Below are 54,880 nucleotides of genomic sequence, written 5' to 3'. Positions count from 1 at the left end.
CCGCTGGTGCTGCCGCCTTCGGTACTGGGGTTTTACCTGCTGCTGGCCTTCAGCCCGCAATCGTGGCTGGGCCGCTGGCTGATCGACACCTTCAGCCTGAAGCTGGTGTTCACTTTTGAAGGACTGGTGCTGGGATCAGTGCTGTTCAGCCTGCCCTTCATGGTACAGCCGCTGCAATCTGCCCTGGCCAACCTGCCGCCCTGCCTGCGCGAAGCGGCGTGGACGCTCGGTCATTCGCGCCTGCAAACCCTGTTGCGGTTCGAGCTTCCCAACATCAAGCGCGCCCTGCTGGCCGGACTGGTACTGACCTTTGCCCATACGGTGGGGGAATTCGGCGTGGTCCTGATGATCGGCGGCAACATTCCGGGCGTGACCAAGGTGGCGTCGATCGCCATCTACGACGAGGTGGAAGGGCTGAACTACGCCGCAGCCAACCTCTACGCCGGCGTGCTGTTCGTGCTGTCGTTTGCCATCGTGCTGACCGTGTATCTCGTCAACCGCCGCGGAGTCCGTGCCCTGTGATCGAAATCGACCTCGCCAGACAGCTGGACACCGCCCACGGCCCGCTGACACTCAAGGTGACGGCCAGCCTGACGCCCGGCGACCGCATCGCCCTTTTCGGTGCCTCCGGTGCCGGCAAGACCACCCTGTTGCGCATGCTGGCCGGGCTGACCCGGCCGGACAGCGGCCGGCTGGTGGTCAACGGCACGGTCTGGTTCGACAGTGCCCGCGGCATTCATGTTCCCCCGCAGCAACGGCAGATCGGAATGGTATTCCAGGACTACGCGCTGTTTCCGCACCTGTCGGTCCGTGGCAACCTCGCGGCCGCGCAGCCGGTCCGTAATCCGGTACGCATTGACGAGCTGCTGGAACTCACCGGACTGGCCGCCCTGGCCGAGCGTCGTCCTGACACGCTGTCGGGCGGCCAGCGCCAGCGGGTGGCCCTGGCCCGGGCACTGGCCCGCGAACCGCAACTCCTGCTGCTGGACGAAGCCCTGTCGGCACTCGATGCCGACCTGCGTCACCGGCTGCAGGACGAACTGCTGGCACTGCATGCGCGCTTTGCCCCGACCTTGCTGCTGGTCAGCCACGATCTGGCCGAAGTGTTCCGGCTTGCCCGCCGGGTCATCCGTCTGGAAGCCGGGCAGGTCACCGGCGACGGCAGCCCTGAATCGCTGTTTCTCGGACAGGGAGGCAGTGGACGCCTGCAACTGGCAGCAGAAGTGCTGGCCGTGCGGCGCATGGGCGTGCTCGACGTGGCCAGCCTGCTCGCCGGAGGGCAGGTGATGGATGTGGTGCTGGACCCGGACGAGGCGGCACAGGTACGTCCAGGCGACCGGGTGACGCTGGCCGCCCAGGGCTTCAGTCCGCTGGTGATGCGCCAGCCGGACACTGGCACGCACTGAGCGGCATTCACCCCGTATCGACCGCGCCGCTCCTGACGAGCGCAGCACTTGCAGGTGACATGACCACCGCAATGCCGGATTCCGTTCATGGCATCCACGCAGGCCTGCACCAGGAACAGGCCGGCAGGAGGCGGAGGATGAGCATCGGCGCAACGGCCACTGGCAATCTGCATACCCGCAAGCCATCCGGAAAGCCACCGGTTCTGCGCCTGTGTTTGCGCGGAATGGAGCCAGAAAACCATTGGCCAAAGCCGCAGCTCAAGCACCCGCCCTCTTGATGCCAACCGGCTGCGCAGCCGGTTTTTCCTGGACAACCTTCATTTGATCGTCATTCATGACTCCATGAATTCATCCGGTGCAATGTCCCTTTACCGGCTTTGTCCCTTCACGGCAAAGCATGACTCATGAAGATCCTGGAATGGCCGCAGACAGCGTGGGTTCTGTTCCGAATCCGTCATGCTCAAGCAACCAGAGCAGTAACCGCCGCCAAGCCATGCAGGATCTGGCATCTGCCCTCAAAAGCGGCGACGTGTCCCAGGTACCGGCGGCCTACGACACGCCAGGTAATGTCAGTTCCGACAGCCCGCTGGCCAGGATTGGTGTCGCCCTCAAGAGCGGGGACATCAAGAGCGCGCAGGCAGACATGGAAGCCATGCAGAAAAGCCACAAGGGACATCGCCATGCCCAGAACGCGGCGCCTGCCACGGCCAGCACCAGTGCGCCGGCGAATGTCACGTCAACGCCAGGCTCCGTCATCCATGAGACAGCCTGAAACCTGCCCCGGTGGAGTCCGTGCACACGCGGATTTCACCGTTAAAGCCAGTACGGACCGTCAGTCCCGGACACGTTGCGGCTTGCACATTCCACCCGGACCAGGCCAGTACCGTCACGACAGCCCCGATCCGGCCCCGGTTTTTCCCGGTCCATGCCACCGGAACCAGCAAACCTCCGGAGCAGGAATGCGCTCTCCGGGCTGGCATGCCATCATTCCGGCCTTCCTGTCCTTGCCTGTAGCCGATGCATTACATCCTCACCAGTGCCTGCCTCCTGGGCCAGCCGGTCCGCTATGACGGCAAAGCCCTGCCGGTCGGCCATCCCCTGTGGCAACAATGGCAGGCCGAAGGGCGACTGCTGGCCTTTTGCCCTGAATGCGCCGGTGGCCTGCCCACACCCCGGGCGCCGGCCGAAATCATCGCTGGCGATGGAGCCGCCGTGCTTGATGGCCTGGCCCGCGTGGTCGACAAGTCAGGGCAGGATGTCACTGAAGCCTTTGTCGCCGGTGCCATGGCCGCATTGCATCTGGCGCAATCCCGCCACTGCCGGCTGGCCGTGCTGACGGACAAAAGCCCTTCGTGCGGCAGCCTGCGCATCTACGATGGCGGGTTTTCCGGCCGGCTACTGGCGGGCAGTGGCGTGACGGCGGCCCTGCTGCGCCGGAACGGAATCATGGTGTTTGCACAGGACGAGCTGGAGGCCGTGGCCAAAAAACTGGCGGCCCTTGAGGCCGCCATGTCCGGTCAACGGTAAAGGATGACTTCCATCACCATCTTGCTGCCCAGATAGGCCAGGAACAGGAACACCATGCCGGCCAGCGTCCAGCGCGCCGCCAGCCGGCCGCGCCAGCCCCAGCGCCAGTGGCCGAACAGCAGGAGCGCAAACACGCCCCACGACACGAACGAAAACACGCTCTTGTGCGTCAGTGCAAACGGACGGCCGAAAATGGCTTCGGAAAACGCCGTGCCGGTGACGACAGTGACGGTCAGCAGGGCCAGTGCTACCCCCAGGGTCTGGAACAGCAGGTTTTCCAGTTTCAGCAGAGGAGGCAGCTTGACCGGCAGCCGCTTGAGGTTGCGGGCATGCAAACGCTTTTCGATGACCAGCATCAGCCCGGCCATCATGGCGGCCAGCAGGAACAGGCTGTAGCCCATCAGCGACACGATGATGTGCAGCGCCAGCGCCGGCGAGGCGGTCAGACCGTGGGTATAACTGGCCGGCAGCACCAGGGCTGCGGCACAACCCATGGCGCCCATCAGCATCAGCGGCCATTGCAGGCCTTCGAGCCGGTAACACCAGCGGATGGCCCAGTGCAGGCCGATGGTCAGCCATGCAACCAGACTGACTGCCTCGCCCACGCCCATGTTGAGCAGCCCGATGCCGGGCAGCGCCAGCGCCAGACCGTGCAAGGCCAGCACACCACCCACCACGCCCTGTTCGCGCAAGGGATGATCGGCAAACGGCGGGACATAGCCGCGCCAGAGCGCACCAAAACGCCACGCCAGAACCAGATAGGCAATCAGGGCTACAGCACCGGGCAAGGAGAGGATCAGGGGCATCGTCGTCGATGATAGGAAGGACGGGCGGCGGCTTTTGCCACCGGCTCATGTAAAATGCGGTTTTTCGTGACAGTCTACCCGATTCGCCGCCCGTCAGACACACTGCGGCGCCAAGGATTTGCCCCATGTTCGACACCCTGAGCAACCGCCTCTCCGGCGTCATCAAAACCCTCAAGGGCCATGCCCGCCTGACCGAGGACAACATCAAGGACGCCATGCGCGAAGTGCGCATGGCCCTGCTGGAAGCCGACGTTGCCCTGCCGGTCGTCAAAGCCTTCGTCAACCAGGTGCGTGAACGCGCCATGGGCCAGGAGGTCATGGGCAGCCTGACTCCGGGCCAGGCCGTGGTCGGCGTGGTGCACGAAGAGCTGGTCAAGCTGATGGGCGAGCAGAACGACTCGCTCAACCTCGCTGCCGTGCCACCGGCCATCGTGCTGATGGCCGGCCTGCAGGGCGCGGGCAAGACCACCACTACCGGCAAGCTGGCCAAGCTGCTGAAAGAAAAGAGCAAGAAAAAAGTCCTGCTCGTCTCCACCGACGTTTACCGCCCCGCCGCCATCGAGCAGCTGAAACTGCTAGCAGGCCAGGTAGAAGTCGAATGGTTCCCGTCCAGCGTCGGCCAGTTGCCGGTCGACATCGCCCGTGCTGCCGTCGACCACGCCAAACGCCACTACTTTGACGTGCTGATCGTCGATACCGCCGGTCGTCTGGCCATCGACGAAGCGATGATGAACGAGATCAAGGCCGTCCACGCCGCGATCAACCCGGTCGAAACCCTGTTCGTGGTCGACGCCATGCAGGGCCAGGATGCCGTCAACACCGCCCAGGCGTTCAACGAAGCCCTGCCGCTGACCGGCGTGGTGCTGACCAAGCTTGACGGTGACGCCCGCGGCGGTGCCGCCCTGTCGGTACGCAACGTCACCGGCAAGCCGATCAAGTTCATCGGCGTCGGCGAAAAGCTCACCGGGCTGGAGCCGTTCCACCCCGACCGCATGGCCAGCCGGATCCTCGGCATGGGCGACGTGCTGAGCCTGATCGAAGATGTGCAGAAAGGCATCGACGAACAAGAAGCCGCCGCCATGGCCAAGAAACTGAAGTCCGGCAAGGGCTTTGATCTTGAGGACTTCAAGTCGCAGATCCAGCAGATGCGCAAGATGGGCGGCATGGCCAGCCTGATGGAAAAGATGCCTGGCCAGATCGGCCAGATGGCCAAAGGCGTGGACGGTGCCGTCGCCGACAAGGCCGTTACCCGGCTGGAAGGCATCATCAACTCCATGACCCCGGCCGAACGCCGCAAGCCCGAGCTCCTCAAGGCCAGCCGCAAGCGCCGCATCGCGGCCGGTGCCGGCGTTACCGTGCAGGAAGTCAACCGCCTGCTCAAGCAGTTCGAGGACATGCAGAAAATGATGAAGCAGTTCTCCAAGGGCGGCATGTCGAAGCTGATGCGCGGCATGAAGGGCATGCTGCCCGGCATGTGATCCCGGGGCCGCACCCGCCGGTGCGGCCAGCCGGAACCCCGATTTTACTGAGCCAAGGTGATGTGAATGTACGACGTGGCCGTCCTGACTGAATCCCGCTATCTCGCCGCCAACGAAACAGACTGGTATACCCGCCAGGTGCATGCCGAAGACGGACTGGTCATGCAGGCGCTCGAGCGTCAGGGGCTGCGGGTCATCCGCCGCGACTGGGCCGATCCGGCCCACGGCTGGCAAGACACCCGTTCGGTGCTGTTCCGCACCACCTGGGACTACTTTCACCGCTTCGGCGAATTTTCACCGTGGCTTGACCAGGTCAGCCGCAACGCCCGCCTTTTCAACGAAGCCGCGCTGATCCGCTGGAATCTCGACAAGCACTACCTCGGCGACCTGGCCCGTGCCGGCGTCAATGTGGTGTCCACTGCCTATGTCGAACGCGGCGACCCGCGCAGCCTCGCGCACGTGGTGGCCGAAACCGGCTGGGACGAGCTGATCCTCAAGCCCGCCATCAGCGGCGCTGCCCGCCATACCTACCGTTTCAGTGCCGACGAGGCCGCCGTGCACGAATGCACCTTCGGTGAACTGGTCGAACAGGAAGCCATGATGCTGCAACCCTTCCAGCACCAGGTGCTGGAACAGGGCGAAACCTCGCTGATGGTGCTGGACGGCCGCGTCACCCACGCCATCCGCAAGACACCGAAGTCCGGTGATTTCCGCGTGCAGGACGACTGGGGCGGTACGGTGCACCCGCACGTACCCAGCGCCGAAGAAACCGCCTTTGCCGAGGCTGCTGTCCGGTCCGTGCCGTTTGACGTGCTGTATGCCCGGGTCGACGCCATCCGCGACAACAGCGGCCGGCTCGCGATCATGGAACTCGAAATGATCGAGCCCGAACTCTTTTTCCGTTTTGCCCCCGCCGCTGCCGACGTACTGGCGGCGGGCCTGGCACGCCGGCTCGACAAGGCCGGCTGACCGCATGACCACCCGGGACCGGCATCCAGCATGCCCGCCCTTTCCCCAACCTGCCGGCCTTGTGGCCGGCCTTCAAGTCAGACCGATATCATGATGCTCAATGCCCTGACCGCCCTGTCTCCGATCGATGGCCGATACGCTGCCGCCGCCGAACCGCTGCGCGCCATCTTCAGCGAATACGGCCTGATGAAATGCCGGGTCAAGGTCGAACTCGAATGGCTCAAGACCTTGGCTGCCGAACCGCTGATCGCGGAAATCGCACCGTTCTCCGACGCTACCATCGAAGAAATCAACGCCCTGATCACCGGCTTCTCGGTCGAGCAGGCCGAAGCCGTCAAGGCCATCGAAGCGCGTACCAACCACGACGTGAAGGCCATCGAGTACTGGCTGAAGGAAACCCTGTCGGGCAATCCTGAAATCATGGCCGCCAGCGAGTTCATCCACTTTGCCTGCACCTCCGAAGACATCAACAACCTGTCGCACGCCCTGATGCTCAAGGCCGCCCGCGACGAGGTGCTGCTGCCGGTGCTCGACGACATCATCGGCAAGCTGACCGAGATGGCCCACCACCTGGCCGCCCAGCCGATGATGAGCCGTACCCACGGCCAGCCGGCCACGCCGACCACCATGGGCAAGGAAATCGCCAACGTGGTCTACCGCCTCAAGCGCCAGCGCGAGCAGATCGCCGCGCAGGACATGCTGGGCAAGATCAACGGCGCCGTGGGCAACTTCAACGCCCACCTGACCGCCTACCCGGAAGTGGCGTGGGAGGGTCTGGCCAAGCGTTTCGTCGAAAGCCTCGGCCTTGCCTACAACCCGTACACCATCCAGATCGAGCCGCACGACTACATGGCCGAACTGTTCCAGGCCATGATGCGGGTCAACACCATCCTGATCGACCTCGACCGCGATGTATGGGGCTACATTTCGCTCGGCTACTTCAAGCAGCGCGTGGTGGCCGGTGAAGTCGGCAGCTCGACCATGCCGCACAAGGTCAATCCGATCGACTTTGAAAACTCCGAAGGCAACTTCGGCATTGCCAACGCCCTGCTGGCCCATCTGGCCGAAAAACTGCCGGTCAGCCGCTGGCAGCGCGACCTGACCGACTCCACGGTCCTGCGCAACATGGGTGTCGCCTTCGGCTACAGCCAGCTGGGCTACAAGTCCCTGATGCGCGGCCTGAACAAGCTGGAAATCAACCCGGCGGCACTGGAGCAAGACCTTGATGCCAACTGGGCCCTGCTGGCCGAGCCGATCCAGACCGTGATGCGCCGCTACGCCATCGAAAACCCGTACGAACAGCTCAAGGAGCTGACCCGCGGCAAGGACGGCATCTCGCGCGCCACGCTGGCGGTATTCATCGAGCAGCTGGCCATTCCGGCCGAAGAAAAAACCCGCCTGCTGGCGCTGTCGCCGGCCAGCTATCTGGGCAAGGCAGAAGAACTGGCCAAGCGCATCTGACGCGCCCTGTTTCCGGCCTGACCAACGGCATCCTGCGGGATGCCGTTTTTTCATGACCGGCTGCTATGTTCAGACAAGGCGCGTTCTTTCAAGGAGAGCATCATGCCGCTTCGCCCCACCCTACTGGCTCTGGCCGCCCTGCTGTGTTCACCTTTCGTACTGGCCGCAGTCAACGTCAATACGGCCAGTCGTGCCGAGCTGGAATCCTTGCCTGAAATCGGCCCGGTCAAGGCACAGGCCATCCTCGACTGGCGCCAGCAGCATGGTCCGTTCAAGTCGGTGGACGATCTCAGGAATGTGCCGGGCATTGGCGACAAGACACTGGCCACCATCCGCAAGGATGTCGCCACCAGCGGTCCGACCAGCCTGCCCGCCCATGCAGCCAAGCCGGCTCCGACCGGCAAACCTGCCACGCCTTATTCAAAACCGGCAGTGGCACCGGCCCAGCCAGCCAAGCCGGTACCGCCTCCGCCAGCCACTGCGGCCAAACCCGCCACAGGATTGCCGGGCATGGCCGCTCCGCCCGCTCCCGCCAAGCCGGCTCCGGCCAAAAAACCCGCAACGGCCATGCCGGGCAGCGGCTACTGAGCCCTCTCGCTCCCACCTGGAAAACCAACGCCCCGCCAGTCTGGCGGGGCGTTTTGTCGTGCTTCAGGGACATACCGGCAGCATCCTGCCGATACCCTGGCCGGTAGTCAGGTCCTTATTTCACCAGCTTCAGGCGCTTGACATCGATTTCGGTCGACCATGCATCCTTGTCCACCTCACCGCTGATTTCGACCGTATCCTGCGGGCTGACGGTCTGGCCAGCCCAGACCTTGTGGTCGATTTCCACCTCAACGGTACCGCTGGCATCCTGGAATTCGTAATGATCGCTGCGGATATGCTTGGTGATTTTACCCTTGAGCTCAACGCGAGTATCGTCAGCCATCTCCTTGGCCTTGGCGACAGTGGTCAGGGTCGGCATGTTGCCGGTATAACCGCCGCCAGTCGCTGCCGGCCGGGTTTCGGTGAAGCCGCCACCGGCAGCCGGAGCTGCAAAGGCAGCCGAGCTCAGGCACAGGGTCAGCAGGGCAGCAAGCGAAGTCAGTTTACGCATGATGAAGTCTCCCGGAGTAAGTCCAACGGCCAACCGCCGTTGTGTCTGTTAACGATATGACACACCTTAGACTGTGGCATTTAATTTTTTCTTAGTCTGATTTAACGCAACAAAAAGACAGGAATTGGCACAAATGAAAGTAGGCTATATCGGTTTGGGGATCATGGGACGCCCCTGTGCGGAAAACCTCCTCAAGGCCGGACTGGAACTGGTCGTCTGGGCCCGCCGCCCGGAAAGCTGCACACCGTTACTGGCTGCCGGCGCCACACTGGCTACCAGCCCGGCGGACCTGGCCCGGCAGGTGGATGTGGTGGTCACCAACGTTTCCGATACCCCTGATGTCGAAGCCGTGGTCACGGGCGAGGATGGCGTACTGACCGGTGCCCGTCCGGGGCTGATCGTCATCGACATGTCGACCATCTCGCCGCTCGGTGCACGCGCCATAGCGGCAAGCTGCGAGGCAAAGGGGGTATTTTTCCTGGACTCACCGGTTTCCGGCGGCGAAGTCGGTGCCATTGCCGGTACGCTGTCGTTCATGGTCGGGGGTGATGCAGGGGCATTCGAACGGGCGCAGCCGGTTTACCGGGCCATGGGCAAGAACATCGTGCGCATCGGTGACAGCGGCGCCGGCAGCGTGGCCAAATCCTGCAACCAGATCGTGGTGGCCCTGAACGTGCAGGCCGTGGCCGAAGCCTTCAAGCTGGCCAGCGCCTGCGGTGTCGACAAGGCACGGGTCCGCGAAGCCCTGTTGGGCGGTTTTGCCGCCAGCCGCGTGCTGGAGCTGCATGGCCAGCGCATGATTGATGACAACTACGCACCGGGATTCAAGGCACGGCTGCACAACAAGGACATGGGCATCGTCAATGCCACCGCAGCGGCGCTGGAGACCAGCTTGCCCGCTACCCGCGAGGTCAGCACCCTGATTGCCCGGCTAGTGGAGTCCGGAGAGGGCGAGCTGGATTCATCCGCCATTGCCCGCCTGATTGCCGCTGCCTGACACCCGTCGGTCGAAGCACAATCCGCTCGTGATGCCGGCACGCAGCCGGCATCACGATGCAGACCGTTTGATCATCTCTTTCAGCAAGTGCATCGCCTGCCGGCAGGCTTGACCGGCCATGCTCATCATCACGAACGGCAAACGGGTGTATGGGGGTATCAAGACGCGCTCTTGCAGCATGCTCCCCGAAGTCCCCCAAAACAGCAAAGACAGCAATGCACGTCCGGCCTTGAAGATAGCCTCTGCCACAGCCGGTTCGACCGGATTGCCGGCTGTTTCCTACAGCAGGATGGCAGCCACGACCCGCCGGCCTTCCGAGACCAGGATATTGAACGTGCGGCAAGCAGCGGGGGTATCCATCACCTCGACACCGATCTGGCGCGACAGGACCGGCACCGTTATCCGCGGATGCGGGAAACGCAGGCGAGAGCCGGTTCCAAGGAGTACCACCTCGGGATCGTACGCCAGCAGCAGCTCGAAATGCCCGGGGGCAAGCGCGTCGAATCCCTCGACCTGCCAAGGATTGAGCGTATCGGCCGAAACCAGGACCGGTGACTGGTACGGCTGGCCGTTGACATGCACCAGGCCCTCTCCGTACCGGGTAAAGAGATTGTAATTTCCCTGGTTCAAATGCAGTTTCATCCGCGTTCCCGTTTTCTTCCGGTGCATCACCGTAATGTGTCATCGGCATTATACCGGCTCATGCCACGCAGGCCGGATTGCATCAATCCGAGGCAGAGTGCTTGGCAACGTCCATCCTCCGGGGTATATTTCTTTTTCATAGCAAAGATACCCCAAAAACGATGCCCCTGACCGATGCTGACCTGAGCCGACTGGAACCGGAAACTCGCGACCGCAAGCTGTTTGACGGCCGCGGACTGTACCTGCTGGTCCGTAGCAATGGCGCCCGCTACTGGCGCCTGAAATACCGCTTTGCCGGCAAGGAAAAAGTACTGGCACTCGGCGTCTGGCCCCAGGTGTCGTTGCAGGATGCCCGCCAGGCAGCCGACATGGCCCGTGACCAGCTTGGCCGCGGCCTCGACCCCATGCAGGCCCGCCAGCGCCCCCAGCCGGCTCCGTCCGTCTCAAATACCCCCAACACCACCCCGAAAGCCCCTGCCATGGAACCGATCCGCCAGTCCCAGAAACTTGCCAATGTCTGTTACGACATCCGTGGTCCGATCATGGAGCGCGCGCGCCGCATGGAAGAAGACGGCCAGCGCATCATCAAGCTCAACATTGGCAACCCGGCACCGTTCGGTTTCCTGGCACCGGAAGAGATCATGCAGGACATGATCCGCAACCTGCCGCAGGCCTCGGGCTATTCCGACTCCAAAGGCCTGTTTGCTGCCCGCAAGGCCGTGATGCACTACTCGCAGGAAAAGGCCATTCCCGGGGTCACGGTGGAAGACATCTTCATCGGCAACGGGGTGTCCGAGCTGATCGTGATGGCCATGAACGCCCTGCTGGATGCCGGGGACGAAGTGCTGGTACCGGCACCGGACTATCCGCTGTGGACGGCAGCCGTCTCGCTGTCCGGTGGTACCCCCGTTCACTACATGTGCGACGAACAGCAGGACTGGTACCCGGACATCGCCGACATCCGCAAGAAAATCACCCCGCGCACCCGCGCCATCGTCATCATCAACCCGAACAACCCCACCGGCGCGGTGTACCCGGAGCCGGTGCTGCTGGAAATCGCCGCGGTCGCCCGTGAATTCGGCCTGATCGTCTACGCCGACGAAATCTACGACAAGGTGCTGTTCGACGGCACCCGCCACACCTCGATTGCCTCGCTGGCCCCGGACCTGTTCTGCGTCACCTTCAACGGCCTGTCGAAAAACTACCGCGCCGCCGGCTATCGCGCCGGCTGGATGATCCTGAGCGGCGACAAGTCCCGCGCCAGCGATTACATCGAAGGGCTGACCATGCTGTCGTCCATGCGCCTGTGCGCCAACGTGCCGGCGCAATACGGCATCCAGACCGCGCTCGGGGGATACCAGTCGATCAACGACCTGGTCGCGCCCACCGGCCGGCTGACACGCCAGCGCGACCTGGCCGTACAGATGCTCAACGACATGCCGGGCGTCAGCTGCGTCAAGCCCAAGGGCGCGCTGTACTGCTTCCCGCGGCTGGACCCCAAACTCTACCCGGTCCAGAACGACCAGCAGTTCATCCTTGAGCTGCTGACCGAACAACGGGTGTTGCTGGTTCAGGGAACCGGCTTCAACTGGCCAGGCAATGACCACTTCCGCGTGGTGTTCCTGCCGCACATGGAAGACCTGGAAGAAGCCCTCGGTCGCGTCGGCCGCTTCCTTGAAGGCTACCGCCGCCGCTTCACCGCATAAGCCGCACACCGGTTCCGCCTTCAGGCAGAGGAGCCGGAAACCGTGCAGGACAGGCCCGGCCCGCAGGCACACCGCCTCCGGCCGGGCCTGTTGTCTTGATGCACTCCATGTCGCCTGTACCCGCTGACTCACGCCAGGGCCAGGCATGGCTGCGCCGGTTGCATGGCCGCTTTCCGGACCAGATCCGCTACAGGGCAGATCGCCGGACTGATGCCGCCACCGCAGTCAGCCACCGCTGGACCGTGCCGGCGGCCTCACGGCAATCCGAAGGCGCTGCGCCAGCCCTAGCACACACGTCATGCGGACACATGACGGCCACGACACGGCCCGGACGACAGGATCAAGCAGTGTGGCGGCAGGATCACACCGCCGGTCAGCGGCACAGCGGGCTGCACCGGCAAAAAACCATCCAGGACACTGCTCATCTCCATCACAGCATCCGTGATGCCGCCAGCGCCGGCACTCGTGCCGGGCATGACGCGCTTCGTTACCCTCCACTCGCCGCCACAAGCGTTAGCGTGCCGCCCGCAGGCTGCGCGGCGTACAGCCAAAGCGCGTACGGAAACGGGCGCTGAAGCGGCTGGCGCTGGCATAACCGCAGGCCTCGGCCACCTGGCCGATCGGCAGCGAACTGGTCTGCACCAGTGCCAGCGCCCGCTCAAGCCGGCAGTGTTCGCGCAGCTCACGCAGGCTGTGCCCTTCGTCCGCCAGATGCCGGCGCAGGGTCGATTCACTCATGGCCAGCCGCCGCGACAGCTCCGCCGCCCCCAGTGTCAGGTCGGTCCCCAGCAGGCGGTTCACGCGCGGCGCCAGTTCTGCCGGCCCCCTGAGCAGCCCGCGCCCACCACCGGCAAGGCAGATGGCCAGCAACAGCTCCAGCATGCGCTGGCGCTGGACCGGTCCGGGCCGCTGCCGCTGCTGGCCGGCACACCAGTGCTGCCATGCTTCCTGTATGCAGGCGTCGGGCGGCAGGCAGCAGATGGCCGGGCCGCCGCTGGCCGGCAGCCGGTCGGTCAGGGCCGGAAATGCTGCCAGCCATTCATCGTCCAGCGGCAGGCAACGGGCCAGATAGCCGCCGTTGCCCGGCCGGTTTTCGATCTGAACCTGTGCCAGCGCCGGCAGCAGCAGCCATTCACCGGCCTGCACCTGCCAGCCCTGCCCGCCGCAGACCACCCGCTTGATGCCGGATTCGACGGTAATCAGCGTGGTCTGCGCCACCGGCACCGCCCGCAGCTGCTGCGGACGCCGGGCGCGATAGGTCATCACGCCCGGAATGTCGTCAACCCATGATTCAGCGGGCATAGGTTCCGGTCAGGGTGGCCTGGCCCAGAGCATGCTGGCGGATCATGAAACCGGCCATGGCAGGCGAGCTGGAGGCTTCCAGCGGCAGCTTGTCGACCGACAGTGCCCAGACGGTGAACTGGTAACGGTGCATGCCGTGCCCCGGCGGCGGGCAGGCGCCACCATAGCCGGGCTGGCCGAAGTCGGTGCGCAGTTCCAGCGCACCAGCCGGCAGCCCCTTGCCAGTGGCAGCACCGGCCGGCAGGCCCTTGGTGCTGGCCGGCAGGTTGACCACCACCCAGTGCCACCAGCCGCTGCCGGTCGGTGCATCCGGGTCATACGCCGTCACGGCCAGGCTTTTGGTACCGGCCGGCAGGTTGGTCCAGTTGAGGGCCGGCGACTGGTTGCCACCGGTGCAGCCCATGCCGTTGAACACCTGTGCCGCCGCCAGCGGCCGGCCTTCGCTCACGTCAGGGCTGGTCAATTGCAGGGCCGGCGCGGCCTGCGCCTGGGTCAGGACACCGGCCAGCAACAGGGCGGACAGACTGGCAGACACTTTTTTCATCGCTTGCTCCTTGGTTTGCATTCACAGGATGGATGACTGGAGTGTGCCGCAAAATCCTGTCCGCGATTGTGCACAAGCAGGCAGAAATTGTGCCGAAACAGTCAATCAGGCCGGATTTTCTGCCGGCTCTGCCCGAGGCAGCGACTCTCGCCAGACAAAGTCGCGCAACCGGAAACCGCAGGCGAACAGCAGGCCGAAGTAGACGCCGGCGCCACCGCCCACCAGCAAGGTCAGCCAGCCGGCACGCAGCCAGGCCGCCCCGTGCCAGTCAACCGGCAGCCAGTTGAGTCCGGCCAGCAGGAACGCCGTCATGCCGCCGACCGCCAGTCCAACCCTGAGGACAAAGCCTGCCCAGCCGGCCTGCGGCCGGTAAATGCCGTGCACGCGCAGCTGGCGCAGCAGCAGCCCGGCATTCAGGCAGGCGGCCAGCCCGATCGACAGCGCCAGCCCGGCGTGCTTCAAGGGGCCGATCAGCGCAAGGTTCATCAACTGGGTGGCGGTCAGCGTGATGAGGGCGATCTTGACCGGGGTTTTCAGGTTCTGCCGCGCATAAAAGCCCGGTGCCAGCACCTTGACGAGGATCAGCCCCAGGAGGCCGACGGCGTACGCCAGCAGCGCCATGCGCGTCATGTCCATATCGTGGGCAGTGAACTTGCCGTACATGAACAACGTGGCGATCAGCGGCTCGGCCATCACGGCCAGACCCACGGCACACGGCACGGCCAGCAGCACCGAAAGACGGATGCCCCAGTCGAGCAGGCGGGAAAAGGTTTCCGGATTGCCGCCGGCGGCATGCCGCGACAGGCTGGGCAGCAGGATGGTGCCCAGCGCCACCCCCAGCACCCCGGTGGGAAACTCCATCAGCCGGTCGGCGTAATACATCCACGACACGCTGCCCGACACGAGGAAGCTGGCAAAAATGGTGTTGATCACCAGCGAAATCTGGCTGATCGATACGGCAAAGATGGCCGGCCCCATGTGCGTGACGATGCGGCGCACGCCCGGATCGCGCAGGTTCAACCGTGGGCGGGGCAGCATGCCCAGCCGCCGCAGGGCCGGCAGCTGGAACGCCAGTTGCAGGATGCCGCCGGCAAACACGGCCCAGCCCAGCGCCATGACCGGCGGATCAAAATACGGTGCCAGCCACGCGGCAAAGATGATGAAGCTGACGTTGAGCAGCGTCGGCGTAAAGGCCGGGATGGAAAAGCGGTTGAAGGTATTGAGCACGCTGCTGGCCAGCGAAGCCAGCGAAATGAACAGGATGTAGGGAAAGGTGATCCGCAGCAGGCTGGCGGTCAGGGCGGCTTTGTCGCCGTCGTCCACAAAACCCGGCGCCGTGATCCAGATCACCCACGGGGCTGCCAGCATGCCCAGCGCCGTGACCACCACCAGTGCCAGCGCCAGCACGCCGGTGACGCTGGCCAGGAGTTCGCGCGTATCGGCCTCACCGCGTTTTTCCTTGTATTCCGCCAGCACCGGTACGAATGCCTGCGAAAACGCCCCTTCGGCAAATACCCGCCGCAGCAGGTTGGGGAGCTTGAACGCCACGAAAAAGGCATCGGTATAGAGCCCGGCGCCGAACGCGCGGGCGATCACCGCATCGCGTACGAAACCCAGGACCCGCGAGATCATCGTCATGCCGCTGACGGTGACCAGTGCTTTGAGAAGATTCATGAATGGCCGGCTGCTGGCAAAAGCGGCGATGGTAAGACTTGCAACGTCATCCGGCCAGCCCGGCCCTCTCCGGGCATTGCAGCGGTCATCCCCGGCATGTCTGGTTGATCGAAATTAACACTAAGTAAAATTACTTAATCATTTACCGGTAAACACCGGAAAAGATCAAAAATCCCCCCGACCCGAAAAGATAGATTCATCCCTGTATCAGACCGGATCGACATGGCGCGGACACCGTAGGCCGCCCAGCAACTACAAGAGGGATGCATATGAACAAGGATGACACCGGGCCGGGCATCGACCTGTCCCTGTCACGTCGCGGACTCCTGAAGGCGTCGGTCGCCTGCGGACTGGCAGCAGTAGCCGGCGGCATCGTACTGCCGTTTGCCAGCCGGCCTGTCCGGGCAGCCGGACCGGCCACCGCTGCCGGACAGGCCGCAACCGAAAAAGTGGTCTGGAGCGCCTGTACCGTCAACTGCGGCAGCCGCTGCCCGTTGCGCATGCATGTCTCTGACGGAGTGATCAAGTGGGTGGAAACCGACAACACCGGCCTTGACGAATACGGCAGCCACCAGGTGCGCGCCTGCGCGCGCGGCCGCTCGATGCGCCGGCGTGTCTACAACCCCGACCGCCTCAAATACCCGATGAAGCGGGTCGGCAAGCGTGGGGAAGGACAGTTCGAGCGCATCAGCTGGGACGAGGCTTATACCCTGATCGCGCAAAGCCTGAAAGACATCGTCGCCAAACATGGCAACGAGGCCGTCTACCTCAATTACGGCACCGGCACCCTCGGCGGCTGCATGACCCGCTCGTGGCCGCCCGGCGCCAGCATGGTCGCCCGCCTGATGAACTGCTACGGCGGGTATCTGAACCACTACGGCGACTACAGCACCGCGCAGATTTTCGCCGGCCTCAATTACACCTACGGCGGCTGGGCCGCCGGCAACTGCACGGCCGACGTGCGCAACACCCGGCTGCTGGTGATGTTCGGCAACAACCCGGCCGAAACCCGCATGAGCGGCGGCGGCGTCACCTATCACCTCGCTGAAGCCCGCCAGCGTTCCGGCGCGCGCATGATCATGATCGACCCGCGCTACAACGACACCGCCTGCGGTCGTGAAGACGAGTGGATTCCGATCCGGCCCGGCACCGATGCCGCCCTGTGCGCCGCCATTGCCCATGTGCTGATTACCGAAAACCTGGTCGACCAACCCTTCCTCGACCAGTATTGCGTCGGCTACGACGAAAAAACCCTGCCGGCCTCGGCTCCGGCCAACGGCCATTACAAGGCCTACATCCTCGGCGACGGCCCGGACGGCATCGCCAAGACCCCGGCATGGGCCAGCGCCATCACCGGCATTCCGGCCGAGCGCATCGTCAAGCTCGCCCGCGAAATCGGCCATACCAAACCTTGCTGCATCGTGCAGGGCTGGGGGCCGCAGCGCCACGCCAACGGCGAGCTGCAATCGCGCGCCATTGCCATGCTGCCGATCCTGACCGGCAACGTCGGCATTGCCGGCGGCAACTCCGGCGCCCGCGAATCGACCTACAGCATGCCGTTCGTACGCATGCCCACGCTGGAAAACCCGGTCAAGACCAGCATTTCGGTGTTCATGTGGACCGACGCCATCCATCGTCACCACGAGATGACCGACAAGACCGACGGCGTACAGGGTGCCGAGCGCCTGAAGTCACCGATCAAGTTCATCTGGAACTACGCCGGCAACTGCCTGATCAACCAGCACGCCGACATCAACCGCACCAGGGAAATCCTCGCGGATGACAAGAAGTGCGAAATGATCGTGGTCATCGACAACCACATGACCTCATCGGCCGCCTACGCCGACATCCTGCTGCCCGACCTGACCGCCAGCGAACAGATGGACTTTGCCAACGACGCCTTTGCCGGCGACATGGACTACGCCATCTTTGCCGACCAGGCCATCGAACCGATGTTCGAATGCAAGAGCATCTACGAGATGCTGACCGGTGTGGCCGACAAGCTCGGGCCGGAGGTGAAGCAGCAGTTCACCGAAGGCCGCACGCAGGAAGAATGGCTGCGCCACCTGTATGAGCAGTCGCGTGCGCTCGACCCGACCTACCCGACCTTCGAGGAGTTCCGCGCCCAAGGCATCATCAAGCGCAAGAACCCGGATGGCACTTTCATCGCCTACAAGGCGTTCCGCGACAATCCGGCGGCCAATCCGCTGACCACCCCGTCGGGCAAGATCGAGATCTACTCGGAAAAACTGGCCGAATACGCCGCCACCTGGAAGCTGGGCGAACGCGAGGTGATCCACCCGCTGCCGGTACACGCCAGCATGCCCGAGGGCTGGGACGACCCGCTGCGCAAGGAGTATCCGCTCCAGCTGTCGGGCTTCCACTACAAGTCACGCACCCACTCGACCTACGGCAACGTCGACGTGCTGGATGCCGCCTCGCGCCAGATGGTGTGGATCAACCCGCTGGATGCCGAACCGCGCGGCATCAGGAACGGCGACACCGTGCGCGTGTTCAATGCCCGGGGCGAAACCCGGGTCATGGCCAAGGTGACACCGCGCATCATGCCGGGCATCGCCGCCATGGGCGAAGGCGCGTGGTACCGCCCGGACGGCAAGGGGGTGGATCACAACGGCTCGTTCAACGTGCTGACCACCCAGCGTCCTTCGCCGCTGGCCAAGGGCGACCCGATGCACACCAACCTCGTCGACATCCAGAAGGCGTAAACGGCCATGAAACAGTACGGTTTTTTCATTGATTCGGCCAAGTGCACCGGTTGCAAGACCTGCACGCTGGCCTGCAAGGACTACAAGGACCTCGGCCCCGACCTCAATTTCCGCCGGGTGTACGAATACACCGGCGGCAGCTGGGTGCAGGACGGAGCGGCCTGGTATCCCGATGTGTTCAGCTACTACCTGTCGGTCAGCTGCAACCACTGCGCCGATCCGGCCTGCACCAAGGTGTGCCCGACCGGCGCCATGGCCAAGGACGCCAACGGCTTTGTCGCCGTGGACGATGCGGTATGCATCGGCTGCAAGTCGTGCCAGATGGCCTGTCCGTATGGCGCCCCGCAATACAACGCTGACACCGGCCGCATGAACAAGTGCGACGGCTGCCGTGACCGCGTGGCCGAGGGCAAGAAGCCGGTCTGCGTCGAATCCTGTCCGCTGCGGGCGCTGGATTTCGGCCCGGTTGACGAACTGCGGCAGAAATACGGCGAACTGGCCGAAGTGGCACCGCTGCCGGCGGCGCATCACACCCGGCCGAGCATTGTCATCAAACCGAATCCCAAGGCACGCCCGCAGGGCGACCGCACCGGATTCCTCGCCAACCCGAAGGAGGTGTGACATGGGCTGGAACGAATGGCCGCTGATCGTCTTCACGGTGCTGGCCCAGACCGCCATCGGTGCTTTCTGGGTACATGCCTTCGTGCTGCTGGGCAATACCGCCAGCAGCGAACAACGCCAGAAACTGGCCCGGGGCTCGCTTGTGCTGTGGCTGCTGATGGCGGTGGCGTTTGCCGCTTCCACGGCGCACCTCGGCATGCCGCTGCGCGCGATCAATTCGCTGGCGCGGGTCGGCAGTGCGCCGCTGTCGAATGAAATCCTGACCGGCGGCGCCTTCTTCGCCCTGGGGGGACTGGGGTGGCTGCTGAGCGTCACCAGCAAAGGCAGCCCCGGGCTGCTCAAGGCCCTGACAGGGCTGACCCTGCTGGCCAGTGTGGCCTTCCTGATCTGCATGGCGCGCTTTTACATGATCGACACCGTGCCGACCTGGAACACGTCGCTGACGCCGGCGGCCTTCCTGGTGACCGCCCTGATCGCCGGCCTGCTGCTCGGACGTGAACGGCTGGCCGCCGCCGGCATCCAGGGGCCGCTGGGTTCGGTGCTGCTGGGCATTGCCGCCCTGGCACTGCTCGCCGGGGTGGTCATGACCCTGGTGCAGCAGGCGAGCCTGCCGCACATTGCCTCGTCCATCCAGTCGGCTGCCGAGCTGGTGCCGGACTACGCCCAGCGCATGGCCGGCCGTTTTGCCCTGCTGGCGGCTGCACTGGCCATCTGGCTGGGGGCCGAACGCCGCGCCTCGCTGCCGGCCCAGCGCAGCCTGGCCACCGTGGCCCTGGTGCTGGTGCTGCTCGGGGAGATGCTGGGCCGCAGCGTGTTCTACGGCCTGCACATGACTGTGGGGCTCTGACATGCCGCAGACCAGGCTTGAATCCGTCGCACCGGCCTTCCGGATACTGGGGGCACTGTTTTACCAGCCCCCGGCAGCCCTGCGGGATACCGGGCTGACCGGCTTTCTGGCCAGCCCGGATTTTCCGGCCGGCTGGCCGGCCGGCAGCCCGGAGCAGCTGGAACAGCTGCGCGCCGGCTTTGCCACTGTGCAGGCGCCGGAACACGATGCCGGGCTGGCCCGCGAGCACCAGCGGCTCTTTGTCGGCCCGGCGGCCCTGCCGGCTCCGCCGTGGGGATCGGTATATCTCGACGAGGAATCCGTCCTGTTCGGTGACTCGACCCGTGCGCTCCAGGCCTTTGCCGGCCGTCACGGCATCGCCCTAGAGACCGGACAGCGCGAGCCTCTCGACCATTTCGGACTGGTGTGCTGGCTGGTTGCACATGCGGCCGAGGCCGGCGACGAGGCGGCGGTGCACGAGCTCCTCTGCGAGCATTTGCTGCCGTGGAGCGGCCGCTTCCTGTCGCTGTTCGAAGAGGCCAGTGCCGGCACGCCGTTTTACCAGGCCGCCGCCGGACTGGCCCGCCTGACGCTGGACGCCCTGCAAACCGGCTGGCCGGTCAGCGTGGCGGCCCGCCGCCTCTACCGTTGACCCGGCGGCCCCCTCTTGCCGCCACATGCACGACCGCAGCGTAAGTCATTGTTGTTGCAAAAGGGGGTGGTCGTCCTTACAATCGCGGGTTTTACAGAATCCGCTCATCAGGAGAATCATTCATGGCTAACAGCGCACAAGCTCGCAAGCGCGCCCGCCAGAGCCTGAAGGCTCGCGCGCACAACGCCAGCCTGCGTACTGCGTACCGCACCGCCGTCAAGAAAGTCATCAAGGCTGTGGAAGCCGGCGACAAGGCCGCTGCCCAAGCTCAACTGGTTACCTCGACGTCGATCATGGACCGCATCGCTGACAAGGGCGTGTTCCACAAGAACAAGGCCTCGCGTCAAAAGAGCCGCCTGTCCGCTGCCATCAAGGCCATGGCCTGATCGCTCGCTGCACAGTCGCACCAAAAAGGCTTCGCTCATGCGAAGCCTTTTTTGTCGCCCGCCGTTGCGACACCATGTCGCAGCCTGCCGGGGGGCCGGCAGCGTAAAATGCCGGCATCCTGCCCTTTGCCCCGCCGCTGTCCATGCCTGACGCCGACCTGCCGCTCAAACTGGTAAAACTCCGCTGGCTCTGGCTGGCCGGGCTGGCCCTGTCACTGGCCGGGCTCGCCAGTGCCGGCATCGCCCTGCCCTATCCGCCGCTCCTGCTGGCCACCGCAGCGGCCGTGGTTGCCAACTTGCTGTGGCAATCCGCGCCCGCCCACCGCCTTGCCCGGCTGGACATGCAGCTGGCGTGGGATGCACTGTTCCTGACCGAACTCTTTTTCTTTACCGGCGGATCGGCCAACCCGCTGGTATCGCTTTATCTGTTGCTGATCGCACTCAGCGCGCTGACCCAATCGCCGCGCACCACGCGCGCACTGGCGCTGGCCTGCGTACTGGCCTACGGCGCGCTGTTCGTCTGGCACCGCCCCCTGCCGCCGGTTCCCGGTGGCACCGACATGCTGATCGCCCTGCATCTGGCAGGCATGTGGCTGACCTTTGCCGCCAGCGCCTGGGTCATCGGCGGCCCGCTGGCACGGCTGGCGCTGACACTGCGCCGGCGCGAGCAGGAAATCGCCCGCCTGCGCGAAAACCAGCTGCGCGACGAACAACTGGTCGCACTGGGCATGCTGGCCGCCAGTGCCGCCCACGAGCTCGGCACCCCGCTCAACACCCTGACCCTGCTGTGCGACGACTGGCAGGCTGCACCGCCGGCGGCCGGCATGGAGGACGACCTTGTCCTGATGCGTGACCAGCTCGCCACCTGCCGGCTGGCCCTGGCACGCCTGCGCTCGCGCGGCCACGACAACACTCCGGCCAGTGCCGCGCCGCTGGCCGGGCAGTTGTCCGCCTTGCTGGCCGACTGGCTCAACCTGCGGCCGGGCGTTCTGCTCGAAACCGATTTCGACCTGCCCGGCGCGCCGCTGCCGCCGTTTGATCCCGGCTTCGGCCCGGCACTGGTCAACCTGCTCAACAATGCGGCCGACGCCGCCGGTAACCAGCCGCTCCGGCTCAGCGCCCGCATCGCGGACCGGCAACTGGTCCTGAACCTGAGCCATCCGGGCGAGCTGGGCGTCGGCCTCGCGCAGCGTCCACTGAACCCGCAACCTTCCAGCAAACCCAACGGACTGGGTCTGGGCACGTTTCTGGCACATGCCACCCTTGAGAAGCTCGGTGGCCGGCTGGAAGTCCGGCCGCAAGCCGGCCAGGTCCTGACCCGCCTTTCCCTGCCATTACCCCGCCATGCCGACCCTGCTGCTGATTGATGACGACCCGGTGTTCCTGACCATGCTGGCCCGCTCGCTCAAGCGGCGCGGCTGGGACAGCCTGAGCGCGCACGACGAAGCCGAAGCCCTGTCCCTGCTGGCTGCACCGCCGGCCGGCATCGACGGCGTGCTGCTGGACCTCAACCTGGCCGGATACAGCGGCCTGCAGCTGATCGGGCCGGTCCGGGAGGCCTTGCCTACCGTACCCGTGGTGGTCCTGACCGGCTATGCCAGCATCGCCACCGCCGTGGATGCCATCAAGCTGGGCGCCACCCAGTATCTGGCCAAACCGGCCGATACCACTGCCATTCTGGCGGCACTGGCCGCCAGGGCGCCGGAAACCGGGCAGGCACCGCCGCCGGAGCAGACCATGTCGCTGAAACGGCTGTCGTGGGAGCATGTCCAGCGCGTGCTGGCCGAGCACGACGGCAACATTTCGGCCACGGCGCGGGCCCTGCACATGCACCGGCGCACCCTGCAACGCATGCTGCAAAAGCGCCCGGTGCAGAACTAGGCAAGAGGCAGAGGACCAGAGGGCGGTCAGGAGCAAGAGAGGTCGACCCGCCACGGACCCGGCAGGTGGCCGGTCTCCTTCCCTGCAAGGCGGCAAGGTACGGAGGGCACGACGGGTGAATGCGGGACGCGGCAGGTACGTCATCCGGCCCTTGCAGAGACGGACAACAGGCGGCACTCAAGCGGTTTTGCTGCGCCGCGCCCGGACAGAACGAGGCCGGACTGCGGCCTTGCACCATGCCCGCCCCCGGCCCGTCCTGCGCTCCGGTGCCGTGGCGGCTGACCGGCTCCGGCTGCCGGCCCCCGTTCAAGTCCGGCCTGGAACCGGTCTTGCCGTACCCGACACAGCCACGCGCCCGCTCCTTGACCGGCCCGGAGGCGCCACAGGCGGGCTGCGCCGTCTACTGGCGCGACTGGCGCAGGGCTTCGCGGATTTTCTGGTCGGTCTTGTACTGCGACAGGGCATACACCGACCACATGGCGGCCGGCACCCAGCCGATCAGCGTCAGTTGCAGCAGCAGGCAGATGATGCCGGCGAAGGGACGGCCAATGGTGAAGAACTGCAAAAACGGCACGAAAATGGCGAGCAGCAGACGCATCGGGGCTCCTTGGACAAGGTTGAAAAAACACGGGCCGACCCCGCTCGCCGGTCTGCCGGGCGGGGTGGCGGTAACAGACACACAATGAAAGCCACCGGCTTCAGGGCGGCTAACAAAACTTCAGGCGAACACTGGCAAGAGCCTGATCAGGCATGCACCGGCCCGTGGATAAAACGGGGTTTGCCAGCAACCCTCAACCGAGCTTGACCATCTCCAGCTGCTGGATGCTGCGCCCGAGGAAGCGCTCGCCGATGGTCTGGAACTTCAGCGGAATGTCGGTGACAAAGTAGCGGTAATAGGTTTCGGCGGCCGGCGGGTTGAGCAGGCCCAGCCGTTCCAGCGTGGCGGCTGTTGCCTGCGCCGTGGTGACGGCCGAATCGACCAGCTGGACGCCGGGGCCGGCCACGTCGGCCAGCAGCGGCTTGAGCAGCGGATAGTGGGTGCAGCCCAGCACCAGGGTGTCGACCTCTTCGACCAGCACGGTCTTGAGGTATTCCTCGGCGGTCAGGCGCGTGACCGGGTGGTCCAGCCAGCCTTCTTCCACCAGCGGCACGAACAGCGGGCAGGCCTGCGAATACAGGCGTGCCTGCGGATTCATCACGTGGATGGCACGGGCGTAGGCATTGGCGTTGATGGTGGTCGGTGTGGCAATCACGCCGATTTCACCGGAGCGGCTGGCGGCTACGGCGGCCTGGCTGCCGGCATCGATCACGTCCAGCACCGGCACGCCCAGCGGTTCGGCCACGCTCCGCACCACGTCGGCCGCCACGGCGGCCATGGTGTTGCAGGCGATGATCAGTGCCTTGACGTCGCGCGCCAGCAGGAACTCGGCGATTTCCCGCGTGTAATGCTGGATGGTGGCGACCGATTTGGTGCCGTAGGGCACGCGGGCGCTGTCGCCAAAATACAGAATGTCTTCAAACGGCAGACGATCCATCAGGGCGCGTACGACGGTCAGGCCGCCGATGCCGGAGTCGAATACGCCGATGGGGCGGCGTCTGGAGTCGGTCATGGTGCAAACAGGGTCAATTGCCAAGCCGGGATTCTACGCTGATTGGCTGTCCGAACGGCAGTGCTGCGCCAGCGCCCACGCCACATGCTCGCGCACCAGCCCGCTCGGATCATCGGCCCGCGTCCGGAGGGCGGCCACGACGGCCGGCGACGCGGGGGCATTGCCCAGTGCCACGGCCAGATTGCGCGACCAGCGCTCGAAGCCGATGCGCAGGACCGGACTGCCGGCCATGCGCTGGCGGAAATCGTCCTCGCTCCAGCCGAACAGCTCGACCAGCCGGGCCCGGTCCAGCCCATGCCGTGGCGCAAAGTCGGCCACGGTGGTCGGCTCGGCAAAGCGGTTCCACGGGCAGGCCAGCTGGCAGTCGTCGCAGCCGTAGATGCGGTTGCCCAGCAGGGGCCGCAGGTCCGGCGGGATTGGTCCGTCGTGTTCGATGGTCAGGTAGGAAATGCAGCGCCGGGCATCCACCTGGAAGGGCGCCACGATGGCGCCGGTCGGACAGGCGTCCAGACAGCGGGTGCAGCGGCCGCAGTGCGGCTCCTGCGGCGGGTCTTCCGGCAGCGGCAGGTCGGTCAGCAGTTCGCCGAGGAAAAAATACGACCCGGCCTCGCGGGTCAGCAGCAGCGTGTGCTTGCCGCGCCAGCCCAGCCCGGACTGGGCGGCAAGCGCCACCTCCATCAGCGGAGCGCTGTCGGTGAACGCCCGGTAGCCGAATGGCCCGTGTGCAGCGCTGATGCGATCGGCGAGTTTTTGCAGCCGCGCGCGCAAGACCTTGTGATAGTCGCGTCCCAGCGCATAGCGCGACACATAGGCGCCGTCACCGTCGGCCAGCTGGTCGGCAGCCGGACGCGCATCGCCCGGCCAGTAAGGCAGCCGCACGCAGATCACGCTGAGTGTTCCGGCCACCAGCTCGGCCGGCCGGGCACGCATCATGCCGTGCCGGGCCATGTAGTCCATACTGCCGTGATAACCGGCGGCCAGCCAGTCAGAAAGCCCCTGTTCAGCTTCGGCTGGCAAACTGGCCCGGCTTATGCGACAGGCAGCAAATCCGAGTTCGGTCGCCCATTCTTTAATCTGGCGCGATAATTGGGGATAATCAGTCGTTTGCAAGGCTTGGGCAGACATGGATACGCACACTACGCTGACAGTCGGACTGGCTGACGAGGCAGCGACACTGGCCTTCGGCGAAGCGCTGGCGAGCCGGCTGGTGCCGGGCATGACCGTTTTTCTCGAAGGAGACCTGGGGGCAGGCAAGACCACCCTCACGCGCGGCATTTTACGCGGCTTTGGTCATGCCGGGCGGGTCAAGAGCCCGACCTATGCGCTGGTGGAATCCTACGAACTGCCGCAACTGGCCGTGCACCATTTTGACCTTTACCGCTTTGCCGACCCGGAAGAATGGGTAGATGCCGGCTTCCGCGACCTCTTTGATGCCGGAAGCCTGGCGCTGATCGAGTGGCCGGAAAAAGCCCTGGCCCTGCTGCCGGCGCCGGACCTGACCCTGACCCTGCACCCGGACGGACCGGGACGCCAAGCAACGCTCACCGCTCATACCGAACGGGGATTGCCATGCCTGAATCCTTACTGACCTCACGCCGCCGCCTGTTGCAGGCCGGCGGCTCCCTCATGCTGCTGATGCTGTCGGGCGCCAGCCTTGCCGGCGGAGCCGGCGTCATTGCCGTGCGCAGCTGGCCGTCAGCCACCTATACCCGCATCACGCTGGAATCCGACGGCGCGCTGAAATACCGCTCGTTCACCATGTCGAGCCCGAACCGGCTGGTGATCGACCTCGAAGGCGTGCAGCTCAATGCCGTCCTGCGCGAATTCAGCGAACGGGCCATCGACGACCCCTACATCCGTACCGCCCGCGCCGGACAGTTCAACCCGACCACGGTACGGGTCGTGCTCGACCTCAAGAGCGAAGTCCGGCCCGAGATCTTCACCCTCGCGCCGATCGCCGAATACCGGCACCGGCTGGTGGTCGACCTCTACCCGGCCCAGAGCGACGACCCGCTGCTGGCACTGCTGGAAGACTTCAACCAGGGCAAGGTCAGCCCCGCCGAACCGCCGCCCAAACGCAACGAGCCGGCCAGTACCGGCAAGGGCGGACGGCCGTTCGTGGTCATGCTCGACCCCGGCCACGGCGGCGAGGATCCCGGCGCCATCGGCCCGTCCGGCGCCCGCGAAAAGAATGTCGTGCTTGCCATCGCCCGCCAGCTCAAGCGCAAGATCGACGCCACACCCGGCATGCGCGCGCACCTGACCCGCGACGACGACATTTTCATTCCGCTCGGCGTACGGGTCGCCAAGGCGCGTCAGGTCAAGGCCGACCTCTTCGTGTCGATCCATGCCGACGCTTTCACCACGCCGACCGCACGCGGCTCGTCGGTCTTTACCCTGTCGGAAAAGGGTGCCACCAGCACGGCGGCCAAATGGCTGGCCAAGACCCAGAACGACGCCGACCTTGTGGGCGGCATCAAGATCGACGCCGGCCGCGACCGCTATCTGGCCCACACCCTGCTCGACCTGACCCAGACCGCCACCATCAACGACAGCATGAAGCTGGCGCGCGCAGTGCTGGACGAACTGGGCGACATCAACCGGCTGCACAAGAACCAGGTCGAACAGGCCGGCTTTGCCGTGCTCAAGGCACCGGACATCCCCTCGATCCTCGTCGAGACGGCTTTCATTTCCAACCCGGAAGAAGAAGCCAAGCTCACCAATCCGCTGCATCAGGCCAGGATTGCCGACGCCCTGCATTCCGGCATTCGCCAGTACGCCGGCAAAACCGTGCTGGCGCGCACCTGACCCGGACAACAGGGTGAATCCCCACGCCACGGCGGGCATCATGCCCGCCGTTTTTTTGCGCCGGTCGCTGGCAGGCTGACAGCCGGCCGGGCCCGGAATCAGGCCGGACGGCATGGCGACTGCCCGAAGGGACAATCATCTGCCAGGCAGAAATATGTCGGTTAACACATGACAAAATTCACGCCAGCGGCATGAATTTTACTTTTTTATCATTTCAAATCACAAATTTATATGACAATCATCGTGATAGCATGAGTAAAACTATGACAATCAACAAGACGTATAAAGCCGGTAAATACGATCTCAACTACAAAGGAACCGTCGATGAAAGTATCCGAACACCGACAGGAAATTGCCCATGACATGAGTCTGGCAGCCTGGACAGGACTGGCACTGGGCCCCCTGCTCCTGCTGCTGACCCTCCTGACCGATCCGCCTGCCGGCATGAGCCCCGATGCCTGGAAATGCGTCGGCATGGCCCTGATGATGGCTGTCTGGTGGTCCACCGAAGCCATCCCGATTCCGGCCACCTCGCTGCTGCCGATCCTGCTGGTACCGGTACTGGGGCTGGGTTCGATCAAGTCGGCGTCGGCGCCTTACGCCAACCCCACCATCTACCTGTTCCTCGGCGGCTTCATCCTTGGCCTCGCGCTGGAAAAGTGGAACCTGCACAAGCGCATCGCGCTCTATACCCTGCATGCGGTCGGCTACCAGCCGCGCCGGCAGGTCGCCGGTTTCATGCTGGCTACCGCACTGCTGAGCATGTGGGTCAGCAATACCGCCACCACCATCATGATGATGCCGATCGGCCTGTCGGTCATCGCGCTCCTGACGCAGGATGACGAAACCAACGAACAGCAGGCCTTTGCCACCGCCCTGCTGCTGGGCATTGCCTACGCCGCCAGCATCGGCGGCATCGCCACCCTGATCGGCACCCCGCCCAACGCGCTGCTGGCAGCCTTCCTCAAGGACAACTACGACGTGCACATCGGCTTTGGCCAGTGGATGCTGCTGGGCGTACCGGTGTCGCTGGGCATGCTGCTCTTTACCTGGTGGTGGCTGACGCGCAAGCGCTTCACCCTCAATACCGACGCGGCCCGCACCATGATCGAGCAGCAGTTGCAGGAACTGGGCCCGATGAGCAAGCCGGAAAAAATGGTGGCCACCGTGTTTGTCCTGACCTCGCTGGCGTGGATTTTCCAGCCGCAACTCAAGACCTTCATTCCGGCTGCCAACGATACCTCCATCGCCATGGCCGCAGCCCTCGCCCTGTTCATCATCCCGGTGGATGCCCGAAAGCGCGTGTTCCTGATGAACTGGGAACACGCCGGCAAGGTGCCCTGGGGCATCCTGCTGCTGTTCGGCGGCGGCCTGTCGCTGGCCACGGTGATCGGCAGCACCGGTCTGGCCGAATGGATTGCCAGCGCACTGGGCGGCCTGTCGATGATGGAAGGCATCATGTTGATGGCGCTGATCGTCGCCGTCATCACCTTCCTGACCGAAGTGACCTCCAACACCGCTACCGCAGCCGCCTTCCTGCCGCTCCTGGGAGCACTGGCCGTATCGCAGGGACTGCCGCCGGAGCTTCTGGCAATCCCGGCCGCGATTGCCGCCAGCTGTGCCTTCATGATGCCGGTAGCCACCCCGCCCAACGCCATCGTGTTCGGCACCGGCCACATGGAAATCCGCTCGATGATGAAGGCCGGTCTGGTGCTCAACCTGTTCGGCATCGTGTTCGTCACCGGCATGTGCTACAGCCTGATCGGCCTGATCTGGAGCACCTCGCTGTAATCCGGGCCCGGCCTGCCGGCCAGCACAAAGGGAGCGTAGAATGCGCTCCCTTTTTTGATGTTTTCCGAAAGCCTTGTCATGCACGAACGGATCGACGAACTGGAAATTCGGCTGGCGTTTCAGGAGGAACAGATCGACGCCCTCAACCTGACCGTGGTGCGCCAGCAGCAGGAACTCGATACCCTGCGCCGCCAGTTCGACGAACTGGTCCGGTTGCTCCGGGCGCAGTCCTCACCGCAAGACGGCAGCGAACGCTGGCATGCCCGCGACGACATCCCGCCGCACTATTGAGGCAATACGGCTCAGGACGGCACGGTCATGGCCTGCCGGCGACGCACCCACGCGGCCCGGGCCGTGTCGTAGCCCCAGTTGAACACGTAGGTATAGGGCAGGAAGAAAACGAAAAACCCCAGGTCCAGCAACAGGGCCTGCCAGTAGCTGACCGACAGCCACCACGCCGCCAGCGGCACCAGCAATACCACCAGCGTGCCTTCGAACAGCAGGGCATGCAGGCAGCGCACGCGCACGGTGCGCCGCAGCTTCCAGCGCCGCTCGGCCCGCTCGAACAGGGCGTTGAACAGCATGTTGCACAGCATCGCCACCCCGGCCATCATCAGCGACAGGCCGCCCATCTGGCCCAGCGACTTGCCCATGATCCATGCGGCCAGCGGCACCAGCATGAGGGTAGCGCACAGTTCGTACAGCATTGCGTGGAAAACCCGTTCTGACGGTTTCTTGACGTGATCCATTTGCCGGTCCGTTGGGAAAAACACTGCAGAGAGACCCGCAGCCGCTCCGCACATGGCAGCCATTGTCGTGACGGCCAGCCGGAATGCCAAACCAGAATCCATCGAAAAAACCGATATGTCCAACACCCTCGATGCCCTGACCGCCTTCAGTACAGCGGCCGAACTGGGATCGTTTTCGGCGGCGGCCCGCTACCTGCACAAAAGCCAGTCCACCGTCAGCGAAGCCATCGCCAATCTGGAAATCGACCTTGGCGTGTCGCTGTTTGACCGTGGCGCACGCAACCCGGTCCTGACTGCGGCCGGGGAGCAACTGCTCCGCCATGCCAGGCAGGTCCTGGCGGCCCACGAGCAGCTCACCCGCCAGGCCAGCCTGATGAGCGCCGGGCTGGAGCCGCAGTTGAGCATCGTGCTCTCCGACACCCTGCATTCGCTGGAACTGGAAACCCTGCTGCAGGGTCTGGAAACCCGCTTTCCGGAACTGGAGCTGGAAACCCTGGTGGCGGAAAAGGAAGACGTGGTCGACCTGGTCGCCAGCGGCCGCGCCCATCTCGGGCTGCTGTCGGCCCTGCCGCACTATCCGGCCGGCATCGGCCATGCTGCCCTGCCGCACCAGGGACAGTTTGCCCTGTTCGCCGGTCGCCACCATCCTCTGGCCCGGCAGAAAGCATTGTTGCCGGACCAGCTCGCCCCGTTCCGCCAGCTCTGCCTCAACACGCTGGGCTCGCCGGCCCCCGCTAGCACCCATCCGCGCCGCTGGCTGGCACCCAGCTACCTGATGCTGCTCGACATGACCCGGCTGGGCTTTGGCTGGGCCGAACTGCCCTCGTGGATGGCCCAGACATTCGGGCGCGACGAACTGGTCCAGCTGGATGTGGCCGGCTGGCCCCGGCCCATTCCCATTGACCTGGTCTGGTCGTCCGGCCGCCGGCCGGGCCTTGCCGCAGCCTGGGTGCGGCAGTTTCTGGCCGGCACGTCCGGTGAACCGCTGTCCCCGGCCTGATCCCGGAAGGCTGGCGACAAACGGATTGGCTTCTACACTGCATTCATGACCTATCCGGACAACCCGAAAGCCAAGGATTTCCCATGTTGCGCAATTCCCCCCACAGTTTTGGCTGGCCGGCCCGCTGGTTGCACTGGCTGACCGCAGCGGCGGTCATTGCGGCACTGGTTTTCATCGAAACCAAAGACTGGTTTCCACGCGGATCCGCCACGCGGGCCGGCATTTTCTACGCCCACGTACAGGCCGGGCTGATTGCCTTCCTGCTGGTCGTGCCACGGCTGGCCTGGCGTCTGGCCAACCGCCCGCCCGGCATCACGCCGCCCTTGTCCCGCCGGATGCAGCAGCTTTCGGACCTGACCCACTGGCTGATGTACACACTGATCCTGTGCCTGCCGGTGCTGGGCCTGCTGTCGTTGCAGGCCAAGGGCACTCCGCCGGCCCTGTTCGGCCTGCCGTTGCCCTTGCTGACCGAACCGGCGCCAACGCTGGCGCACGACCTGAAGGACTGGCACGAAAACCTCGGCAATGTGCTTTTGTGGCTGGCCATCCTGCATGTGCTGGCAGCCTGGTGGCACCACAAGATCCTGCGTGACGACACGCTCACGCGCCTGACCGGGCCATGGCGCCCCTGAGCCGGGCTGCGGCCGCCCCGGTCGCGGCACCTGCCGGCATGACCGGCCTCGCCAGCCATGCATGGCCCGCAGGGCACGCCCGGCCAGCCGGCAGCCTGCGTCTGGCCGGGCGCGGTGCTCCTTAAGGTCAGGCTGCGTATAATTCCTGCTTTGCCTGTCCTGCCCCGCCCGATGTCCGCTTTCCGCCCCCACGACGAATTCTTCATGCGCCAAGCCATCCTGCTGGCGCAGGAGGCTGCTGCTGCCGGCGAAGTGCCGGTCGGCGCACTGGTGGTGCTGGAAGGCAAGGTGATCGGTCGCGGCGCCAATGCTCCGATCGGTCGTCATGATCCGACCGCGCACGCGGAAATCGCGGCCCTGCGCGCCGCGGCAGAACGGGCCGGCAACTACCGCCTGCCCGGCGCCGAGCTGTATGTCACGCTGGAGCCGTGCGCCATGTGTGCCGGTGCCATCCAGCATGCCCGCATCGCGCGGGTGGTGTTCGGTGCGTCCGATGCCAAGACCGGCGCCGCAGGCAGCGTCGTTGACCTCTTTGCCGAACCCCGGCTCAACCATCATGCCGAAGTCTGCGGCGGCCTTCTGGCCGACGAATGTGCAGCCGTGCTCTCCGGCTTTTTCCGTGACCGGCGGGCCGCCCACCGCGCCGCCCGCCAGACCCGGACGGACCTGTCCCATGCTGATCCGCATTGTGCTTGCCGACCAACGCCTGACGCTGTTTGACGACCACGGCCGGCCCGTGGCCGCTTACCCGGTTTCCACGGCCGCGCGTGGCGCTGGCGAACAGTCCGGCAGCCAGCAGACTCCGCGTGGCCGTCATGTCATCCGTGCCATGATCGGTGCCGGAGCCCCGATTGGTGCCGTGTTTGTCGGCCGCCGGCCAACCGGAGAGATTTGCGACGATGCCCTCTACCACGCCCAGCCCGGCCGCGACTGGATCCTGACCCGCATCCTGTGGCTGTCCGGCTGCGAACCCGGCCGCAACCGGCTGGGGCAGGTGGACACCATGCGCCGCTACATCTACCTGCACGGCACACCGGATGCAGTGGACATGACCCGTCCCGGTTCGCATGGCTGCGTGCGCATGCGCAACCGTGACATTGCCGAACTTTTCGACCGCGTAGCGCCCGGCACGCCGGTCGAGATCGTGGAACACGCCGAATGATGAAACTGCTGACCCTGTTGTGGGCCTGCCTGCTGGCCGCTCCGGCACTGGCAAGCTCTTCTCCTGTCCCATCCCGGCTGGCCGGCTTCGTGCTGGACCAGCAATCATCCAGCTTGCTGCCGGGCCAGACCAATCCGCGCCATCCGGGCGAGCCGTGGATCCGGGTCGGCGTCGGCAGCCAGACGCTGACACTGTTCGACGGTGACGGCACGCCACGCCGGCACTGGGTGGTTTCCACCGCCAAAAACGGTGTGGGCGAGCAGTTCGGCAGCTACCAGACGCCGCGCGGCTGGCATACGGTATGCGACAAGATCGGCGCCGATGCCGCTCCGGATGCCATCTTTTACCGCCGCCAGGATACCGGCTGGCGTTACAGTGCCGAGCTGGCACGCGAAAATCCCGACAAGGACTGGATCCTCACCCGCATCCTGTGGCTGTGCGGCGCCGAGCCGGGCTTCAACCAGGGCGAACTGCCCGACGGCACGCTGGTCGACAGCTACCAGCGCGGCATCTACATCCATGGCGGCGGCGCGCATGTGCCGTTCGGCACGCCCACCTCCAAGGGCTGCGTACGCATGACGACGCCCAGCGTGATCGACCTGTTCGAGCTGGTGCCGACCGGCACCGATGTCTGGATCGACGTGGCCGGTTGACCCGTCCGCATCTGCCTGCTCCTGCCCGTAACCCTTTCCTGCCATGAACCTGACGCTGACCACACCGGCCCTGCTGTTTCCCGCCATTTCCCTGCTGTTGCTGGCTTATACCAACCGTTTCCTGGCTTTGTCCGCCACCATCCGTCAGCTTTACGACCGCCACCGCAACGCCCCGGATGCCGGCCTGATCCGCCAGATCGCCAACCTGCGGCGTCGGGTCGAGCTGATCCGCTGGATGCAGACACTGGGGACAGCCAGCATTCTGGTGACCACCCTGAGCATGTTCCTGCTGTTCATGGGCTGGCCCGCTGCCGGGACATGGAGTTTCGTGATCGGGCTGGTGCTGATGTGCGGTTCGCTGGCATTGTCGCTGGTGGAGCTGTCGATCTCCGGCAATGCACTGGAAATCCTGCTGGCCGATCTGGAACACACGGGCGAGCGCCCGCCCCGTACCAGATAATGTCCTGCCGGCCGTAGGCCTTGCTCCGTTTTGCCTCCTGCCGACAGGGCTGCCGGGGCAACCGGACGGATGGCTGCACTCCGGCATGAAGCCCACCATCCGCAGCACCTGTACCGATGCCACTCATCCTCCGGCCTGGCCGTAGGGTGCCAGACGCCCCGGCTGGTCGAGCCCGCGCGACCCGGCTGGCTACGCGTCATGCCAGGCAACCGCTGCCGGACATGCTTTTTGCCATCGGCAGGGTGATCCTGCATCCGCGCAGGATCCGGCCAAGACGTTGACCGGACAGGATGTTCATACAGCCACACCGTATTGCCATTCCGGTTGCCATGGCCGGACCGGCAGATACCGCGTTCCCAGGCCGGAGATTGCCGGCACAGCCAGGGAAATGCTGCGGACAGGGCGTGTACACCGGCTGCTGGCGTGAAAAAGGCACCTGACGAGGTGCCTTTTTGCTGTTTGCAACCGGTGGAATCAGCCGGCCCGGCCGGCGATCTGCGGTGTCTCCACCCGGACATCCCCGCACTGGGCACGGTGACGCAGGGCATGGTCGATCAATACCAGTGCCAGCATGGCTTCGGCAATCGGCGTGGCCCGGATGCCGACACAGGGATCGTGGCGGCCGTGGGTTTCCATGTTGACCGGCTGGCCTTGCCTGTCGATGGAGCGGCGCGGCCGGGCAATGCTGGAAGTCGGCTTGATGGCCATCGACACTTCGATGTGCTGCCCGGTGGAAATGCCGCCGAGGATGCCGCCGGCGTGATTGGACACAAAGCCTTCGGGGGTCAGTTCGTCGCCATGCTCACTGCCCCTCTGGGTGACGCAGCCGAATCCGGCGCCGATTTCCACGCCCTTGACCGCATTGATGCCCATCATGGCGTAGGCAATGTCGGCGTCCAGCCGGTCGAACACTGGTTCACCCCAGCCGACCGGCACGTTTTCGGCCACTACCCGCAGGCGGGCGCCGATGGAGTCGCAGCTTTTGCGGATGCTGTCCATGTAGGCTTCCAGCTCGTCCAGCCGGCTGGTATCGGCGGCAAAGAACGGGTTGGTGTCAACCAGATCCCAGCTGGTGAACGGGATGTCGATGTCGCCGATCTGGGTCAGGTGCCCACGCACGACGATGCCGAAGCGTTCGCTCAGCCATTTTTTGGCAATGGCACCAGCAGCGACCCGCACCGCGGTTTCGCGGGCCGACGAGCGACCGCCGCCACGCGGGTCGCGGATGCCGTATTTGTGCCAGTAGGTGTAGTCGGCATGACCGGGGCGGAAGGTGTCGGCAATGTTGCCGTAGTCCTTGCTGCGCTGGTCCTGGTTGCGGATCAGCAGTGCAATGGGGGTGCCGGTGGTCTTGCCTTCGAACACGCCGGAGAGGATTTCCACCGTGTCCGGCTCGCGGCGCTGGGTGACATGGCGGCTGGTGCCGGGCTTGCGCCGGTCCAGCTCGCGCTGGATGTCGGCTTCGCAGATTGCCAGTCCCGGCGGGCAGCCATCAACCACACAGCCAATTGCCGGCCCGTGGCTTTCGCCGAAACTGGTTACGGTAAACAGGTGGCCGAAGGTATTGCCCGACATGTGAAATTCCCGCTGAAAAGTGGTTTCAAATCCGGCGGGCAGTGTAGCACAAAGGCATCAGAGGGCCGGCCGGCGGCGGAACCAGCCGGTGACGCTCAGGCGGGTGCGGCCGGCTGGCTCGACGGCATGCCAGAAACGGTCGGACAGGAAGGTCACCAGCGTGCCGCCGGCGGGCTGGAGCAACAGGCTGTCGCCCTCCCGGTCGGCAGGCCAGAAGCGCAGGTGGCCGCCGTCCTCGTCCCGCCAGTCCGGTGGGTTGAGATAGAGCACAACGGTGAGGGTGCGCAGGTCGCTGTCGCGGAAGCGGTCAAGGTGAGCCTGGTAAAAGCTGCCGGGCGGATAAACCGCCAGATGGGCTTCGAGGTCATGCAGCCCGAGATAGAGCGCCTGATTGACCGACTGGCGCAGGGACTCCATGCGGGCCTGGTATTGCGCCAGTACCGGATGCGCCGGCGCTTCGTCGATCCACAGCACCTGGTCGGAGCGCACGCCTTCCTGGATGACAAGAGCGCCGCCGCGCCCGACTCCGGCCCGGTGAAACACGCCTTCGGCGTGACAGTGCAAGGTATGTGCGGCCAGTGCGGCCGTGTCGTCCGCCCCCAGGAAATCCGGCCAGACAGCCCAGCCGGCATCAACCAGCCGGTCGAGACAACTTTCGTTGTCGTGTACCCGGGCACTCTTGGGCAGAGGGAGTGACATCCCGGTTTCTCCTCGCATGGATCAGGCGGTGGATTCTAGCGTACTTTGTTTCACCGGCCGGTCAGGCCATGTACGGGCGTTCCTGGAGAAGGAATGCCGGCAGGCATGTACAGCGAGGGATTTTTCAACCAGCCGGCTCACGTCCGGGCGGTTTCAAACAACGGGATTTGCATCCGTAGCCAGCAAAACGGGCTTGCAGCATGACTCATGCACGGCAAGAAGCGTTTTCTGGCATGCAAACCCGTTATTGGTCCAGATCAGACTACCCCGACAAATCAGGAAACAAGCAGCAATCCGCCCGGCTCAATTAAACCACAACAAATCAATGCCTCCCACATGGCAAACCATTCACCCTGTTCACGACATAGATAACAAAAAATAACACTTTATCAGCACAATCAAATTCATATTGAATTACCGGAGAAAATTGTTATGTATAAATTTGACCCGACTGAAGGATAAACAAAATGCAGCGCTATCTGGTTTATTGCGGTGTGCTTATCCTGGGGAGTCCGTGCGTACTGGCAGGAACGGCCACGGCAACGCTTAATGTCACGGCAACCGTCATTTCAGCATGCAGTGTCTCGGTACCGACCAATGTGGCCTTTGGAAACTACAACCCCGCATCCGGCAGTCCGACGAATACCACGGGCACGCTGAATGTCACATGCACCAGCAGTACGCCCTATCAGATTGCCATGGATGCCGGAGCCAATGCCTCCACTGCCAACAACACGACAACCAAGCGCATGCGGGCAGCCGGATCACATTATTTTCCATACAGCCTGTACCTTGATTCGGGGCATACCACCATCTGGGGTGACGGCAACAACTCCAGCAGCCTTTATCCGACCAACTGCACCTATTGCCAACGGGACCGGTGTTGTACAAAGCTACAGCATTTACGGGCAAATCACGGCCAATCAATACGTAGCCCCAGGCTCGTACTCCGATACAGTCACCGTGACAGTCACCTATAGCTGACCATGAAATACCATACCTTTTTAATGACATGGTTTTTATGCTCCACGGCTTGTGCCGCAGACCTCGCAGTACAACCCGTACGACTCCGGTTGTCAGAAAAGCAGAACCGGAGTGTCCTGACCGTAACAAACCGTAGCAGCGAATCCACCTCCATTCAGGTTGATACTTTTTCATGGTTTGATGAAAAAGGAGAAAACCGGCAAGTTCCGTTTAACGGCCTGATCGTCAATCCCCCCATGTTTACACTGGGCCCGTATGGCACCCAGACCATACGTGTGGGAATGCGGAATCCAGCAAAAAATGAGAAAGAAATTGCCTACCGTATTTTACTGAGACAAATACCATCATCCAGCACAATTGACCAGCAAATAAAAAACCTGCAATTCCTGATGCAGATCAGCCTGCCTGTTTATATAGAGCCACCACAAAAAAACTGGTCCATCAAATGGGATGCGAAACACATACAAGCTAACCAGATCACACTGACAGCGCAAAATACCGGATCAATGCATATTGATCGTTCACAAAATCAATGTGAACCCAGCTCATACGAACAGCACTGATGAAGCACTCGCAAACATTGAAGATGCCATGACGCTATTACCAGGGCAGGCATCTATACCCCATGGGGAACAGGAACCAGTACATCCATATGGCGCCACCAGAACAATGATAACAAGCTGGTGAGGCTGGACAGCAGCTGGAGAAAGGATTTCCCCGAGCAAAGGGCCAGCCTGCAAATCGGGGATCTTGTCAGTCAAGGAAGCAGCTGGGGATATCCAGTCAGGTTTGGAGGAATTCAGTTTTCCAGCCGGTTTGAACTGGCCCCGGATTTCATCCCGTTTTCCCTGCCGGTTTTTCATGGGGAGACATCCCTTCCCGCTACGGCAGAGATCTATACGAACACACAAAAACTGGCCCAGCTAGATGTAGCACCTGGTCCATTTGACATACTGGGATTATCTCCACTCCAGGCAGGACAGGGTGAATTACAGCTGGTGGTTCGTGATTTACTTGGGCGACAACAGGTTATTTATCAACCATACTACATTACGCCTCGACTCTTGCAACCAGGAACAAGCGAATTTTCTTATGGTTTTGGAGCCATCAGGAAAAGCTATGGATTTGAAAGCAATCACTACGGCCAGTTAATGGCAAGTGCCTTCAGGCGCACTGGCATCTCACCAGGATTTACATATGAATGGCAAATAGAGGCATCACCACACCAACAAACCATTGGGGCCGGTGGCGCATGGCTATTGCCATATTTTGAAAGTATTTTTCCGAGAGTCATCAACTCCAGCCTGGCTGTCAGCCATGGAAATGATGGCCAGGGAGCACAACTCATACTGGGCATGGAGAAGCAACAACGATCAGGAAATTTCAGCGCACAAATAGGGTTCAGCTCCAGAAATTTTACCCAGGCAGGAATGCTGTCAAATTTCCGGACAAAAAACACAGGCATGATATCCATCGGAATACCTCTACTCAGACAGTGGGTCAATATCGGCTATATCCAGCGCTCATCCTGGCAAAATGACCAACAGTGGCAATTGTCATTGGCAAGCAACATCCGCATCAACAACGTAACCCAGCTTGGCATCAGCATTCTCCACGGGAATACCGGTACGACAGTGCTTGCCGGACTGAATTTCATCCTTGACAGCAGGACAACCATCACTACGGATACCCTGCGAGAAGGCTCGAAACAACAGACAGCCGTACAGTTGCAAAAATCCATGCCCATGGACAACGGCACCGGATACAGGCCAGCGATTCGGGACGCTACCAGGCCGGCATTTCATGGCAAAACCCGTATGCCACACTGTCGGGTGACATTGCTGGCGGCAATGGCCAGTCCGGTTACCAGATTGCTGCCAGCGGCGGGCTGTCATACGCCGGCAACCGGTTGTTTGCATCCAGAAAAATCAATGAAAGCTTTACCGTCGTCGATACCAGCCCGTTCAGCGATATAAGGGGCTACCGGGAAAACCAGGAGCTGGGACGCACGGATGAAACAGGGCTGTTACTGGTACAGGGGCTGCACGCCTATCAAGACAACAGGATCAGCATAGCCATTGATGACCTGCCGCTGGATGCAACAGTCGAGACATTTGAACGGAATGTGGTTCCGGCATGGCGCAGTGGTGGCATCACCAATTTCAGGCTGATGCCACAAAGCGGCTTCAGCTTCCGGCTGGTCGATGACAACGGGCAATTTGTCCCGGCTGGCGCCTTGATACAGACATCTGACCAGCAGCCGTTGGGGCAGGCCGGACTTGACGGGAAAGTCTTCGTTGCTCCGGCCACACCCGTTACCCGGATTACCGCCAGTTGGGATTCAGGATCCTGTTACGCCATGCTGCCCGGAACAATCGGGGCAGCACTCCCTGACCTTGGGACTCTTTCATGCCAAAAAACATCAAGCCGGTGAATTTTCTGCCAGCAATCCTGCTGGCCATTTGTGCTTTTCATGTTCAACAGGCACATGCACTCTGCACGCTGGCATGCAGTTGCAGCGTCAGTGTCACCAGTGTGGCATTCGGCACCTACAATGTTTTTTCACCAACACCCCTGACCGGCACCGGATCAGTGGATGTCAGTTGCGGAGGCGTGGCAGGCCTGCTGGTGCCATACGATATTGCAATATCGGCAGGTGCATATCCGCAAACGGGAGTCAGTACCCGCAGGATGGCCAACGGTTCAAACATGATGGCGTATTCTTTGTACACCAATGCCACCCGTTCAATCATCTGGGGCGACGGCACCGAAGGCAGCCAGAAAATATCGGACTCACTGACTCTGGTATTGCTGGGAAACGTATCCAGAAGTTATCCCGTTTACGGGAGCATTCCTGCGGGACAAATGCTGACGCCAGGTTCGTACTCAGACACGCCGACCGTGACACTGACCTATTACTAGCCTCTGTCCACTCCTGGCTGTTGCATGGCCGTTTTACGGCCGGCCTTCATTCATTTCTGGCCGCTGCCCTTGACCTTGCCAAGGCGCTGCACGCGCAACCGGTAATCGGCACGCTCGCCCTTTTCAGCATTGCTGCGGTACACGAACACGCGCACCACATAACTGCCGTCAGCAGGCAAAACCCCCATCCAGTCACGGGTTTCGGCAATCGGCATGGTCTGCTGCTCGTCATTCCACAACAGGAAATAGGCTGCCGGATGCCCGGTAACCGTCAAGCGCACCTGCTCGCCCTCTCGCCCTTCAAACCGGTAGTCACGCACCTGGCTGCCTTTGACGCTGCCGGAAACAGCGGCAGCATTCTGCCCAAGGGACATGACCGACGAGGATGCCGCCAGGGCCGTCCCCGTGCACAGCATGCCGGTAATCAGCACTCCGGCCAGCCAACCTGTAATTCCCGTCATTGTTCTCTCCGGTCGGATCCAGTCATTGAGGTCGTTACCTTACCTTGAGTCGGGCCCCGGCCCAACTCCGGCACCACAGCAAGCGGACAAGGATCCAGTTGCAGCGAAGCCGGAGGCTGCCGGATGGTGGCCTGAAGCAGCTTGAACAGGTCCACATTCACGGCATCACCAGCCTCCAGCCATTCACCATCTGCCGTAAAGCTGCCCAGATAACGCCAGTCGGCAAACAGGTGCCGCTCGCACCGGCCGGTTACCACGTCCTGCTCGACAACGGCCAGTGCATCGTCAAACGGCCACGATGGCAAGGCATGGCGCGCCAGCACGCTCTCAAGCCGGGTATTGAACTGTGCCGCACTTTCCCGCCCCAGACAGGCTCCGCGGCAACGCCCCAAAGAATGGGCAGAACAGGGACGGCCACTGCGCGACTGTTCCAGTCCCAGCCGTTTGCAGCACAGCTTGTAACTGTCGGCAAACGTCGCCAGCCGCCGCTGCGCTTCGCGCGGATTGCGGAATACGCCGAAACACCGGCCAGCGTGCCCGGCCAGAGCCTCAGCCAAGGGCACCGGCACCGGGCCCAGATACCCTTGCTCGTCGGCCACCAGCCGCCAGGAGAGCGCGGTCTCGTCTGCCCGTCCCTTGCCTCCGGCCAGCGGAGCCGGCAACTGCCCAAGAATCCGGACTTCGCGCAGCGCAGCACCGAACTCGCCCAGTGTTTCGTCCCAGACGACACTGGCAACCCGTGCCGCCAGCCGGGCCTCTTTCTGGTTGCGGACCCGCGGCTGGAAATAACGCAAGACACTGGCACGCAGGTTGGCGGCCTTGCCGACATGCAACACGGTGCCGTCTGCCGCCATCAGGCGGAATACGCCTGGCACGTCCGGCAAATGGTCGACCAGACCAGCGCCAACGCCTTCGGGCAGCTCGACGGCAGCCAGCAAGTCTGCCGCCGCAGCCCGGACCGCATCCTGTCCCAGTTCGGCAACGGCGGTTTGCAGGAACACGTACACCGCCTCGGCATCTCCCAGCGCCCGGTGGCGCATGCCGGGAGGCACGTCGATGCCGTGCCGGGCAATCAGGCTGTCAAGGCTGTGCTTGGCATGCTGCGGATAGAGCCGGCGCGACAGCTTGACGGTGCAGAGCGGATCGGTGGTGAAGGTCAGCCCCAGCCGGCGAAATTCGTTTTTCAGAAAGCCGTAGTCAAAGCGGGCGTTGTGCGCGATCAGCAGCTTGCCGTTCAGGCGCGCCAGCAGTGCCGGTGCCAGTTCGGCAAAAGGTGGGGCCTCCGCCACCATGGCATCGCTGATGCCGGTCATTTCTTCAATGAACGGCGGAATCGGCTGACCGGGGTTAACGAGCTGGGACCAGCGGGTCGTGACCCCGTGGCTGACTTCGACCAGGCCGATTTCGGTAATCCGGTCACGGGTGATGTGACCTCCGGTCGTTTCCAGGTCGACAATGACGTAAGGGCGATCAAACACGGCAACACGCTAAGGGGGATGAAACCAGAAAAGAAAAACGGCACCACAGACGATGCCGTCACACAGCCCGTATTGTAACGCCCTGTCCGGCAGCACACAGCCGCAGGAGCACAAAAAAACGCCACAGACGATCTGCGGCGTTGCAAGCACAACGAGAGGGAATAATCAGGCCTTCTTGGCAGCCGAACGGTTGACGGCAGCCGATGCCACTTTGGCAGAGTTGGCAGCAGCTTCGGCACCGGCTTCGGCCAGCTCGGCACTGACCTTCTTGGCAGTCTTGGTCACGCTGTCATAGGCGGCGGTGGCGCTGGTCAGCATGTTTTTCATGGCGTTGACAGCGGTATCGGAACCGGCCGGGGCGTTTTTCGACAGCTTGTCGAGGTTGGCGCACAGCTGCTTGTTGAAATCCAGCATCTGCTCTTCCATGAAGGCCTGGACTTCGTTCTGGGTCTGGACGGCCACGTCGTACACGCTGCGGGCCATGCCGAATACCTGGTCCACGCTCGGCTGGCTGAACTGGGCCTGTGCATCGGCAAGGCTCTTGACGTCTTTCACTTCGGCCAGGGTCTTGACCACGTCAGCCTGCTCGGCGATCAGCTTTTTGGACAGTTCCAGTTGCAGGTTGGCAAAGCGCTCGGCGCTGGACAGCACGATGGACGACAGGCGCAGGGCCTTTTCCAGCTGGGCTTGTTGCAGGGATTGCAGTTCTTGTGCCTGGTTGAACATGTCGGTTGCTCCGTAATGAATGATTTGGGGTCAAACGGTGCAAGCCAACAGCCGGACTGTATTCGCACTTGGCATTGTGCACCGCAACATCTAACGCTATTTAAGCGGGGCTGCCGCCAGCTGTCAAACCATTTTTGTGCATCGCACCAAAACGTCGTTCCGCCACAACAGGCGTGCCGTGGAAAACCACGCCCGCTCCGGGTACACTTCCTGCCATTCATTTATCCACGAGCAGCGATCCGGCCCCTATGAGCGCCTCTGCCGATCACACCTTCGACATCAAGTCCGCGCGACTCAACCTGTTCTCCATCCGGCTGCGCTCAACCCGACTGGCCGATATCACCCGGGATCTGGACAACCGTTTCTCGGCAGACAGTCCGTTCAGCCGGACACCCGCCATGCTGGACGTCAGCCAGGTCAATCCGGTCGAACTGGATTACCGCGGTCTGGTCGCCCGGTTCGCCCAGTACGGCATCCATCTGGTCGGCGTGCGCCCGACCCCGGCCGGTCTGGAAGGCGCGCTGGACGATGCCGGCCTGTTGCCGCTCGGAGGAGACGAGGCGCTGGACGAATCCCGTCTGGAAGACGAACCGCAACCGCAGACACTGGTGATCGACAAGCCGGTCCGGGCCGGACAGCAGGTATATGCACGCGGCGGCAATCTGGTGGTGCTGGCCACGGTCAGTGCCGGAGCGGAAGTGATTGCCGACGGCGACATCCACATTTACGGCAGCCTGCGCGGCCGGGCGCTGGCGGGAGCACGCGGCCAGCGTGATGCCCGGATTTTTGTCCGGTCGATGCAGGCCGAGCTGCTGTCGATCGCCGGCATCTGGCGCACGCTGGAGCAGGACCTGCCCGCTGCGCTGGCCAGCCGGCCGCTGCAAGTGTTGCTGGAATCGGACAAGATTGTCATGCGGGCCTTGCCCGATTGAGTTGCCCCACTTTTACTGATGGCAACCGCATACCAAAATTCGTGATTGAACAGGGGAAACACTGTGGCAAGAATCATCGTCGTGACGTCCGGCAAGGGCGGAGTAGGCAAAACCACCACCAGTGCAAGCATTGCCACAGGGCTCGCCCTGAAAGGCCACAAGACCATTGTCATCGACTTTGACGTCGGCCTGCGCAATCTGGACCTGATCATGGGCTGCGAACGACGGGTAGTGTACGACCTGATCAACGTGATCCACGGCGAGGCCACCCTCAACCAGGCCATGATCAAGGACAAGCACTGCGACAACCTTTATGTGTTGCCCGCCTCGCAAACCCGCGACAAGGACGCACTGACCGAAGAGGGCGTCGGCAAGGTGCTGGAAGAACTGGCACAGGACTTTGAATATATCGTGTGCGACTCTCCGGCCGGCATCGAGCGGGGCGCGGTACTGGCCCTGTATTACGCCGACGAAGCGATTGTCGTCACCAATCCGGAAGTCTCCAGCGTGCGCGACTCCGACCGCATCCTCGGCATTCTGGCAGCCAAATCCAGGCGGGCGCTCGAAAAACAGGAACCGGTCAAGGAACACCTGCTGATCACCCGTTACGCACCATCCCGGGTCGACAAGGGCGAAATGCTGTCGGTCGAGGACATCCAGGACATCCTGCGCATCCCGCTGATCGGCGTGATTCCGGAAAGCATGGCCGTCCTGCAGGCATCCAACCAGGGGATGCCGGTCATCCACCTGACCGACACCGACGTGGCCGAAGCCTACAAGGACGTGGTGGCCCGTTTCCTCGGCGCCGAAACCCCGATGCGCTTTCTGGAAGCCCCGAAAGTCGGACTGCTCAAGCGGCTGTTTGGAGGATAAGGCATGTCGCTGATTGAAAAACTGTTTGGCAAACGCCAGAAAACCGCCTCGATCGCGCGTGAGCGCCTGCAAATCATCCTGGCGCACGAACGCAACGGCCGGGCCGAACCGGATTACCTGCCGCAATTGCAGCAGGAACTGATTGCGGTCATTTCCAAATACGTCAAGATCGCCCCGGAAGACATCAAGGTACAGCTTGAACGCCAGGACGATCTGGAAGTGCTTGAAGTCAACATCGTGCTGCCTGAACCACAGCAACGCACCGTCGCATGACTCTTACCGAACTCCGCTACATCGTCGCCGTTGCCCGCGAACGCCACTTCGGACGGGCTGCCGCCGCCTGCTTTGTCAGCCAGCCGACCCTGTCGATCGCCGTCAAAAAACTCGAGGACGAACTGGGCGTCACCCTGTTCGAACGCGGGCCGGAAATCACTATCACCGACATCGGCCGCCAGATCATCGAGCAGGCGCAGGTAGTGATTGAAGAAGCTTCGGCCATCAAGCGCATCGCCGGCGAACGCCAGAGTGAACTGGTCGGCCCGCTCAAGCTCGGCATCATTTTCACCATCGGTCCCTACCTGCTGCCACGGCTGATCCCCACCCTGCGGGTGCTGGCACCGGACATGCCGCTGTTTCTGGAGGAAAACTACACCGCCAGACTCGCCGACATGCTCAAAAGCGGCGAAATCGACTGCGCCGTCGTGGCCGAACCGTTTGACGAGCCCAACATCGTCACCTTGCCGCTGTACGACGAACCGTTCGTGGTGGCCACCCCGAAAAGCCATCCATGGTCCACCCGTGACGCCGTGGCTTCATCCGAACTGGTTGGGGAATCGCTGCTGCTGCTGACGCAGGGCAACTGCTTCCGCGACCAGGTGCTGGCCGTATGCGACCGCAATGCCCAGCCACGGGTCGACGGCCACCCGCTGGCACAGGCCCTCTCCGGCAGTTCGCTCACCACCATCCGTCACATGGTAGCCAGCGGGGTCGGCATCACCGTGTTGCCGGCCACGTCGGTCAGCCAGGGAGACCGCGACCTGCTGAGCATCCTGCCGTTCAGCGGCAGCCCGCCGACCCGCCGGGTCGTGCTCGCCACCCGCCGCCACTTCCCGCGCATGAACGCCATCCGGGCGCTGGCACAGGCCATCCGTACCAGCGGACTGAGCCCGGTGCAGATGCTGGATGACCGCGGCGAGCCGCTGGTCCCGGGGCGCTGCGCCGCGCATTGACGCCAGCCGGAACAGCCGGCACACTGGCCAGACCATTCAATCATTCCATTTGCCTGACCGGTTGAATGGCTGGCCTGCTCCGGCAGGAGATCATGGCGCCGCTTTAACGACAACTTGCGGGGCGCCCTCCAAATTCCGCTAAAGCGTCGCCCGTTCCGACCGGGTACGCTGTCGTCGGAGTCTGCCATGTACGATTGCCAAACCGACGCCGCCACCGAATTCAGTTTCGCACCCGAAACGCCAGTCCGGCCCGCCACCTCCCCGGCTCCTCGCTCAACGCTGCGAGGCCGTTTTTACTGCCTGCCCAGACCCGGTCACCAGACTGCCGATCTTGCCGCCTTGCAGACACTGGCCTGCGCCCGTGGCTACCGGCTGGAACGCCACACCCAGGGCTGGTATCTGGCTGACGTCACCTTTGAAGATGCACTGATGCTCAATGCCCGGCTGGGCGAGCGCTTCGTCACCCACTGCGAATTGCGGCTGGCCCGCCCTGTCCGCATGGCCTGACCCGGCCGGCCGGCATGGAGTGAGGGCGGGGCTTTGCGCTAGAATCGCGCGTTCCGCTTTTGCAGTAGATGTCTTGCCATGCCCTCCGCCATCCCCGCCCCGCCACGACGTGCCTGGCGCACCGAATCGTCGGCGCTGCTGCGTCTGGCGACGCCAATGATGATTGCCCAGATGGCCCAGGTCGCCACCGGTTTTGTCGATACCGTGATGGCCGGCCGGGTCAGCCCGGACGATTTGGCTGCCGTATCGATCGGCTCCAGCATCCTCATCACGGTGTTCCTGACCCTGTCGGGCGTCATCATGGCGCTCAATCCGCTGATCGCCCACCAGCTCGGTGCCCGCCAGTTCGACCGTATTGGTCCCGTGGTGCGCCAGGGATTCTGGGTAGCAGCCGGACTGGGACTCTTCGGCCTCGCCCTGATGTTTGCCCTGATGCCGTGGCTGCCGGGCTGGCTGTCGCTGGAAACCAGCGTGGCCGACAAGGTCAACGGCTATCTGGCCGGTGCCGCGCTGGGCGTGCCGGGCATCCTGCTCTATCGCGTGCTGCATGCCTATTCATCCAGCGTCAACCAGACCCGCCCGATCATGCTGGTCAGCCTCGCGGCACTGGCACTCAACGTACCGCTCAACTACATGCTGATCCACGGACTGTTCGGCCTGCCGGCCCTTGGCGGCGCCGGCTGCGGCTGGGCTACCGGCATCGTGTTCTGGTTCAGTTTCGTGGCACTGGCCCTGTATACCCGCTACAGCCGCGCCTACGACACCTGCCCGGTCTGGCAACGGCTGGAGGCTCCCAGCCGGCAGCTGATCGGGCAGATCCAGCGCCTTGGCCTGCCGATTGCCCTGTCGTTCTTCCTTGAGGTCAGCACATTCACCTTTGTCACCCTGCTGATCGCCCGTCTGGGCAGCACCGTGGTGGCCGGCCACCAAGTAGTGATCAACTTCACCACCCTCACCTACATGGTGCCACAGTGCCTTGCCATGGCGCTGACCGTACGGGTCGGCCACGCACTGGGTGCCAACAATCCGCAGCTGGCAAGGTTCCGCAGCCTGATCGGCATCCTGCTTGGCGCCGTCACCGCCATTGCCAGCTCCACCCTGATCCTGTTCCTGCGCACCCCGATTGCCGAGCTCTACACGCCGGACCCACAGGTCGTGGCACTGGCGGCCAGCCTGATGCTGTTTGCCGTGTTCTACCAGTTTTTCGATGCAATCCAGACCATTGCCACCGGCGCCCTGCGCGGCTACAAGTCCACCACCGGTCCGATGCTGGTACACCTTGTCGTGTTCTGGGGACTGGGGCTGGGCGGCGGCAGCTGGCTCGGGCTCAACCAGGTCACCCTGTTTGGCCATGCCATGCCGACCGGTGCCTATGGGTTCTGGGTGGCACTCACCCTGAGCCTGACTTTGGCGGCCTTCATCCTCGGTGCCGTCTTGCTGCATGTCTCCCGCCAGAAACTCAACGATGGCCGCCAGCCAGCCCTGCACGAGGCCCTTGCATGACTTTTTCCGTCCATCCCCGTGCCGACCTGGCGCCCCTGACCACCTTTGGCGTGCCGGCAACGGCAGCCCGGCTGCTGACGCTGGAACACCTGTCCCAGCTGCCGGACATGCTGACCGACCCGGAATTTCAGGCCGGCCCGCGCCTGATCCTCGGTGGCGGCAGCAACCTGCTGTTTACCCGCGACTATCCCGGCACGGTACTGCGGGTAGCGCTGAGCGGTATCCGGGTACTGGCTGATGACGGCGAACACATGCTGGTCGAAGCGGCCGCTGGTGAAAACTGGCATGCCTTCGTGCGCCAGACGCTGGAGCTGGGTGCCTTCGGGCTGGAAAACCTCAGCCTGATTCCCGGCACGGTGGGCGCCGCACCGGTGCAGAACATCGGTGCCTATGGCGTGGAGGCTGGCGACCTGATCGATTCGGTGGTGTGCGTTGACCTCGCCAGTGGTGAGCAGCACGTAGTCAGCGGGACGGAATGCGCCTTTGGTTACCGCGACAGCCGTTTCAAGCACGAGTGGCTGGACCGGCGGCTGATTACGGCCGTGCGTTTCCGCCTGTCGCGCCGTTTCACCCCGCACACCGGCTATGGCGCCATCGCCACCGAGCTGGCCAGCCACGGCATTGACACGCCGGGCGCCCAGGATGTCTCCGACGCAATCTGCCGCATCCGCAGCGCCAGGCTGCCTGATCCGCGCCAGCTCGGCAATGCCGGCAGCTTTTTCAAGAACCCGGTGCTGTCGGCCGAAGCGGCGCAGCAGGTGCTGGCCGGTCATCCCGAAGCCGTGCACTACCCGACGGGTGATGGCCGGATCAAGTTTGCCGCCGGCTGGCTGATCGAGTCGGCCGGGCTCAAAGGTTATCGCCAGGGAGCCGCCGGCGTGCATGACCGGCAGGCACTCGTGCTGGTCAACCATGGCGGTGCGCATGGACAGGACATCCGGGCACTCGCCCATCATGTCCAGGACACGATACGATTACGCTATGGGATTGACCTTGAACCGGAGCCCCTGATCCTGTAGCGACTTCCCTCTTCCTCCATCACCCTGACTGCGAAAGACTTGCCCATGACTGCTCGCCTTACACAGGTCCTGCCGCTGCACGGCCAGCGGATGATCGTCGGTTTTGACAACGGGATCAGCGCCACGTTGTGGCTGTCCCGGGTGACAGCGGGCATGCAGGAAGATTTCAGCGCCCTGGCCGATCCGGCCCTGTTTCGCAGCGCGACGGTCAGCGACAATCAGGTGGTCTGGTCCAACGGCCTGAAACTCAGCGGCGAGCAACTCTACGCCCACGCGCGCGGGCAGCACTGACGCACGTTCCTGCAACAGGGTCGCCATGCGTCAGGCATCAAAAATGCCCGGCATTGCCAGCGCTGAAAAACACTCGAAATACCGGGCCGTCACGTACTTACAGATGACCGGATGCAGCCTGCCGCGATGCCAGGCTGGTGCGGCACGAGGCGCCGGCCAGGAAACGTGACGAACTGAGCCAGTCCTGCTGCGGATAGTAGGCAAACACATAGCTTCCCCGGCTCAGCGTCCGGATCAGTTCGGGTGCCACGGCCGGCCGCACGGCCGGGCAGCCTTCGCTGCGGCCGAGCCGGCCCAGGCTCGGCACCACGCCCGGATCGGCATAGGCCGCCGAATGGATCACGATGCCGCGGGCCTTGCTGTTGTGGTTGATGCCCGGCTCCAGCCCTTCCAGCCGCAGCGAAGTACCGTGCTTGCCCCGGTAGGTGGCACCGGTGCGGAACAGGCCGAGTGAAGTCTGGTAGCTGTTGGGCCGGTTGGAAAACGTGCTGGCCAGGTCACCACCACTGTTCTTGCCGTGCGTGACCCACTCCTCGAACACCAGCCGCGGCTGGCGCAGGTCAAAGACCCACAGGCGTTTTTCCCGCGAAGGCCGCGAAAAATCGATGACCGTCAGGTAATCCTGCCGCTCATCCAGGCTGGATTCGGCACAACCAGCCGCCGACAGCGCCAGGCGGATGGCCTGCGGACTGGCATCCGGTGCCAGACGCAGCAGTTCGTCAGCAGAAGGCAGGGCAGCATGCGCCAGCGGCGCCACCAGGGCACAGGCCGCAGCTGCGCTGCGCCAGACAGAAGATACTCGAAGCATGATCAACAACAATTCCGCAGAAAACGTACGATCCGGGTCAAGCTGGTGATTCTACGCAAAAATCGCTGGATGTCATTAAGAATCCGCAACTTAGAACAGGATCACAGCTCTGCATCCTCATCGGCCAGAATCGGCATATTCCCGCTGGAAGCCGGCTGCCGGTCCACCGGACGGTCGGTAATGACCAGCGTGGTCCCGACCGACAGCGACCCCAGAATGGCAGGAACAAAGCTGTCCGGCAGACGTGCGCCACCGACCTGCTCCAGCATGTCCTGCCCCCGCTCCGGACGGCTCAGGTGCACAGTCAGCCATTGCAGGTTGCGTGCCTCGTCCAGCGTCATGCCGGCAGACGGAGTACTGAGCAGGGTAAAGACCGCCAGGCCCCGGGCGTCCGGCTCGTCGAGTTCCACTGGCACATCACCGACCAGCTGGCCGTTGCGGTAGGCGAACAGGCGTGCATCCTGCCGGCTCAGCAGCAGCGACAATGGCCCGCCCTGCGGATCGGCATCATCCCAGAATGCCGACAGTCCGGCCGGCACGGCCTTGGGCTGGCCCTCGACCACGGACGGAGCCAGCCAGCCCGGGCGCGCGACTTGCGGCGGCGCACTCTGCTCGTCGGCCACGATCACCGTGGTACTGTCAAAACCGGTCACCGTATACAGTTTTTGGGCAAATGCATGCGGCAGGCGTATGCAGCCGTGCGAAGCCGGGTAGCCCGGCAGCGATCCGCCGTGCAGGGCAATGCCATCCCACGTCAGGCGCTGCATGTACGGCATGGGAGCATTGTCGTATTTATTGGAAAAATGCTTGACCCGCTTTTGCAGGATGCTGAACACCCCGGTCGGGGTTTCCATCCCGCGTCGCCCCGAGCTGATGGTAGAGACCCCGATGGCGATTCCGTTGCGGTAGACGTACAGCCGCTGCTCGCTCAGGCTGATCACCAGGGTGATCGGACCAGCCGGTGAAATGTCCGGCTTCCAGCGGAATTCGCCGGGTTTCAGGCTCAGCTCGCTGTTTTCCGCCAGCGAAACATCAGGGTTTGACGGCGCGGGAACACTGGCGGGCTGCGCCCACACGCATGACATGATCCCCATGCCCGCAATCAGAACGGCAATACGACGCAAACCAGTCTCCCAGGCAGCATGAACGGGGCTAGCTTACCAAGATCGCCGGCAGCGGGCGAGTTACCGCAAACTGCTTGTCCCAACCAGCCTGACGTGCCTCTATCCCAGGCACCGCATGGCCAACAGGTACAGCCCGCCGGATACCAGCATGGTAACCGGCAGGGTGGCCACCCACGCCCAGACGATGGCGGACACCGTACCGGCTTGCAGCGCTCCCCGGCGGGCCAGTACGGTTCCGGCCACGGCACTGGTCACCACATGGGTGGTCGACACCGGCATCGCCAGACTGCTGGCCAGCCCGATCGACAGTGCACCGACAGTCTGTGCCACCACACCCTGCGCATAGCTCAAGGGCTGCTGGCCGATACGTTCGCTGACCGTCCGCACCACCCGCCTCCAGCCCACCAGCGTTCCTCCACCCAGGGCCAGCGCCACCGCCAGCATGACCCAGCGCGGCGCGTAGTCGGTCAGCAGCAAGAGCCCGCCCGCCATCCGGGACAGCTGCGCGGCAGGCTCCGCCGGCCACGCATACTGCGCCTGCATCTGCCTCACGGTGGCATTCAGGCACAGCAGGTCCTGCCGGACCTGCTGCCGGGTCCGGGCCGGCCACACTGCCGGCGATTGCGCCAGAGTCCGGCTCAAGCGGGCAGACCATTCATGAGCCCGGGTCACGGGGCACGCCGCTGCCACACCGGCAGAGGGGGGCACCAGCCTGGCCAGAGCAGCCGGGTAAGCCGCATGGAAGGCTTCAAATTGCTGCACAGCCTGGCGGGTACCGGCGAGTGCGGCAACCGAAGCATGCGGATTGATGGCGAACTGCGCCGGCACGATGCTGATCAGCACCAGCATGATCAGGCCCACGCCTTTCTGCCCGTCATTGGAGCCGTGTGCCAGACTCACGCCCAGCGCCGACGAAACCAGCAGCCAGCGTGCCGCTACCGGTGGCTGGCTGCCGGCTTGCGGGACGGCCTGCAAGGGTGAATGCGGCTGCCATGCCAGCCACAGCCGCAAGCCGGCCACGGCCAGCCCCAGACCCAGCAGTGGCGACACCAGCAGCGACAAGCCGATCGTACCGGCTTCACTCCAGCGCACCCCCTCCAGCCAGTTGCCGTTGACCAGCCAGCCATGCGCCGCACCGACTCCCAGCATGGCCCCGACCAGGCTGTGGGTGCTCGAGAGCGGGATGCCGAACCACCATGAAGTGAAATTCCAGAAAATGGCTCCGAGCAGGATGGCTCCGATCAGGATCAGGCTCTGGAGCAGGTCGGTTGCCAGCAACAGGTCCACCGGCAGGATGTGCAGGATGGCAAACGCGACGCCCAGCCCGCCGGCCAGAATGCCGGCGAAATTGCCGGCCGCAGACAGGGCAACGGCAGTCATGGGAGAGAGCGCGCGGCAATAAATGGTCATGGCCACGGCATTGGACGTGTCATGAAAGCCGTTGATTGCCTCGAAAAACAGCGCGGCGGCCAACGCGACCAGCAACAGCGCGATGGCCCAGCCCGGCATAACGGCAAAGAATTCGGCCATAACGGGAAGTCAGGTGAATAACGGGGAGGCAAGACCGCCAGCGTTCTCTATGCGGCTGGTTGTGTTATAGCCAGTGCGTGCCCGGGAGCCGGGCCAGATCAGGCCGGCATGCAAACCGGCCATAAAGGGCGACCCGGTGCCGCCAGTCCGGAAACGGGTTTATGATCGAAAGGCGGCCGACGGGCATGGTGTTCGCACCGGGAAACTGCCAATACGGGCATTTCCGTCACCGCTGATGCGCGGACACGATGCATGCAACCTTCAGATACCGATACGCACACCACGCCCAGTCCGATGATCCCGTGGATCATCGCTATCGCATTCTTCATGCAGATGCTGGACGGGACCATCCTCAATACGGCCCTGCCAGCCATGGCCCGGTCCCTGCACGAAAGCCCGCTGCGCATGCAGTCCACGGTGATTGCCTACATGCTGACCGTGGCCATGCTGATTCCGGCTTCCGGCTGGCTGGCCGACCGCTTTGGCAGCAGGCGCATTTTCCAGACCGCCATCTTGCTGTTCAGCCTGGGATCGCTGCTGTGCGCGCTGTCTCCCACACTGGAATGGCTGACCGCCTCACGCGTGGTGCAGGGGATCGGTGGTGCACTGATGCTGCCGGTCGGGCGCCTGATCATCCTGCGAAGCTATCCGCGGGCGGATCTGGTCCGGATATTGGGATTTGTCACCATCCCGGGCCTGACCGGTCCGTTGCTGGGCCCGATCCTGGGAGGCTGGATCGTGGAAGTACTGACCTGGCACTGGATCTTCCTGATCAACCTGCCCATCGGACTGGCTGGATTCCTGGTGGCAGGCCGGTTTTTGCCCGCGGGCGATGACGTGGCCGCACTGCCGTTTGACTGGAAAGGCTTTGTCCTGTTCAGCCTCGCCATGGTTACCCTGTCCTTTTCACTGCAAGGACTGGGCGAACTGCAACTGGCCCATGCCCAAGTCTTGCTGCTGCTTTTGCTGGGACTGGCCAGCCTGGCGGCTTACTGGTTGCATGCCTCAAGGACTGACGAGCCGATTTTCAGCTTGGCCCTGTTCCGGATCCATACGTTTTCCCTCGGCATTCTGGGCAACATGTTTGCCCGTCTGGGCAGCGGCGCCATGCCGTTCCTGACCCCTCTGTTTTTCCAGACCGCCCTGGGATACAGCCCGTTCAAGGCGGGCCTGACCATGGCACCGCTGGCGCTGGCTGCCATGTCGGCCAAACCGGCAGCCACGTTCCTGCTGAGACGCTATTCCTACCGGCAAGTGCTGACCATCAACACCTTTTTGCTGGGCATCATGATTGCCGGCTTTGCCCTGATTTCCAACCAGATCCCGGAATGGATCATTTACGTCTATCTGGCAATCTTCGGTGCAGTCAACTCGATCCAGTTTACGGCCATGAATACCCTGACCCTGATCGATCTGGGCGGAAACCTTGCCAGCAGCGGCAACAGTCTGCTGTCTGTCGTCATGCAACTGGCCATGAGTCTGGGAATTGCTGCATCGGCGGCACTCCTCAACGGATTTGTCGGCCAGCATGCCTATCAGCAGCTCTTGCCGGCGCAAATCCTGTCAGCTTTTCATGCCACGTATGTCTGCATAGGCATCATGAGCATCATTGCCGTGATGATTTTCCTGCAGCTCCATCCTCATGCCGGACAAAAAACAAACAGCGGTACAGTTGAAGAACATTAAGTTTCAAACCCACAAATAACTGGTTTTTTATTTGCACACATTGCCGATATAGAACATCAAACAGTCACTTTTTGCATATTCATATAGTCATACCATCCAGTCAGGCAGCTGCTTGACGCAGAGTTTGACAACAAATACATCCATTAAAACCCACTTGCAGTTCAGCAGCAATTTGCTATGACATGAAGGTAGCGCACTGAAAGTGTTAGGCCAATGCGTCCAGCACTCCCGATAGTCTAGCGAGATGGCCTTGTTGCAGAAGTCCTGCCGAGCTACCCGGGTAGTGCGAGGTAGACTGGTCCCATGAACCCGCACAAGCTCCACTATCGCCCCCCCCACTGGCCTGAATACAACCGCAGCCTGCAGAACCGCAGTAATCTGACGGTGTGGCTGTCACCCCACATGACCTGGCTGGGTGGATGTACCGGGGCTAACGGGTGGCCAGCGGTTTACACCGATGCCGTGATTCAAACGGTGCTGACACTGAAGTTGTTGTTCAAGCTCGCCTTGCGGCAAGCGCGCGGCCTGGTCTGCAGCCTGTTGAAGTTGCCCGGGCTGGAGTGGCCGGCACCCTGTTTCAGCACCGTCAGCCGGCGGCAGGCCACCCTGACCGTCACTATTCCGGTGCAGCGGCGGACTGAACCCTTGCATCCGCTGGTCGACAGCACAGGGCTCAATATCTGTGGCGAAGGCGAATGGAAGGTCAAAAAGCATGGCACCGAATACCGCCGGACCTGGCGCAAGGTCCATCTGGCCATTGATGCTGAGACGCTGGATGTCCGGGCAGTGGAGATGACCGGCCACCGACAGGGAGACACCACACAAGCGGAAGAACTGTTGTCGCAGCTGGACCCGGCAGAGCTGCTGGCGAGCGTCAGCGGTGACGGCGCTTACGATACCCGGGGCTTCTTCTATCGTGAGGTTCACTCACGGGGGCCACGGTCATCGTGCCACCACGACGGAAC

At 63.4% G+C, this 54,880-nt stretch carries 60 protein-coding genes and 4 pseudogenes (1 of these 64 cut by a window edge); 46 read left to right on the top strand and 18 right to left on the bottom strand.

Annotation, left to right across the window (positions count from 1 at the left end; genetic code table 11):
* From modB to G542_RS0111985, 4 genes are all read left to right on the top strand, one after another.
* Positions 1-522: the 3' portion of a molybdate ABC transporter permease subunit gene (gene modB / locus G542_RS0112000; RefSeq protein WP_012697927.1), read on the top strand. It extends 159 nt beyond the left edge of the window; 522 of the gene's 681 nt are visible here — the last part of the coding sequence; its start codon lies off the left edge, out of view; it ends in the stop codon at positions 520-522.
* A complete protein-coding gene (locus G542_RS0111995) occupies positions 519-1,406 on the top strand; it encodes an ATP-binding cassette domain-containing protein (RefSeq protein WP_012697928.1) in 888 nt (295 codons plus the stop codon). The genes modB and G542_RS0111995 overlap by 4 nt, the downstream gene beginning before the upstream one ends.
* 493 nt (positions 1,407-1,899) lie before the next feature.
* Complete coding sequence (locus tag G542_RS0111990; RefSeq protein ID WP_027824236.1) at positions 1,900-2,178, top strand: hypothetical protein; 279 nt, start codon at positions 1,900-1,902, stop codon at positions 2,176-2,178.
* 245 nt (positions 2,179-2,423) lie between these two features.
* Complete coding sequence (locus G542_RS0111985) at positions 2,424-2,933, top strand: 2-thiouracil desulfurase family protein (RefSeq protein ID WP_027824235.1); 510 nt, start codon at positions 2,424-2,426, stop codon at positions 2,931-2,933.
* Here the strand turns inward: G542_RS0111985 and G542_RS0111980 are convergent.
* Positions 2,924-3,739, bottom strand: coding sequence for a cytochrome C assembly family protein (locus tag G542_RS0111980; RefSeq protein ID WP_034985764.1), 816 nt, complete (start codon positions 3,737-3,739; stop codon positions 2,924-2,926). The two genes, G542_RS0111985 and G542_RS0111980, sit on opposite strands and share 10 nt — an antisense overlap.
* A gap of 125 nt (positions 3,740-3,864) precedes the next feature.
* Here G542_RS0111980 and ffh point away from each other — a divergent pair, with 125 nt between their 5' ends.
* The 4 genes from ffh to G542_RS19555 all read left to right on the top strand — a co-directional run bounded on the left by ffh (position 3,865) and on the right by G542_RS19555 (position 8,235).
* Complete coding sequence (gene ffh / locus G542_RS0111975) at positions 3,865-5,217, top strand: signal recognition particle protein (RefSeq protein WP_027824233.1); 1,353 nt, start codon at positions 3,865-3,867, stop codon at positions 5,215-5,217.
* A gap of 66 nt (positions 5,218-5,283) precedes the next feature.
* Entirely contained in the window at positions 5,284-6,186 is a 903-nt protein-coding gene (locus G542_RS0111970) for an ATP-grasp domain-containing protein (RefSeq protein WP_027824232.1), read from the top strand.
* A gap of 90 nt (positions 6,187-6,276) precedes the next feature.
* Positions 6,277-7,647: an adenylosuccinate lyase gene (gene purB / locus G542_RS0111965; protein ID WP_012697953.1), complete on the top strand. Its 1,371-nt coding sequence runs from the start codon at positions 6,277-6,279 to the stop codon at positions 7,645-7,647.
* 102 nt (positions 7,648-7,749) lie between these two features.
* On the top strand, positions 7,750-8,235 hold the full coding sequence (locus G542_RS19555) for a ComEA family DNA-binding protein (RefSeq protein WP_012697954.1): 486 nt from the start codon (positions 7,750-7,752) through the stop codon (positions 8,233-8,235).
* Positions 8,236-8,350: 115 nt separating this feature from the next.
* On the opposite strand, the gene G542_RS0111955 is transcribed toward G542_RS19555, so the two are convergent.
* Entirely contained in the window at positions 8,351-8,746 is a 396-nt protein-coding gene (locus G542_RS0111955) for a NirD/YgiW/YdeI family stress tolerance protein (protein WP_012697955.1), read from the bottom strand.
* Positions 8,747-8,867: 121 nt separating this feature from the next.
* Here G542_RS0111955 and G542_RS19645 point away from each other — a divergent pair.
* Positions 8,868-9,350, top strand: a pseudogene (locus G542_RS19645) (NAD(P)-dependent oxidoreductase); the annotation flags it as partial.
* Entirely contained in the window at positions 9,336-9,743 is a 408-nt protein-coding gene (locus tag G542_RS19640; RefSeq protein ID WP_373279783.1) for an NAD(P)-dependent oxidoreductase, read from the top strand. The pseudogene G542_RS19645 and the gene G542_RS19640, both read left to right, overlap by 15 nt.
* A 279-nt stretch (positions 9,744-10,022) precedes the next feature.
* Here the strand turns inward: G542_RS19640 and G542_RS0111940 are convergent, their stop codons facing one another.
* Positions 10,023-10,385, bottom strand: a complete 363-nt coding sequence (locus G542_RS0111940; protein ID WP_027824231.1) for an Mth938-like domain-containing protein — start codon at positions 10,383-10,385, stop codon at positions 10,023-10,025.
* A gap of 161 nt (positions 10,386-10,546) precedes the next feature.
* Here G542_RS0111940 and G542_RS19270 point away from each other — a divergent pair.
* A pseudogene (locus G542_RS19270) lies at positions 10,547-10,795 on the top strand (Arm DNA-binding domain-containing protein); the annotation flags it as partial.
* Between the two features lie 69 nt (positions 10,796-10,864).
* On the top strand, positions 10,865-12,091 hold the full coding sequence (locus tag G542_RS0111935; protein WP_027824230.1) for a pyridoxal phosphate-dependent aminotransferase: 1,227 nt from the start codon (positions 10,865-10,867) through the stop codon (positions 12,089-12,091).
* Between the two features lie 513 nt (positions 12,092-12,604).
* Here the strand turns inward: G542_RS0111935 and G542_RS0111925 are convergent.
* The 3 genes from G542_RS0111925 to murJ form a co-directional block, all read right to left on the bottom strand.
* Positions 12,605-13,393, bottom strand: a complete 789-nt coding sequence (locus G542_RS0111925; RefSeq protein ID WP_027824228.1) for a helix-turn-helix transcriptional regulator — start codon at positions 13,391-13,393, stop codon at positions 12,605-12,607.
* Positions 13,383-13,937, bottom strand: a complete 555-nt coding sequence (locus G542_RS0111920; protein WP_012697962.1) for a YbhB/YbcL family Raf kinase inhibitor-like protein — start codon at positions 13,935-13,937, stop codon at positions 13,383-13,385. Before G542_RS0111920 ends, G542_RS0111925 begins: the two co-directional genes overlap by 11 nt.
* 105 nt (positions 13,938-14,042) lie before the next feature.
* Positions 14,043-15,611 carry a murein biosynthesis integral membrane protein MurJ gene (gene murJ, locus G542_RS0111915; protein ID WP_027824227.1) on the bottom strand — a complete coding sequence of 523 codons (1,569 nt, stop codon included), beginning with the start codon at positions 15,609-15,611 and terminating at the stop codon, positions 14,043-14,045.
* Positions 15,612-15,880: 269 nt separating this feature from the next.
* On the opposite strand from murJ, the gene G542_RS0111910 reads away from it, so the two are divergent.
* From G542_RS0111910 to G542_RS0111880, 7 genes are all read left to right on the top strand, one after another.
* A complete protein-coding gene (locus G542_RS0111910; protein WP_012697964.1) occupies positions 15,881-18,337 on the top strand; it encodes a DmsA/YnfE/YnfF family dimethyl sulfoxide reductase in 2,457 nt (818 codons plus the stop codon).
* A gap of 6 nt (positions 18,338-18,343) precedes the next feature.
* Positions 18,344-18,958 carry a DMSO/selenate family reductase complex B subunit gene (locus tag G542_RS0111905; RefSeq protein WP_012697965.1) on the top strand — a complete coding sequence of 205 codons (615 nt, stop codon included), beginning with the start codon at positions 18,344-18,346 and terminating at the stop codon, positions 18,956-18,958.
* A gap of 1 nt (position 18,959) precedes the next feature.
* Complete coding sequence (locus tag G542_RS0111900; RefSeq protein WP_027824225.1) at positions 18,960-19,805, top strand: DmsC/YnfH family molybdoenzyme membrane anchor subunit; 846 nt, start codon at positions 18,960-18,962, stop codon at positions 19,803-19,805.
* A 1-nt stretch (position 19,806) separates the two neighbouring features.
* Complete coding sequence (gene dmsD / locus G542_RS0111895) at positions 19,807-20,436, top strand: Tat proofreading chaperone DmsD (protein WP_027824224.1); 630 nt, start codon at positions 19,807-19,809, stop codon at positions 20,434-20,436.
* 122 nt (positions 20,437-20,558) lie between these two features.
* Positions 20,559-20,822 carry a 30S ribosomal protein S20 gene (gene rpsT / locus G542_RS0111890; protein ID WP_012697968.1) on the top strand — a complete coding sequence of 88 codons (264 nt, stop codon included), beginning with the start codon at positions 20,559-20,561 and terminating at the stop codon, positions 20,820-20,822.
* 143 nt (positions 20,823-20,965) lie between these two features.
* On the top strand, positions 20,966-22,189 hold the full coding sequence (locus G542_RS0111885; protein WP_034985760.1) for an ActS/PrrB/RegB family redox-sensitive histidine kinase: 1,224 nt from the start codon (positions 20,966-20,968) through the stop codon (positions 22,187-22,189).
* Complete coding sequence (locus G542_RS0111880) at positions 22,167-22,703, top strand: response regulator transcription factor (protein ID WP_012697970.1); 537 nt, start codon at positions 22,167-22,169, stop codon at positions 22,701-22,703. Before G542_RS0111885 ends, G542_RS0111880 begins: the two co-directional genes overlap by 23 nt.
* 400 nt (positions 22,704-23,103) lie before the next feature.
* Here the strand turns inward: G542_RS0111880 and G542_RS0111875 are convergent, their stop codons facing one another.
* From G542_RS0111875 to queG, 3 genes are all read right to left on the bottom strand, one after another.
* Entirely contained in the window at positions 23,104-23,301 is a 198-nt protein-coding gene (locus G542_RS0111875; protein ID WP_012697971.1) for a YqaE/Pmp3 family membrane protein, read from the bottom strand.
* Between the two features lie 193 nt (positions 23,302-23,494).
* On the bottom strand, positions 23,495-24,313 hold the full coding sequence (murI, locus tag G542_RS0111870; protein ID WP_012697972.1) for a glutamate racemase: 819 nt from the start codon (positions 24,311-24,313) through the stop codon (positions 23,495-23,497).
* Positions 24,314-24,346: 33 nt separating this feature from the next.
* On the bottom strand, positions 24,347-25,438 hold the full coding sequence (gene queG, locus G542_RS0111865; RefSeq protein WP_027824222.1) for a tRNA epoxyqueuosine(34) reductase QueG: 1,092 nt from the start codon (positions 25,436-25,438) through the stop codon (positions 24,347-24,349).
* Between queG and tsaE the strand changes: the two genes are divergently transcribed.
* From tsaE to G542_RS0111845, 4 genes are all read left to right on the top strand, one after another.
* Positions 25,437-25,901, top strand: a complete 465-nt coding sequence (gene tsaE, locus G542_RS0111860; RefSeq protein WP_012697974.1) for a tRNA (adenosine(37)-N6)-threonylcarbamoyltransferase complex ATPase subunit type 1 TsaE — start codon at positions 25,437-25,439, stop codon at positions 25,899-25,901. The genes queG and tsaE overlap by 2 nt on opposite strands.
* Positions 25,883-27,121 (top strand): N-acetylmuramoyl-L-alanine amidase, encoded by a 1,239-nt coding sequence (locus G542_RS0111855; protein WP_012697975.1) that lies wholly within the window; start codon positions 25,883-25,885, stop codon positions 27,119-27,121. Before tsaE ends, G542_RS0111855 begins: the two co-directional genes overlap by 19 nt.
* Positions 27,122-27,445: 324 nt before the next feature.
* Positions 27,446-28,912, top strand: a complete 1,467-nt coding sequence (locus tag G542_RS0111850) for an SLC13 family permease (RefSeq protein WP_012697976.1) — start codon at positions 27,446-27,448, stop codon at positions 28,910-28,912.
* A 78-nt stretch (positions 28,913-28,990) separates the two neighbouring features.
* Positions 28,991-29,203, top strand: coding sequence for a SlyX family protein (locus G542_RS0111845; RefSeq protein ID WP_027824220.1), 213 nt, complete (start codon positions 28,991-28,993; stop codon positions 29,201-29,203).
* 11 nt (positions 29,204-29,214) lie between these two features.
* Here the strand turns inward: G542_RS0111845 and G542_RS0111840 are convergent, their stop codons facing one another.
* A complete protein-coding gene (locus G542_RS0111840) occupies positions 29,215-29,661 on the bottom strand; it encodes a multidrug/biocide efflux PACE transporter (protein ID WP_012697978.1) in 447 nt (148 codons plus the stop codon).
* Positions 29,662-29,713: 52 nt separating this feature from the next.
* On the opposite strand from G542_RS0111840, the gene G542_RS0111835 reads away from it, so the two are divergent.
* The 7 genes from G542_RS0111835 to G542_RS0111810 all read left to right on the top strand — a co-directional run bounded on the left by G542_RS0111835 (position 29,714) and on the right by G542_RS0111810 (position 33,568).
* Complete coding sequence (locus G542_RS0111835; RefSeq protein WP_228369871.1) at positions 29,714-30,661, top strand: LysR family transcriptional regulator; 948 nt, start codon at positions 29,714-29,716, stop codon at positions 30,659-30,661.
* Between the two features lie 83 nt (positions 30,662-30,744).
* Positions 30,745-31,293, top strand: a complete 549-nt coding sequence (locus tag G542_RS0111830) for a cytochrome b (RefSeq protein ID WP_012697980.1) — start codon at positions 30,745-30,747, stop codon at positions 31,291-31,293.
* Positions 31,281-31,418, top strand: a complete 138-nt coding sequence (locus G542_RS18560) for a hypothetical protein (RefSeq protein WP_012697981.1) — start codon at positions 31,281-31,283, stop codon at positions 31,416-31,418. Before G542_RS0111830 ends, G542_RS18560 begins: the two co-directional genes overlap by 13 nt.
* A gap of 79 nt (positions 31,419-31,497) precedes the next feature.
* Positions 31,498-32,013: a tRNA adenosine(34) deaminase TadA gene (gene tadA, locus G542_RS16785; protein WP_012697982.1), complete on the top strand. Its 516-nt coding sequence runs from the start codon at positions 31,498-31,500 to the stop codon at positions 32,011-32,013.
* A complete protein-coding gene (locus tag G542_RS0111820; RefSeq protein ID WP_027824219.1) occupies positions 31,967-32,455 on the top strand; it encodes a L,D-transpeptidase in 489 nt (162 codons plus the stop codon). Before tadA ends, G542_RS0111820 begins: the two co-directional genes overlap by 47 nt.
* On the top strand, positions 32,452-33,108 hold the full coding sequence (locus G542_RS0111815; RefSeq protein ID WP_027824218.1) for a L,D-transpeptidase: 657 nt from the start codon (positions 32,452-32,454) through the stop codon (positions 33,106-33,108). The genes G542_RS0111820 and G542_RS0111815 overlap by 4 nt, the downstream gene beginning before the upstream one ends.
* Before the next feature lie 43 nt (positions 33,109-33,151).
* Complete coding sequence (locus G542_RS0111810) at positions 33,152-33,568, top strand: DUF2721 domain-containing protein (protein ID WP_012697985.1); 417 nt, start codon at positions 33,152-33,154, stop codon at positions 33,566-33,568.
* A 474-nt stretch (positions 33,569-34,042) separates the two neighbouring features.
* Here the strand turns inward: G542_RS0111810 and aroC are convergent, their stop codons facing one another.
* A complete protein-coding gene (gene aroC, locus G542_RS0111805) occupies positions 34,043-35,143 on the bottom strand; it encodes a chorismate synthase (protein WP_027824217.1) in 1,101 nt (366 codons plus the stop codon).
* A gap of 57 nt (positions 35,144-35,200) precedes the next feature.
* Positions 35,201-35,842, bottom strand: a complete 642-nt coding sequence (locus tag G542_RS0111800; RefSeq protein WP_012697988.1) for a 2OG-Fe(II) oxygenase — start codon at positions 35,840-35,842, stop codon at positions 35,201-35,203.
* A 467-nt stretch (positions 35,843-36,309) separates the two neighbouring features.
* On the opposite strand from G542_RS0111800, the pseudogene G542_RS19635 reads away from it, so the two are divergent.
* From G542_RS19635 to G542_RS18090, 6 genes and pseudogenes are all read left to right on the top strand, one after another.
* Positions 36,310-36,687 (top strand): annotated as a pseudogene (locus tag G542_RS19635) (Csu type fimbrial protein); the annotation flags it as partial.
* Positions 36,662-36,826 carry a spore coat protein U domain-containing protein gene (locus G542_RS19630; protein WP_373276915.1) on the top strand — a complete coding sequence of 55 codons (165 nt, stop codon included), beginning with the start codon at positions 36,662-36,664 and terminating at the stop codon, positions 36,824-36,826. The pseudogene G542_RS19635 and the gene G542_RS19630, both read left to right, overlap by 26 nt.
* A 2-nt stretch (positions 36,827-36,828) precedes the next feature.
* A complete protein-coding gene (locus G542_RS18100; protein WP_081666829.1) occupies positions 36,829-37,389 on the top strand; it encodes a fimbrial biogenesis chaperone in 561 nt (186 codons plus the stop codon).
* A gap of 36 nt (positions 37,390-37,425) precedes the next feature.
* Positions 37,426-38,427, top strand: a pseudogene (locus tag G542_RS18095) (fimbria/pilus outer membrane usher protein); the annotation flags it as partial.
* Positions 38,428-38,561: 134 nt separating this feature from the next.
* Positions 38,562-39,260: a fimbria/pilus outer membrane usher protein gene (locus G542_RS18555; protein ID WP_162142361.1), complete on the top strand. Its 699-nt coding sequence runs from the start codon at positions 38,562-38,564 to the stop codon at positions 39,258-39,260.
* On the top strand, positions 39,236-39,748 hold the full coding sequence (locus G542_RS18090) for a Csu type fimbrial protein (RefSeq protein WP_012697992.1): 513 nt from the start codon (positions 39,236-39,238) through the stop codon (positions 39,746-39,748). Before G542_RS18555 ends, G542_RS18090 begins: the two co-directional genes overlap by 25 nt.
* Before the next feature lie 50 nt (positions 39,749-39,798).
* Here G542_RS18090 and G542_RS0111785 read toward each other — a convergent pair whose 3' ends face one another.
* The 3 genes from G542_RS0111785 to G542_RS0111775 form a co-directional block, all read right to left on the bottom strand.
* Complete coding sequence (locus G542_RS0111785; RefSeq protein ID WP_012697993.1) at positions 39,799-40,209, bottom strand: hypothetical protein; 411 nt, start codon at positions 40,207-40,209, stop codon at positions 39,799-39,801.
* A complete protein-coding gene (locus tag G542_RS16780) occupies positions 40,206-41,687 on the bottom strand; it encodes an exonuclease domain-containing protein (RefSeq protein ID WP_081666828.1) in 1,482 nt (493 codons plus the stop codon). The genes G542_RS0111785 and G542_RS16780 overlap by 4 nt, the downstream gene beginning before the upstream one ends.
* A 165-nt stretch (positions 41,688-41,852) precedes the next feature.
* Positions 41,853-42,413, bottom strand: coding sequence for a phasin family protein (locus tag G542_RS0111775; RefSeq protein ID WP_012697995.1), 561 nt, complete (start codon positions 42,411-42,413; stop codon positions 41,853-41,855).
* 248 nt (positions 42,414-42,661) lie between these two features.
* Between G542_RS0111775 and minC the strand changes: the two genes are divergently transcribed.
* The 8 genes from minC (at position 42,662) to G542_RS0111735 (ending at position 48,767) form a co-directional block, all read left to right on the top strand.
* Positions 42,662-43,345, top strand: coding sequence for a septum site-determining protein MinC (minC, locus tag G542_RS0111770; RefSeq protein ID WP_012697996.1), 684 nt, complete (start codon positions 42,662-42,664; stop codon positions 43,343-43,345).
* A gap of 63 nt (positions 43,346-43,408) precedes the next feature.
* Positions 43,409-44,218 carry a septum site-determining protein MinD gene (gene minD / locus G542_RS0111765; protein ID WP_012697997.1) on the top strand — a complete coding sequence of 270 codons (810 nt, stop codon included), beginning with the start codon at positions 43,409-43,411 and terminating at the stop codon, positions 44,216-44,218.
* A 3-nt stretch (positions 44,219-44,221) separates the two neighbouring features.
* A complete protein-coding gene (gene minE / locus G542_RS0111760) occupies positions 44,222-44,491 on the top strand; it encodes a cell division topological specificity factor MinE (RefSeq protein WP_012697998.1) in 270 nt (89 codons plus the stop codon).
* Positions 44,488-45,447, top strand: a complete 960-nt coding sequence (locus G542_RS0111755) for a LysR substrate-binding domain-containing protein (protein ID WP_012697999.1) — start codon at positions 44,488-44,490, stop codon at positions 45,445-45,447. The genes minE and G542_RS0111755 overlap by 4 nt, the downstream gene beginning before the upstream one ends.
* Positions 45,448-45,633: 186 nt before the next feature.
* Complete coding sequence (locus G542_RS18550) at positions 45,634-45,954, top strand: hypothetical protein (RefSeq protein ID WP_012698000.1); 321 nt, start codon at positions 45,634-45,636, stop codon at positions 45,952-45,954.
* Positions 45,955-46,032: 78 nt separating this feature from the next.
* Positions 46,033-47,457 carry an MATE family efflux transporter gene (locus tag G542_RS0111745; RefSeq protein ID WP_012698001.1) on the top strand — a complete coding sequence of 475 codons (1,425 nt, stop codon included), beginning with the start codon at positions 46,033-46,035 and terminating at the stop codon, positions 47,455-47,457.
* Positions 47,454-48,476, top strand: coding sequence for a UDP-N-acetylmuramate dehydrogenase (murB, locus tag G542_RS0111740; RefSeq protein ID WP_012698002.1), 1,023 nt, complete (start codon positions 47,454-47,456; stop codon positions 48,474-48,476). The genes G542_RS0111745 and murB overlap by 4 nt, the downstream gene beginning before the upstream one ends.
* Positions 48,477-48,521: 45 nt before the next feature.
* Positions 48,522-48,767: a DUF2442 domain-containing protein gene (locus G542_RS0111735; protein ID WP_012698003.1), complete on the top strand. Its 246-nt coding sequence runs from the start codon at positions 48,522-48,524 to the stop codon at positions 48,765-48,767.
* Between the two features lie 97 nt (positions 48,768-48,864).
* Here G542_RS0111735 and G542_RS0111730 read toward each other — a convergent pair whose 3' ends face one another.
* The 3 genes from G542_RS0111730 to G542_RS0111720 form a co-directional block, all read right to left on the bottom strand.
* Positions 48,865-49,575 (bottom strand): murein L,D-transpeptidase catalytic domain family protein, encoded by a 711-nt coding sequence (locus G542_RS0111730; RefSeq protein WP_012698004.1) that lies wholly within the window; start codon positions 49,573-49,575, stop codon positions 48,865-48,867.
* Between the two features lie 101 nt (positions 49,576-49,676).
* Complete coding sequence (locus tag G542_RS0111725) at positions 49,677-50,699, bottom strand: L,D-transpeptidase (protein ID WP_012698005.1); 1,023 nt, start codon at positions 50,697-50,699, stop codon at positions 49,677-49,679.
* Between the two features lie 99 nt (positions 50,700-50,798).
* Positions 50,799-52,229 (bottom strand): inorganic phosphate transporter, encoded by a 1,431-nt coding sequence (locus tag G542_RS0111720; protein ID WP_012698006.1) that lies wholly within the window; start codon positions 52,227-52,229, stop codon positions 50,799-50,801.
* Between the two features lie 252 nt (positions 52,230-52,481).
* Here G542_RS0111720 and mdtD point away from each other — a divergent pair, with 252 nt between their 5' ends.
* Together mdtD and G542_RS16775 are read left to right on the top strand one after the other, a co-directional pair.
* Complete coding sequence (mdtD, locus tag G542_RS0111715) at positions 52,482-53,915, top strand: multidrug transporter subunit MdtD (RefSeq protein WP_012698007.1); 1,434 nt, start codon at positions 52,482-52,484, stop codon at positions 53,913-53,915.
* Positions 53,916-54,218: 303 nt separating this feature from the next.
* Positions 54,219-54,880: IS5 family transposase (locus G542_RS16775; protein WP_155826684.1), on the top strand; the 662-nt coding region annotated here is incomplete at its 3' end.

The sequence above is a fragment of the Laribacter hongkongensis DSM 14985 genome (assembly GCF_000423285.1).
Taxonomy (GTDB): Bacteria; Pseudomonadota; Gammaproteobacteria; order Burkholderiales; family Aquaspirillaceae; genus Laribacter; species Laribacter hongkongensis.
This window is presented reverse-complemented; position numbering and strand designations above follow the sequence as displayed.

Coding starts and splice junctions, on each gene's coding strand:
- G542_RS0111990 (WP_027824236.1), top strand. CDS start 1,900: ATGCAGGATCTGGCATCTGCCCTCAAAAGCGGCGACGTGTCCCAGGTA.
- G542_RS0111985 (WP_027824235.1), top strand. CDS start 2,424: ATGCATTACATCCTCACCAGTGCCTGCCTCCTGGGCCAGCCGGTCCGC.
- G542_RS0111980 (WP_034985764.1), bottom strand. CDS start 3,739: ATGCCCCTGATCCTCTCCTTGCCCGGTGCTGTAGCCCTGATTGCCTAT.
- ffh (WP_027824233.1), top strand. CDS start 3,865: ATGTTCGACACCCTGAGCAACCGCCTCTCCGGCGTCATCAAAACCCTC.
- G542_RS0111970 (WP_027824232.1), top strand. CDS start 5,284: ATGTACGACGTGGCCGTCCTGACTGAATCCCGCTATCTCGCCGCCAAC.
- purB (WP_012697953.1), top strand. CDS start 6,277: ATGATGCTCAATGCCCTGACCGCCCTGTCTCCGATCGATGGCCGATAC.
- G542_RS19555 (WP_012697954.1), top strand. CDS start 7,750: ATGCCGCTTCGCCCCACCCTACTGGCTCTGGCCGCCCTGCTGTGTTCA.
- G542_RS0111955 (WP_012697955.1), bottom strand. CDS start 8,746: ATGCGTAAACTGACTTCGCTTGCTGCCCTGCTGACCCTGTGCCTGAGC.
- G542_RS19640 (WP_373279783.1), top strand. CDS start 9,336: ATGGGCAAGAACATCGTGCGCATCGGTGACAGCGGCGCCGGCAGCGTG.
- G542_RS0111940 (WP_027824231.1), bottom strand. CDS start 10,385: ATGAAACTGCATTTGAACCAGGGAAATTACAATCTCTTTACCCGGTAC.
- G542_RS0111935 (WP_027824230.1), top strand. CDS start 10,865: ATGGAACCGATCCGCCAGTCCCAGAAACTTGCCAATGTCTGTTACGAC.
- G542_RS0111925 (WP_027824228.1), bottom strand. CDS start 13,393: ATGCCCGCTGAATCATGGGTTGACGACATTCCGGGCGTGATGACCTAT.
- G542_RS0111920 (WP_012697962.1), bottom strand. CDS start 13,937: ATGAAAAAAGTGTCTGCCAGTCTGTCCGCCCTGTTGCTGGCCGGTGTC.
- murJ (WP_027824227.1), bottom strand. CDS start 15,611: ATGAATCTTCTCAAAGCACTGGTCACCGTCAGCGGCATGACGATGATC.
- G542_RS0111910 (WP_012697964.1), top strand. CDS start 15,881: ATGAACAAGGATGACACCGGGCCGGGCATCGACCTGTCCCTGTCACGT.
- G542_RS0111905 (WP_012697965.1), top strand. CDS start 18,344: ATGAAACAGTACGGTTTTTTCATTGATTCGGCCAAGTGCACCGGTTGC.
- G542_RS0111900 (WP_027824225.1), top strand. CDS start 18,960: ATGGGCTGGAACGAATGGCCGCTGATCGTCTTCACGGTGCTGGCCCAG.
- dmsD (WP_027824224.1), top strand. CDS start 19,807: ATGCCGCAGACCAGGCTTGAATCCGTCGCACCGGCCTTCCGGATACTG.
- rpsT (WP_012697968.1), top strand. CDS start 20,559: ATGGCTAACAGCGCACAAGCTCGCAAGCGCGCCCGCCAGAGCCTGAAG.
- G542_RS0111885 (WP_034985760.1), top strand. CDS start 20,966: ATGCCTGACGCCGACCTGCCGCTCAAACTGGTAAAACTCCGCTGGCTC.
- G542_RS0111880 (WP_012697970.1), top strand. CDS start 22,167: ATGCCGACCCTGCTGCTGATTGATGACGACCCGGTGTTCCTGACCATG.
- G542_RS0111875 (WP_012697971.1), bottom strand. CDS start 23,301: ATGCGTCTGCTGCTCGCCATTTTCGTGCCGTTTTTGCAGTTCTTCACC.
- murI (WP_012697972.1), bottom strand. CDS start 24,313: ATGACCGACTCCAGACGCCGCCCCATCGGCGTATTCGACTCCGGCATC.
- tsaE (WP_012697974.1), top strand. CDS start 25,437: ATGGATACGCACACTACGCTGACAGTCGGACTGGCTGACGAGGCAGCG.
- queG (WP_027824222.1), bottom strand. CDS start 25,438: ATGTCTGCCCAAGCCTTGCAAACGACTGATTATCCCCAATTATCGCGC.
- G542_RS0111855 (WP_012697975.1), top strand. CDS start 25,883: ATGCCTGAATCCTTACTGACCTCACGCCGCCGCCTGTTGCAGGCCGGC.
- G542_RS0111850 (WP_012697976.1), top strand. CDS start 27,446: ATGAAAGTATCCGAACACCGACAGGAAATTGCCCATGACATGAGTCTG.
- G542_RS0111845 (WP_027824220.1), top strand. CDS start 28,991: ATGCACGAACGGATCGACGAACTGGAAATTCGGCTGGCGTTTCAGGAG.
- G542_RS0111840 (WP_012697978.1), bottom strand. CDS start 29,661: ATGGATCACGTCAAGAAACCGTCAGAACGGGTTTTCCACGCAATGCTG.
- G542_RS0111835 (WP_228369871.1), top strand. CDS start 29,714: ATGGCAGCCATTGTCGTGACGGCCAGCCGGAATGCCAAACCAGAATCC.
- G542_RS0111830 (WP_012697980.1), top strand. CDS start 30,745: ATGTTGCGCAATTCCCCCCACAGTTTTGGCTGGCCGGCCCGCTGGTTG.
- G542_RS18560 (WP_012697981.1), top strand. CDS start 31,281: ATGGCGCCCCTGAGCCGGGCTGCGGCCGCCCCGGTCGCGGCACCTGCC.
- tadA (WP_012697982.1), top strand. CDS start 31,498: ATGCGCCAAGCCATCCTGCTGGCGCAGGAGGCTGCTGCTGCCGGCGAA.
- G542_RS0111820 (WP_027824219.1), top strand. CDS start 31,967: ATGCTGATCCGCATTGTGCTTGCCGACCAACGCCTGACGCTGTTTGAC.
- G542_RS0111815 (WP_027824218.1), top strand. CDS start 32,452: ATGATGAAACTGCTGACCCTGTTGTGGGCCTGCCTGCTGGCCGCTCCG.
- G542_RS0111810 (WP_012697985.1), top strand. CDS start 33,152: ATGAACCTGACGCTGACCACACCGGCCCTGCTGTTTCCCGCCATTTCC.
- aroC (WP_027824217.1), bottom strand. CDS start 35,143: ATGTCGGGCAATACCTTCGGCCACCTGTTTACCGTAACCAGTTTCGGC.
- G542_RS0111800 (WP_012697988.1), bottom strand. CDS start 35,842: ATGTCACTCCCTCTGCCCAAGAGTGCCCGGGTACACGACAACGAAAGT.
- G542_RS18100 (WP_081666829.1), top strand. CDS start 36,829: ATGAAATACCATACCTTTTTAATGACATGGTTTTTATGCTCCACGGCT.
- G542_RS18090 (WP_012697992.1), top strand. CDS start 39,236: ATGCCAAAAAACATCAAGCCGGTGAATTTTCTGCCAGCAATCCTGCTG.
- G542_RS0111785 (WP_012697993.1), bottom strand. CDS start 40,209: ATGACGGGAATTACAGGTTGGCTGGCCGGAGTGCTGATTACCGGCATG.
- G542_RS0111775 (WP_012697995.1), bottom strand. CDS start 42,413: ATGTTCAACCAGGCACAAGAACTGCAATCCCTGCAACAAGCCCAGCTG.
- minC (WP_012697996.1), top strand. CDS start 42,662: ATGAGCGCCTCTGCCGATCACACCTTCGACATCAAGTCCGCGCGACTC.
- minE (WP_012697998.1), top strand. CDS start 44,222: ATGTCGCTGATTGAAAAACTGTTTGGCAAACGCCAGAAAACCGCCTCG.
- G542_RS0111755 (WP_012697999.1), top strand. CDS start 44,488: ATGACTCTTACCGAACTCCGCTACATCGTCGCCGTTGCCCGCGAACGC.
- G542_RS18550 (WP_012698000.1), top strand. CDS start 45,634: ATGTACGATTGCCAAACCGACGCCGCCACCGAATTCAGTTTCGCACCC.
- G542_RS0111745 (WP_012698001.1), top strand. CDS start 46,033: ATGCCCTCCGCCATCCCCGCCCCGCCACGACGTGCCTGGCGCACCGAA.
- murB (WP_012698002.1), top strand. CDS start 47,454: ATGACTTTTTCCGTCCATCCCCGTGCCGACCTGGCGCCCCTGACCACC.
- G542_RS0111735 (WP_012698003.1), top strand. CDS start 48,522: ATGACTGCTCGCCTTACACAGGTCCTGCCGCTGCACGGCCAGCGGATG.
- G542_RS0111730 (WP_012698004.1), bottom strand. CDS start 49,575: ATGCTTCGAGTATCTTCTGTCTGGCGCAGCGCAGCTGCGGCCTGTGCC.
- G542_RS0111720 (WP_012698006.1), bottom strand. CDS start 52,229: ATGGCCGAATTCTTTGCCGTTATGCCGGGCTGGGCCATCGCGCTGTTG.
- mdtD (WP_012698007.1), top strand. CDS start 52,482: ATGCAACCTTCAGATACCGATACGCACACCACGCCCAGTCCGATGATC.